Below are 42,950 nucleotides of genomic sequence, written 5' to 3'. Positions count from 1 at the left end.
GGGCGACACCGCGAGCGGACAGCACCACCAGACCGGGTCGCAGCACCTCGACACCGGGCGCCACCGCGTCGACGGCCGAGGCGACYGGCTCGAACAGCCGCGCGTCGCGGTCGGGATCGGCGGTCACCACGTGCAACCGGGGGCACCGGGCCTGGGACTCGCGGCGGCGCAGGCCTCTGCGCACCCCGTCCGCGCGGGCCGGTGCCGAGCAGGCGATCACCCGATTACCCGACGTCACCGCCACCGGATGAGTCGGCGGGAGGTCCGCGGCAGCGGCCGCCGCGACCGCGGGCCAGTCGGGGCACCACAACGCCAGCACCCGGCTCACAGACCCACCACCTCCACCGGCCCGGGGAAGGGGGCGACCTCGAGGGGCGCCACCGGTTCCGGTGCACTCACCCATTCCACCCGGCCCTGCGCCGACCGCACGTCCAATCGGGTGGTGCGCGGCTGGAACGACCGCCCCCGGGCGCACACCGCCAGACTGAGGGAACGCAACCGCCCGCATCCCCGGTCCTGAGATCCGTTGCCCAGTCCGGCGTAACCGTGCACCCGGGCTTCCAGCCGCATCTCCGCGCCGTCCCAGTGTCCGTCCGTGACGACCAGGGTCGCCCCCTTGCTCCGGGCCCGGGCCACCACCGCGCGCGCCCGGGACGGCGCCACCGACGCCCCACCCAGTCCGAGCACCACCAGATCCATTCCGTCCAGGAGCACCGCGGCGATCTCCACCGGATCGGCGCCCGGATCGGGGATCAGGGCCAGCCGTTCCAGCTGCGCCCCCATCTCGACCGCTGCCAGCACCCCGAGCCGGGGATGTCCGATCACCGCGACGTGTCCGCCGCCCGCGGTCACGGACGCGACCAAACCCAGCAGGAGCGAGGTGGCACCCGACACCGACACCACCGAACCGCGCACCAGCCCGCCTCGGGGAAGGAGTTCGGCCAGTGCAGCCGGAACCGGAAGCACCCCGGCAGCATGGGAATCGGGCGCTGCGGACGTGCCCGTCGTGGGGAACGCACTCTCCACCGGGGCGCGGCTCGCCACCGATTCACCGCGCGCGGGGACAGCGGCCATCCGTCGTCGGAGGTAGTCCAGACGCTCCTGCCGGGACAGCCCGGACAACTCGGGAGACCCCGGCACCGGAAACCCCGGCTCGCCGGCCACTTCAGCCAACTCGACACCCCTGACACTCGGCACCAACAGCGGTCGGCAACCACGGGGAAGACGCGGCTCGAACAGACGCTTTGTTCGAACGTATTTTCGAACTCATTTCAAGTAAAGCCGGTCGGTGGAGGCCCGTCAAGTGGACCCCGAACGGCCAGGTCAGGACCGTCGCGCATCCCGTGTCCGCGCAATCCTCTAACCTGAACGCGTGATGGAGCAGGAGCAGAGCGAAAGGGGCATCGGACCCGAATACCTGGTGGCCGGAAGGTACCGCCTGCGGTCCAAACTGGGCGGCGGTGGAATGGGCGCGGTCTGGCTCGCACGGGACACCCTGCTGCACCGCGACGTCGCCATCAAACAGGTCACCACAACGGCCGGACTCGACCCCGACGAGGCCCGCCGTGTCCGCGAACGCACCATGCGGGAAGGGCGCAACGCCGCCAAACTCGCCCACAGCCATTCCATCGCGATGTACGACGTCGCGCTCGAGGCAGGCGAGCCCTGGCTGGTCATGGAGTACCTGCCGTCCCGCAGCCTCGCCCAGGCGATGAACATCGCCGACACACTGCCCCCGCTCGAGGTCGCCCAGATCGGCGCGCAAGTGGCCGACGCGCTCACCGCCGCCCACGCCGCCGGGATCGTGCACCGGGACATCAAGCCGGGCAACATCCTCGTCGCCGACCGCGGCCGCGAACTCGGCACCGTCAAGATCAGCGACTTCGGCATCGCCCGCGCCAAGGGCGACTCCGCCGACACCACGAACGGGGTCATCACCGGCACACCCGCGTACTTCTCCCCCGAGGTCGCCCGCGGCCAGGACCCCACCGAGGCCAGCGACGTCTTCTCGCTCGGTTCCACCCTGTACACCGTCGTCGAGGGCCAGCCGCCATTCGGGATCGACTCCGATTCCATCGCACTCCTGCACCGGGTCGCGAAGGCCGAGATCTACCGTCCCAGTAAGGCCGGACCGCTCACCGACACGCTGCTGCACCTGCTCGAGCCCGACCCGGCGCGTCGCCCGACGATGGCCGAGGCCCGCGACGCCCTGGCCCGGGTGGCCATGGCCGGCGACGGGAACGTCGCGCACCTCGTCGGTTCGCCCGTCTATTCCGCAGACGGCACCATCCCGGCGTGGGCACACCGTTCGACGCCGTTGCCCGACTCACGCCGGCGCAGCAAGCTGGTGAGTTCCACCCAGGCCGGTCTGCCCGCCGTGCCTCAGAGCACACCGCTCAAGAACGTGCCGCGGCCGCTCGGCCGATTGCAGTGGCCGCCGCGCCCGACGAAACCCGCTCCCGGTTCGCCGGCCCCGACCGTCCGCGATCAGGTGGTGGCGTGGGCGCCGATCGCCATGGGTGTCATGGTCGCGATCCTGATCCTGGCCGTGCTCGTGGCCGTGATCGTCCTCCTCGCCCAGCCCTGATACCCCGGGAGGTCAGTCGATCCGCCGGCGGTGCGCCCACCTCGTGAGCGCATTCCGGTTGGACTGCTGCGTCTTCCGCAGCACGTTCGACGCATGCGTTTCGACCGTCTTCACCGAGATCACCAGTTCCTCGGCGATCTCGCGGTACGTGTACCCCCGCGCGAGCAGCCGCAGCACTTCCAGCTCCCGCGGCGTCAGCGAATCCAGCTCCGGATCCAGCTGCGGCTCAGGAGCATTGGAACGCCCGGTGAAAGAGTCCAGCACGAATCCCGCGAGCCTCGGGCTGAACACGGCGTCACCGCCTGCGACCCGGCGCACGCCGTCGGCCAGTTCCGCGCCCGAGATCGTCTTGGTGACGTACCCGCGTGCCCCGGCGCGGATCACGGCGATCACATCCTCGGCGGCGTCGGACACGCTCAGCGCCAGGCACACCGGACCCGACTCGATGCCCCGCAGCACAGCGACACCGCCCCCGTCGGGCATGTGGACGTCGAGCAGCACGACGTGCGGTGAGGTGGCGTTGATCCCGGCCACCGCCTCCGCGACACCGCCCGCCTCGCCCACCACCTCCATGTCCGCTTCCCTGCCGAGCTCGGCGCGGACACCGGAACGGAAAACGGCATGATCATCGACGAGAAAGACACGGTACGGGGGTGTTTCAGGCAAAGTCACTGCAGCTGTTCCTCGCGTGGGCGGTAGTGTCACCCCACTCTAGGTGACGTGCAGGCGCCGGACGTCCCGGAGCCGAACGACCGGAGGAAACCAGTCGTCCTCCTTGTCACTGTCGCCGCCCGCGCCGGAGACGGCGACGAGAACGGTCGAGAATGTACCGATCACCCACCATTTCGTGAGGAAGCCGAACCCTGGCCACGATCCGTCGGGCTTCAGGATGCACAGTCCACACAATGCTTTCCCCGCCGTTGCATGGAACACCGATTGAAGAACGGTTCGGTGCACGAACGACACTGCAATCCAGGAGGACACTGCGGCAGCAAAAGACCACGGCGCGAGTTCCGGCAATGCCTCGCACACCGCCGACAACCCGATCGCCACGCCGATATGGAGGAGCCAGTCGATCGCGAAGGCGGTCGCCCGCCGCAGCCTGCGTGGCGAGGGGTAGCGGGGGTCACCGTGCATGCCGTGCCTGTTCGGTACGCCCGGGCGTGAGTCCACCGTCAGGTCGGTCTTCCGGCAGAAGCTGTGGCTGTCGGGGCCGTTCACGGCAGACGCCCGTCGATCTCGTCGCGGGCCCGCCGGACGTCGTCATCGAGTCCGGTCCGGTCCAGCCCCTCGCCGACGACGGCGCCGGTGAACCTCGGTGTGCCGACCGTCTCCTCCTGCACGTACGAGCCGAGCATGCCCCCGAACTGAGAACGAGGGTCGGTGAACTTCAGCCCGAACGCACCGTTGACCGCACCCTTCACACCTCCCTGAACCGCACCCTTGCCACCCGCCTCGGCGACGTTGCCCCAGTCCATGCTGTCGCGCCGCCCATGTTCCTTCTCGTACCACTGCAGGCCGGCTTCCAACGTCGCCTGCATGGCCGCCGTCCCTGCCGCGCCCTTCAGAGCGCCCATGGCGGCGCGGGTGAGGATCGAGGTGATCAGCTGCCGGATGATCATCCGGACGGTGACCTGTGTGGCCGCTTCCGCCGCGAACGCGGCCGGGCTCGCCGCACCGAACGTCATCGCGCTGGCCACCGCTACCGCGACGAGTTCGGCCGCCAGCGCCACCAGGGCCGCGATGATCGAGAGTTTCGCGACCCGGATGTCGTCGGCCGACCAGTCGAGGGTGTCGCCGAGTTCGTGGAGCAACCCCGACAACTCGCGTAGCGCCCCGTCCCCACCGATCCGCGCCCAGCGCTGCGCCATCGCGGTGTCGACGTCACCACTGACCCCGGACATGGCCGAGCGCATCGCGGCGTCGGCCTCCTCGATGATGTCGTCGAGCGAGGCACCGGCGACCTTCCACCCCTGCCCGAGCCGCTCCATCGCCGTTTCGTCCGCGTCGGGCCAGTCCGCCCCGACGACCTTCTCCGCCAGCCACCGGACACTGCCCGGAACCTCGATGCCCATCAGAACAGCCCGGCGAGGCTGGATGTGGTGCCGCGGTCGGTGTCGTCGAACGAGTCGGCGGTGCTCCTGAGCCTGGATCCGAGCGCGGCCAGCGCCCCGACGGCGAACCCCAACGACTGTCCGGCCGCGTCCGCGGACGGCAGATACCCGCTCGCGAACGTCGTCCCGGTCCCGTCGCCGCCCCAGCATTCCCCCTCGGCCTCGAGGGTCGAGTGCAGTGTGGCGGCGACCTCTGCCATCCGCTGCGACAGTGCGTCGAATCGGGGTGCGACGCTACGCAAATGCATCGGGTCCACCCACAGCTGCGCGCTCACTGCCACCCGCCCCGCAGGACCGGCCGATTCCACCGCGCGTCGTCGGGACCATCGAGGTCCGGTTCCCGCTCGGCCGGGACGCCACCGACGTCGGGCTCGAGGCGCGGGAGGAAGTCCCGAAGACTCGGAGCACCGGGAACGAGGTCCGGCAGATCCGGCAGGGTCTCGGTCGCGGCCACGATCGATCCCATGAGGCGCATCGACTCGGTGTGCGCGGCCTCGCCGCACGCCGGGCGGCTTCGGTCATCGCACGTCCCAGCGACTCGGGGGTGGACCGCCGGAACGCGTCCGGTGCGAGGCGCACGTCCACCACGCCGCCCACCGAGTTCACCACCACCTGCACCAGTCCGTCGGTGGACGCCCCACTCACCCGCAGCTGCGCCACCTGCTGCTGAGCGGCATGCAGTTCCTGCGTCTGCCGGTCGAGCGTGTCCAGCATCGAGTCGATCTGATCCTGCAACTCGTGCTCGCGCACGCGCAGACCCTCACGGTCGAACATGAAATCCCCCCTTGACATCTCGCGTCCCACCCCGCCGCAGCACGGTGCGACCACACGACCCCCACAGTCGTGTCGCCGGCGAACATTACCCCCTCACCGGGACAGCATGCGAGCAGACACGGCGAAAGTGGTGCTCACGCACCCTGACTGAACGGCACGTCCTCGACGCCGGCAGTGTCCGTGTCCTCGGCGGCGCCCGCTGTCGCCCACGTCCGGCCGTTCCGCGGCATGTGGATTCGCACCTCGGTGCCCTTGCCGGGTGCGGACCGCACGTCGACGTGCCCGCCGCGCCGCTCGATCCGTCCACGGATCGACTTCGCCAGGCCCTGACGGTCCGGGGACACCTCGTCGACGTCGAATCCGACGCCGCGGTCCCGGACGAACACACTGACCTGTTCGCGCTCGGCTTCGGCGAACAGGTTGATGTCCGTCTCCCCGGAATGCTTGGCCGCGTTGACCAGAGCCTCCCGCGTCGCACCGAGCACCGCCGTGAAACTCTCCTTCGACAGACCCTCGCCCGTGCCCTCGACGTCGAGCGCCACATCGCCGACCGTCACCGGCCGCACCGTGACGCCGTGATGGTCCTCCACCTCGCCTGCGATGATGCGCAACGCCTCCGCGAGGCTCGAATGGTCGGTGTCTCCCCCACCGAACAACCACTTCCGCAGTTCTCGTTCCTGCCCCCGGGCCAGCCGCGCGACCTCCTGCGGATCGTCGGCCTGCTTCTGGATCAGCGCCAGGGTCTGCAGGACGGAGTCGTGCAGGTGTGACGCGATCTCCTCACGCTCGTCGTTGCGGATCCTGGCGGCACGCTCCGCGCCCAGCGCGCGCCACAGTCGCAACCACAGGGGCACGGTCAGCAGCCCGGCGCCGACGAGGGTGACCACCACGGCCAGCAACGACGAACGCAGCGCAGCCAAGTCGACCTGCGCGAGGATCACCACACCGAGACCCGACACGATCAACGTCACGCCACCGAGGACCCGCGCCCAGGTGAGGACGGTGGGACGCTGCGGCAGCCCGATGACGGTGCGCGGACCTTCCGAATCGAATTCGCGCCACACCAGAGCCGCGCCGACCGCCACCACGATGATCGGCGCGATCACCGAACCGACCCGGCCACTGAACAACCACGACAACGCGGACGCACCGGCCAGGCCGATCGCGATCAGTCCGTACGCTCGCCGCCGCTCGGAGGCACTGGGCTTCTCGGTGTCGGAACCTGCGGCCGTGAAGATCCACAACAGTCCGTAGCCGACGATGCCGGCGCCGGCGAGCGCGGCGAGACACGCGAACGCGACCCGCACCTTCATCACGTCGACGCCCAGCTGATCGGCGATACCACCCGCGACGCCGCCAACGATGCGACCACCGGTCCGGCGTTCGAGCCGCGGCATGGGAATGCCGTCGGGCGGGGCAGGCGCGGTCACGGCGCCCGCGTACTGGGCACCGCCCGCGGACGTGTTCGACACAGGTTGCACATGTTCGATACTGGCACGATCCCCTGGCCACGGCATCAGGGTCCAACCCTGACTTCGGCCCGCGTTCCGGCCCACCCCGACCGGAAAGATCAGGGTAGTTCCCGATGTACGCGCGCCGCGCCGACCGGAACGATGGTCGTATGAGCAATGGGAGCTTCCAAGAGCAGATACAGGATCTGTGGCGGACCCGGCCGGTGCGGTTGCCGGGCCGTGGTCACGTCGCCGGTGTCTGTGCGGGAATCGGCTACCGCTACGGCGTCGATCCCGTACTGATACGAGTCGCCTTCGTCGTGTCCACCATCTTCGGTGGCGCCGGCGTGCTCCTCTACCTGGCGTGCTGGCTCGCCCTCACGAAATCGGGCGACCCGGCCTCCCCCGCGGAGTCGCTGGTGGGACGCGGTCACAGCTCCGACTCGGGCACCAAGACCATCGTCCTTCTCGTCGCACTGGCCATCGCGCTGAGCACCGTCGGCCCCTTCGGTGTCGGCCTCGGCGGCTCCGGCCTGGTCAGCATGGCGTTGATGCTCGGCGGCCTGTGGCTGCTGTATCAGCGGCAGCCGATACCCCCACCGTTGCCCGCCGGCGCCGTTGCCCCGGGTGTCGGGACCGGGTATCCCGGGACGAGTTTCTCGCCCGGTCAGTTCGGCGCCAACCCGTTCGGCCCCGGCACGTACGGTCCGAGTGCCTACGGTCCGGGTGCGTACGGTCCGTACACGAAACTTCCCGACTCCTACACGCCGAGCACGCCGCCGGCCTCCGGCGAGAAGCCGGCCGACGCACCCACGGAGGCACTGAAGCCCGAAGCTGCTGCCGCCCAATCCGATCCGGTGTCGTTCGAGAAGTCCCCACCCCCGGGTCCGCAGGTCGACGCACCCTCGGCCCCGTTCGCGCCGCTCGAACCGCGACCGCCGGCGTGGGACCCGCTCGGGGTCGCCCCGTTCGCATGGGATCTGCCCGAACCGGCCAGGACCACCGCTCCCGCAGTACAACCGGACCGCACCCACTCCCGCCTGACGACGATGGTGATCGGGTTGGCGATCCTCGCGGCCGCGGCGGCGACCGCGTTGTCGGTCGCCACCGGATCCGACTGGTTGAACCCCGGTCGCATCGGCGCCGTTGCGCTCGCCGTCATCGGAGTGGGGTTGCTGATCGGCGGATTTCTGCGCAAGGGCTACGGACTTCTCGTCGTCGCCGGCCCGCTGATCGGTTTCGTGATCCTCGCCTCGATCGTCGGTTCACTCGACCTGAACAGCGAGAACATGGGCGATCGGACCTGGAACCCGGCGACGGCGGCCGCCATCGAGCCCGCCTACTCCGGCGGATTCGGCAGCTTCACGCTCGACCTCCGGAACGTCACTCTCACCGAGGACAAGACGGTCGACGTCAGTGGGCAGTTCGGTGAGGTCGTGGTGCTCCTGCCGCCCGGTATGAACGTCGAGAACCACTGCACCGCGCAGTTCGGCGACGCGCAGTGTCTCCCGGAGGGCCTCGACGGTGGCGTCGACGGCACGGACGGTCACGTCCTGACCCTCAATGCCGATGTCCGATTCGGAAGTGTGGAGGTGCGCCGTGGATGACATCGACGACACTCAGGGCAGCGAACAGACCCGGACGCGGAAGCGCCCGTCGCCACTACTGATCCTCGCAGGATTGGCAGCACTCCTGGTGAGCGGCTGGGCGCTCGCGGGGCCGTTCTCGCTGGAACCGCTCGCGAACGTCGGGTTCCACTGGCTGTTCGTGGTGATCGCGGTGCTGGTCGGCGTGGTGCTCGTGTTCGCACCCAACCGGCGGAAGTAGAGACGCAACCGCACGTGCGCGGTGAGCGAGTCCTCGGACTCACTCACCGCGCACAGTGCGTCACTCCCACTCGATGGTGCCCGGCGGCTTGCTCGTGATGTCCAGCACGACACGGTTGACGTCGTGCACCTCGTTGGTGATCCGGGTGGAGATCCGCTCGAGAACGTCGTAGGGCAGTCGCGTCCAGTCCGCGGTCATCGCGTCCTCACTGGACACGGGGCGGAGCACGATCGGGTGACCGTAGGTGCGTCCGTCACCCTGCACGCCGACGCTGCGGACGTCGGCGAGCAGCACCACGGGGCACTGCCAGATCTGACCGTCGAGCCCGGCGGCCGTCAGCTCTTCGCGCGCAATGGAATCCGCGTGACGCAGGATGTCGAGCCGCTCCTGCGTGACCTCGCCGATGATGCGGATGCCCAGCCCGGGGCCGGGGAACGGCTGGCGTCCCACGATTTCCTCGGGCAGACCCAACTCGCGTCCCACCGCCCGGACCTCGTCCTTGAACAGCAGGCGGAGCGGCTCCACGAGCGTGAACTGCAGGTCTTCCGGCAGKCCGCCGACGTTGTGGTGGCTCTTGATGTTGGCCGTGCCGGTGCCGCCGCCGGATTCCACGACGTCCGGGTACAGCGTGCCCTGCACGAGGAATTCGACCGTGTCGCCGTGCGCGGCGTTCTCGCCCAGCACGTCGCTGACTGCGCCCTCGAAGCTGCGAATGAACTCGCGGCCGATGATCTTACGTTTGGTCTCCGGGTCGGACACCCCCGCCAGCTCACCGATGAAGGTGTCGGCGGCGTCGACCGTGATCAGCTTGGCGCCGGTCGCGGCAACGAAATCCTGTTCGACCTGGGCACGCTCGCCCGCCCGCATCAGACCGTGATCGACGAACACACACGTCAGGTTGTCGCCGATGGCGCGCTGCACGAGCGCCGCCGCGACAGCGGAGTCGACACCGCCGGAGAGCCCGCAGATCGCCTTGCCGTCGMCGACCTGCTCGCGGACCTGCTCGACGAGGGCGTCGGCGATGTTCGCGGCCGTCCATGCGGGAGGAATGCCGGCGATCTCGTGGAGGAACCGGCTGAGCACCTGCTGGCCGTGCGGCGAGTGCAGCACCTCCGGGTGGTACTGCACACCCGCGAGCTTGCGGGCCCGGTCCTCGAACGCGGCGACGGGTGCGCCCTCGCTCGTGGCCGTCACCTCGAAGCCGGCCGGGGCCTCGGTGACCGCGTCGCCGTGGCTCATCCACACGGGCTGACTGGACGGCAGCCCCTCGTGCAGCAGACCGCCCTGCACCTTCAGGTCGGTGCGGCCATACTCACGGGTGCCGGTGTGTGCCACCGTCCCAYCGAGTGCGCCCGCCATGGCCTGGAATCCGTAGCAGATGCCGAACACCGGAATGTCCAGATCGAACAGTGCCGGATCGAGTTGCGGCGCACCGTCCGCGTAGACGCTCGACGGCCCGCCCGACAGCACCACGGCAAGGGGATTCTTGGCCGCGATCTCCTCGACGGTCGCGGTGTGCGGAACCACCTCGGAATAGACCTTGGCCTCACGCACCCGCCGGGCGATCAGCTGCGCGTACTGCGCGCCGAAGTCGACGACGAGGACCGGTCTCTGTTGCTCGATATCTGCCACCGGGTCAGTCTAATCGGCGCAGCTCCGTGGTCTGCGCGACCCCACGACCCGGCCCTCTCGCGCCCTATGCAACGCCGTGCTTCTGCGCGTCGGGCACCACGGAGCTGTTGCGGATCTCGACGATCGGCAGCACCAGCGCGGCGGGCGCCCCCGCCGTGACGACCGGTGCGACCGGGGCGACCGGGTTCAGGCGCCGGTATCCCTCGCCCTGCGCCGGACGCAGGTCCTCCTCGCCCTTGTTCGGCCACAACGAGGCCGCACGCTCGGCCTGCGCCGAGATCGTCAGCGACGGGTTGACGCCCAGGTTCGCGGACACGGCCGACCCGTCGACCACGCTCAGCGTCGGGTAACCCCACACGCGGTGGTACGGGTCGATGACGCCCTTCGACGGTTCCGACGCGATCGTGCAGCCACCGAGGAAGTGCGCGGTGAGCGGGATGTTGAACACGTCGCCCCAGGTGCCGCCCGCGCGACCGTCGATCTTCTCCGCGATCCGGCGGGTCGCCTCGTTGCCTGCCGGGATCCAGCTGGGGTTCGGCTGGCCGTGGCCCTGCTTGCTGGTGACCTTGCGCCGACCGAACAGGCCCTTCTTCGTGTACGTGGTGATGGAGTTGTCGAGGTTCTGCATCACCAGCGCGATGATGGTGCGCTCGCTCCACTTGTACGGGGTGAGGACCTTCAGAGCTTTCGGATCCTTCGCGAGTTCCTTGAGGAACGTCATCCACCGCCGGCCGCCGCCGTCGGTCAGCAGCGTCTGCAGCAGCGCCATCGAGTTCGACCCCTTGCCGTAGCGCACCGGCTCGACGTGGGTGTCGGACGTCGGGTGGAACGACGACGTGATGGCGACGCCCTTCGTGAGCTCGAGCGCGGGGTCCACCTTGTTCTTGGCGGCGCCGAGGATCGACTCCGAATTGGTGCGGGTGAGCACGCCCAGCCGGTCGGAGATCTTGGGCAGCGCGCCCGTCTCCTTCTGGTCGAACAGCAGATGCTGAGTGCCCCACGTGCCCGCGGCCAGGACGACGTTCGCGGCGGTGTACGTCTTGCGGTTCCGGTTCTTCCGCGGCCCGCTGCGCCGGGTGAAGACGTCCCAGGTGCCGTCGGACGCCTCGCGCAGACCGGTGACCGTGGTCATCGGGATGATCTCGGCGCCCGCCCTCTCCGCGAGACCCAGGTAGTTCTTGAGCAGGGTGTTCTTGGCGCCGTGCCGGCATCCGGTCATGCATTCGCCGCACTCGATGCATCCGGTGCGGTCGGGGCCGACGCCGCCGAAGTACGGGTCGGGCACGGTCTTGCCCGCTTCACCGAAGAAGACACCGACCGGGGTCTGGATGAACGTATCGCCCACCCCCATGTCCTCCGCGACCGACTTGATGATCTCGTCGGCGGGGGTCATGTGCGGGTTCTGGACCACGCCCAGCATCTTCCGGGCCTGCTCGTAGTACGGCGTGAGCTCGTCGTGCCAGTCGGTGATGTGCGACCACTGCTTGTCCTGGAAGAAGGAGGCGGGCGGCTTGTAGAGCGTGTTCGCGTAGTTGAGCGAACCGCCACCGACGCCGGCGCCGGCGAGGATGAGGCAGTCGCGCAGCAGGTGGACGCGCTGGATGCCGAAGAAACCGAGGGCGGGCGCCCAGAGGAACTTCTTGAGATCCCAGCTGGTCTTCGCGAAGTCCGCGTCGGCGTAGCGACGGCCCGCCTCGAGGATGCCGACCTTGTAGCCCTTCTCGACCAATCGGAGTGCGGTGACACTGCCACCGAATCCGGATCCGACGATGAGGACGTCGTACTCCGTTGCGCGCTGCTTGCTCATCACTCGACCTCCAACGACACCTGAGTTATTACTCGCCAGTATGCACCCCTCGGCTGTGACAGCTGCCACAAGGGTCACCTAACTGTAACGAGAGGTATCAGGAACGGTCGTGATACCCGCAAACGCACGTCGCCCAATGCCTCATCAGTGCAGTTGAACTGCACCGATGTGACATTGGGCGACGAGAGAAGCGGCGGCGAACGGACGCCTCAGGCGCGGACGGTCAGGCCGACCTTCTGAAATTCCTTCAGATCCGAGTACCCCGACTTCGCCATCGAGCGGCGCAGCCCGCCGACGAAGTTCAGCGAACCGAACGGGTCGTCGGACGGACCCGTGAGGACGCGGTCGAGCGACGGACGGTCACCGAACGAGACCGGCAGCATCGTGCCGCGCGGAACCGAGGGATGCGCCGCGGCCGACGGCCAATACCAGCCGCCACCGGGAGCCTCCGCCGCGACGGCCAGCGGTGCGCCCAGGACTGCGGCGTCCGCGCCACAGGCGATCGCCTTGGCGAGGTCGCCCGAGGAGGTGATGTCGCCGTCCGCGATAACGTGGACGTAGCGTCCACCCGTCTCGTCGAGGTAGTCACGGCGAGCAGCAGCGGCGTCCGCGATGGCCGTGGCCATCGGGAGACCGATGCCCAGCACCTCACCGGTGGTCGTGGCGCCCTCGGTGGAGCCGTATCCGACGATCACACCGGCCGCGCCCGTACGCATCAGGTGCAGCGCGGTGCGGTGATCGCTCACCCCACCGGCCACGACGGGGACGTCGAGCTCGGATATGAACGTCTTGAGGTTCAGCGGCTCGCTGTCGCCGTGCGCGACGTGCTCGGCGGAGATGATCGTGCCGTGCACGACCAGCAGGTCGATGCCCGCCTCGAGCAGCTGCGGGGTGAGCGCCCGGGCGTTCTGCGGGCTGACCCGAACCGCGGTCGTGACACCTGCGTCGCGGACCTGGGCCACGGCAGCGGCCAGAAGCCCCGGCTGCAACGGCGCGGCGTGCAGTTCCTGCAGCTTCTTGATCGGCGCCTCGACGTCGACGTCCGACTCGGCCAGCGCAACGAGTTCGGCGAGCTTCGCCTCGACGTCCGCATGCCGGCCCCACAGACCCTCACCGTTGATGACCCCGAGGCCACCACGCTTGCCGAGTTCGATCGCGAACGACGGCGACACGAGCGCGTCGGTCGGATGCGCCAGCACAGGAATGTCGAACCGGTATGCGTCGAGCTGCCAGGACGTCGACACCTCCTTGGAGGAGCGGGTCCGGCGGGAGGGGACGATGTCGATGTCGTCCAGCTCATAGGTTCGTCGGGCTGTTCGGCCCATGCCGATCTCAACGAGGTCGCGCACGCGCGCCCCTTTCTCGTGAATCGTGACTGGTTGCTAGCGAGCGGTGTAGTTGGGAGCTTCGACCGTCATCGTGATGTCGTGCGGGTGGCTCTCCTTCAGACCCGCAGCGGTGATCTGCACGAACTGCGCGTTCTGCAGTTCCTCGATCGACGACGCTCCCGTGTAGCCCATGGCGGCCCGCAGACCGCCCGTGAGCTGATGGGTGACCTGGGACAGCGGACCGCGGAACGCGACCCGGCCCTCGATGCCCTCCGGAACCAGCTTGTCCTCGGACAGCACGTCGTCCTGGAAGTAGCGGTCCTTGGAATACGACTTCGCGGCGCCACGGCTCTGCATCGCGCCGAGGGAACCCATGCCGCGGTAGCTCTTGTACTGCTTGCCGTTCACGAGGATCAGCTCGCCCGGCGACTCCGCGGTGCCCGCGAGCAGCGAACCGAGCATGGCCGTCGACGCGCCTGCCGCCAGGGCCTTCGCGATGTCGCCGGAGAACTGCAGTCCACCGTCGGCGATCACCGGCACACCGTGCGGCTTGGCTGCGGCGACCGCTTCGAGGATCGCAGTGATCTGCGGGGCGCCGACACCGGCGATGACGCGGGTGGTGCAGATGGAGCCGGGGCCGACACCGACCTTGACCGCGTCCACACCTGCCTCGATGAGAGCGGCCGCACCGCCGCGGGTGGCGACGTTGCCGCCGATGATCTGCACGCGCTCGTCAACCTCGGCCTTGAGCTTCGAGATCATGTCCAGCACGCCGGCCGAATGACCGTGGGCGCTGTCGACGACGAGCACGTCCACTCCGGCGTCGGTGAGAGCCATTGCGCGGCTCCACGCCTCGTCACCCACACCCACGGCGGCACCGACGAGGAGCCGGCCGTCGCGGTCCTTGGTGGCGTCCGGGTGCTGCTCGGTCTTCACGAAGTCCTTGACCGTGATGAGGCCGGTGAGCTTGCCCTGACCGTCCACGATCGGCAGCTTCTCGATCTTGTGGCGGCGGAGCAGACCCAGCGCCACCTCCGCGGTGACACCCTCCTGCGCGGTGATCAGCGGGGCCTTCGTCATGACCTCGGACACGGCGCGGTTCTGGTCGACCTCGAAGCGCATGTCGCGGTTGGTGATGATGCCGACGAGCTGCCCCGCCTCGTCGGTGACCGGAAGTCCGGAGATCCGGAAGCGGGCGCACTTGGCGTCGACCTCGGCGAGAGTGTCGGACGGCTTGCAGGTGACCGGGTCGGTGACCATTCCCGCCTCGGACCGCTTGACCGTCTCCACCTGCCCGGCCTGGGCCTCCACCGACAGGTTGCGGTGCAGGACGCCCATGCCACCGGCGCGGGCCATGGCGATGGCCATCCGCGCCTCGGTGACGGTGTCCATCGCGGAGCTGACGAGCGGCACTCGCAGCCGGATGTCCCTGGTCAGCTGGCTGGACGTGTCGACCTGGCCGGGGATGACATTCGACGCCGCCGGCAAGAGCAGGACGTCGTCGTACGTGAGACCCAGCATCGCGACCTTGTTCGGGTCGTCACCGCCGGTGTGTACATGCCCTGCTGAACTTGTCATGCGGTTCGGGCCCTCCATGGAACATAGGTGCGGCGCCGGTGGCGCCGTCTGCGGACATTCAGATCTTCGATCTGGTGGAAACTTTCGGGAACACGGATACAAGAAAAAGGCCGGAGCGACGATCGATATTCCCAGCTCCACAAACCATGATATCGGCTCGACGCGATCACCACGGAGCCCACCCACGCTGGGCGTACGCCGAACGGCTGGCGCAGACCGGGCTGACCTGCGTACCGTGGTGCTGTGCGCGATCAACTGCCTCCAGGTCTGCCCCCGGACCCCTTCGCCGGCGACCCCGCCGACCCGTCCGCAGCTCTCGACGCGATCGAACCGGGCCAACCACTCGACCCCCACGAGCGTCTCGCCGTGGAGGAAGATCTGGCCGACCTCGCCGTGTACGAGGCGCTGCTGGCACATCGCGGGATCCGCGGTCTCGTCGTCTGCTGCGAAGACTGCCAGCAAGATCACTACCACGATTGGGACATGCTTCGTGCCAACCTCCTCCAGCTTCTGGTCGACGGCACCGTGCGCCCGCACGAGCCCGCCTACGACCCGACACCCGAGGCATACGTCACCTGGGACTACTGCCGCGGCTACGCGGACGCCTCGATGAACGACGCTCTGCACGGAGACGGTTTCGACGCCTGATCCGGCACAACCCGATACAGACCACTGTGGCCCGACACGCGAAGTGTCGGGCCACAGTGGTCTGTGCGGGAGGGCCGCCGAACCGCTAGCTGGTGGGCGGTAGCACCGGGACCGGGGTCGTGGTGGTGGGCAGCGGCACCGTCGAGGGCTCCTGCGGCGGCTGCTGGGTGGACGGCTCCGTCGCCGGAGTGTCCGAGGGCAGCGTCGGAACCAACATGATCGTGGGATCCGGGCTCATGGGCGGCACCGTTTCGGGCGGAGGCGGCGGCAGCGTGGGCAGCTGTGGCAGCGGGATGGGCGGCAGTCCCGGAATCTGCAGATCCGTCGGCAGGGTTCCCGGCAACTGCTCGATTCCCGGCAGTGTCGTCGAACCGGGTGTGCCCGGCACGGTGGCCGGCAACTCGGTGGCCTGCGTCGGCGCATCCGTCGTGGTGGTACCGGGCGTCGTCGTCGCAGGCGGCGTGGTGGGAGCGATCTTCTCGACCTCCGCGGCGAGCTTCGCCCGCCACACGTCGAGTTCGTTGCGCATGTCGGCGTCGCGTACCCCGCCGGAACGGTCGGCGGCGCCCTCGAGCAGGTTCTTCGCCGCCTCCGCGTCGCCCGCGGCGATCAGCCGCTCGGCCTCCTGCAGCTGCGACGCGGTGTCGATCTGCGCGACGGTCGAATCGGCCTGCTGGCTGAACACGACCGACTTGACGCTCCACAGCGGATCGCCGGGTGCGGCGTTGTACGAGAAGATGGTGGCGCCACCCATGACGACCGCGATCGCGGCGGCAGCGCCTGCGATGGGTCGCAACAAGCGGAGCTTGCTGCGGGCAGCGCTGCGTGCGGAACGGGCGTCCGAGGCGTCGATCGCCGCGATCACGTCGTCCAGCAGCGGCCCGGTCGGCATCGGCGTCGCCACGATGTCGGCGCGCCAATTGGTCAGCAGAAGCGCGAGCTCGTACTGTTCCGGCGAATCCGTTGCGACGGGACCGCCGCCGGCGATCGCGTCGATCAAAGCGTCGTCGCGGCGCACTGCCGCGACGTTCACCGGTGCGTCGTCTCCTGGGAGATCGGCATTGGGATTGCCGTTGCGCTTGATGCCCCTAGCCAAACCTCTCACCTGCCCTCGTCACTTCTTTTTTCAGTTTCGCGATGGCTCGGTGTTGAGCCACGCGGACAGCTCCCGCGGTACTACCCACGGCCGCGGCCGTCTCCTCGGCTGACATACCGACCACGAGGCGGAGGATCAAGATCTCCCGGTGCTTCTCCGGCAGCGTGCTCAGCAGTTCGTTCATCTGCCTGCTTGCTTCCGAGTCCAGCGCCCTCTGTTCGGGTCCGTCATCGTTGGCTACGACATCCGGTACTTCGGCGACGGGCTCCGACTTGTTACGGGCGGAGTTCCGATGCGCGTCGGCGACCTTGTGCGCGGCGATCCCGTAGACGAATGCCATGAACGGCCGGCCTTGATCCTCGTAACGAGGCAAGGCCGTCATCACGGCGAGGCACACTTCTTGTGCCACGTCGTCCGCGGAGAGTTGTCCCCTCTCCGCAGCACCGACCCTGGCTCTGCAGTAACGCACAACCAAGGGCCGAATGTTTTCCAGGACCAGAGCTAAAGCGGCCCGGTCACCCTGCGTTGCAGCGGCGACTGCGGAGTCCAACTCCTCGCTCGTATTAGTCATCGTTGCTGAATATCCTGGCGTTACAGTGGCACCTCCCCCGATGGGTGTGCTCCCGCTCTCAGCGGAACACTCCAAGAGTAACGGTGCGGACCGAACGGTATTCGCCCGGATTCGCAGCGATTCGCGCGCAACCCGGCCGCACGGGGCTCGACCAGCGGAGTCAGATTCGGAAGCGCCCACCTCGCGCCCTGATGACGGCTTCGCACTCCGTACGCACGGCCTCCGCAGGTGAGTCGGATGTCACACCACTCAGCACCATCGCAGCTGCCCACTTCAGAGGTATCAAGCCGTACCGATCGCACCGCTCGAGCACATCCGCGGCAAGCCGCGCCGCCGGACCCGAATCGGGCTCCCCCGTCATGGACGCGCTCCGCAGCAGATCCGATTTGACGCGGTGTCGCGCAGATCCGGCGGCCTCCGAAATTTCCGCAGCGGTCTCGGCGTGGCGGCGCGCCGAGGCGAAGTCTCCGCCCGCGAGAAACAACTCCGCACTCACCCAGTGCCTGCGGACGCGCTGGCGCCACAGCTCGTCGGGAGCACGCTCGTCCAGATGCTCGGAGCACCTGCCGAGAAGCCGCCGGCCCAGTGCCAGCCGGCCGCACCCCAGCGCGTCGGCGGCCAGCCCCGTCAGCGCGTCGCACCGCGCTTCGCGAACCAGGACGCCGTCCTCGTCGCCCGGACGCGTCCCGACGGCGGCGAGAGCCCGGCCGTCGAACCCGGACGCCACACCGTGCCAGCCGAGCTGCCTCAGCAACGACGCCTGCGTGCTCCAGGCGAGCGAGACGACCGCAGGCTCGGCCACCCCGCCCCGCGTCAGTGCGTCCAGCTCTGCGCGGGATCGGGCGTAGTGCCCCCGGGCACCCCACGCCACCGCTCGCATCCAGCGCTCGACGGGAACGTCGGACGCCGGCAGCGGGCACGCGCCCGGGTCGGCGCCGAAAGCCGCGCGGATCAACGAATTCGTGGCGTCGGAACGGAGACTGGAGTCGGGCACGCCGAGATCATCGCATCGTCCGGCCGCCCCGCGGTCAGGTGACCGCGGTGACGGCGTCCACGGCCTCGTCCAGCGTGCCCAGCACCGCGATCGATCGGGGCAGCGACTGCGTCCGGCATCCAGGGCCGCCCGCGAGCATCGTCAACCCGGTGCGCCTGCGGCGGATCGCCCGCAGGAGAGACGGGAGGTCGCATCCGGCGGCGGGAAACCACAGGACGATCGCGTCCGGCTCGGTGTTGGTCACGGCAGCGAGAAGCGCCGACCGGCACAGGGGCAGCGCGATCCGCGTGTCCACCGCGGCCGTGGCCAGGGCGGCGCCCAGGGCCCGGAATTCGAGGCTGTACGGGTCGGCGGGAACTGAGTCCGATAGATCCGCCGGCACGTGCACGAGCAGGACACGGCCACCACCGCCGATCGGCGCGTCCAGCGTCATCGTGGACAGGATTCCTGCAACGCATTCGGCGAATACGCGGACACTCGCAGCCGCAGCCTCCGAATTCCTGCCCTCGTCCGCCCATTCGAGCACCGGAACGACCAGGGTCGTCCACATGGAGCTGAATCCCCGCTCCGCGACGGCCCGCACGACGATCCGCCGGATTGTCACGACGTCTCGCGCCAGCAACGCACCCGATAAATTCCGGACGGACGCCTCGGCGCCGCCGAGGCCGGAAAAGGATGACAAAAGGTTCGACGGGTCTGTTTCCGTCCCGTTCACCGAGTTGTCACCCAGATTTTTCACACCCGGTCGGTGGTCGCTTTCTGACGAATATGTAGCCATTGCGTTAATCGCATATCTCGCGGCCTCCGCGGAGTTTGCACCACCGTCCAGAGCGTGTTGCATGCATTCGAGCCGGGCAACGTCGCGCGGCGTGTATCGCCGGTGACTTCCCTGCGCGTGCACGGAGGGTCCGATGCCGTATCTGCGGTCCCAGGTGCGGAGCGTCGACGGAGCGACCCCGAGCTTTCTGGCCAGGGCGGATACCGAGATCGTCGGTCCCTCGTCCGGGGGTCCGGAAGGGGGCTGGGTGTGAGGCTCCGCGGGCTGGGGCACCCGCACATCGTCGCCCGTGACCGGGGGTCTTTCAACCCGAAACGGAATCACGGAACCGCGGGAAAGTAAATATTTTCCAGGTTAACTTTCAGCTCGTGGGATATGTAAATCGCCACTGTGAACAACTATTGACGCGATTTCACAACCGACTCTACGGTTAGCGACGTGAATGATTAGTGGCTTGAACGTACCTACGAGCCCACGGTCCGCTCGTCGCCCGAGGCGAGCTTGCAGCTAAGGAGTCCACATGCCTGCACCCAACCACCTGCCCGGCCCGAACGCCGATATCTGGGATTGGCAGATGCACGGACTGTGCCGCGGGGTCGACTCCTCGATGTTCTTCCATCCCGACGGAGAGCGTGGCCGGGCGCGCGCGCAGCGGGAGACCCGCGCCAAGGAGATGTGCAGACGCTGCCCGGTCCTCGCCCAGTGCCGCAATCACGCGCTGAGCGTGTCCGAGCCGTACGGGATCTGGGGCGGAATGTCCGAAACGGAACGCGAGATGCACGCCCGGCACAGACGCGGCCGGATAGCCGTCTGACCGCTTCACCACACTCACCGGGGAACCCTCGTCGCCGCGCGGGGGTTCCCCGCGTCACATCGACACCCTCGACACCCATCCACCGCGACGCGGTCTCCGAATGCCTACCGGCTGGAGGAGATGAGTGGATGTGCACGCTACCGTGGTTCTCGATGAAGCGAGACGACCTCCGGTGACGAACCCCGAGGGCAACACTCCAGCGGCCGACGTGTGCTCGGCGGACGCAGCCGGGGCACACCGGGCCCGAACCACCGAATCCACCGAGCTCCACGACACCATGGCCCGCGTCGCGAACGGGGACGCCGACGCGTTCGCCGAACTCTACGACCGGACGAGCGCCCGGGTACACGGCATGGTTCTGCGGGTCCTGCGCGACCCCGGGTACGCGGAGGAGACGACACAGGAGGTCTTCCTCCAGGCGTGGCGCACCGCATCGAACTTCGATCCGGCCCGCGGCTCCGTACTGTCCTGGCTGATGACGCTCGCGCACCGCCGGGCGGTCGACCGCGTGCGGTCGGAGCAGGCGGGCACCGACCGCGAGACGCTCTACGAGACCACCAACATCGCCGGGCCGTTCGACCACGTCACCGAGGAGGTGACCCGCCGGCTCGAGCATCAATCGGTGCTCGCCTGCCTGGACTCGCTCACGGACACGCAGCGTGAGTCCGTCGCGATGGCGTACTACGACGGCCGCACCTACCGGGAGGTCGCCTCCCAGCTGGGGGTCGCCCTGTCCACGGTGAAGACGCGCATCCGTGACGGACTGACGCGTCTTCGCGGGTGCCTGGGGGGTCTGTGACATGAACGACGAACTCGTGGGCATGGCCTACCCGTACGCACTCGATGCACTGGACGACAGTGAGCGCCGCGAACTCGACACCGATCTCGCAACCACCGACGAGGACACCCGCTCCACGTTCACCGACGAGGTCCGGCGGATCCGCGAAGCGTTCGCGGTGGTGAGTGCAGTGGGAGCCGTCGACCCCCCGCCCCGGGTGCGGACGCGAGTCCTCGACGAGGTCAGGCAATCCGCGTCCGGGCCGACATCGCTCACCGAACGCCGCACCCGCCGGCGCCGCTGGCAGGTCGCCGTCGCCGCCGCCGCGGCCGTCGGGGTGCTCGCCGGCGGAACGGTGATCGTCCGGCAGCTCACGGAAGGTCCGGCGCCGACCGTGGCGGAGCAGGTTCTCGACGCCTCCGACGTGCACTCGTCGACGAGTGCGATCGCGGCCGGCGGGTCCGCGACCGCCAACTACTCGAAGTCGCAGGACGCGGTGGTGTTCGTGCTGGACGGTGTCGCCCCGCCCAGCGCCGACACCGTGTACCAGCTGTGGCTGATGCCGGCGTCCGGGGACGCGCCCGTGCCCGCGGGAACCCTCTCTCCCGGAGAGGTGCAGCCGACCACGACGATCGTCCTCGACGACGTGGGGTCGATGTCGAAGCTGGCCGTCACCGTCGAACCGCCCGGAGGATCACCCCAGCCGACGTCGGAACCGTTCGCGGTGCTGCAACTGAGCTGAGCCGGCGCCTGCCGGCAGAAGAAACCCCCGCGCGGTGATCCGCACGGGGGTTTCTTCGCTCGAACGATCGGAGCCGATCGGTCGCGACGGGCAGAGCCTAGTGGCTGTGCCCGTGACCGGTCTGCTGCTCGTCCTCTTCCGCCGGCTTCTCGACCACGGCGCTCTCCGTGGTGAGGATCATCCGCGCGACCGAGGCCGCGTTGACGACCGCGGAGCGGGTGACCTTCACGGGGTCGACGACACCGTCGGCGAGCAGGTCGCCGTAGGTCAGGGTCGCGGCGTTGAAACCGTCGCCCTTGGGCTGCTCGGCAACCTTGCTGGTGACGACGGAACCGTCGAGACCGGCATTGCTGGCGATCCAGTACAGCGGCGCCTGCAGTGCTTCGCGCACGACCTTGACGCCCGTGGCCTCGTCACCGGTCAGACCGAGGTTGTCGGCCAGCTCGGTGCTCGCCTGGACGAGGGCGGAACCGCCACCGGGGACGATGCCCTCGGCGACAGCAGCCTTCGCGGCGTTGACGGCGTCCTCGACGCGGAACTTGCGCTCCTTGAGGTCCGTCTCCGTGGCCGCGCCGACCTTGATGACGGCGACGCCACCGGCCAGCTTCGCCAGACGCTCTTCGAGCTTCTCGCGATCCCAGTCGGAGTCGGTGTTCTCGATCTCGCGGCGCAGCTGCGCGACGCGACCCTTGATGTCGTCGTCGGTTCCGGCGCCGTCGACGATCGTGGTCTCGTCCTTGCTGACCACGACGCGGCGTGCGCTGCCGAGCAGGTCCAGCCCGGCGTCCTTCAGCGTGAGGCCGACGTCGGAGTTGATGACCGTGCCACCGGTGACGACGGCGAGGTCGTCGAGGAACGCCTTCCGGCGGTCACCGAAGAACGGCGCCTTGACGGCGACGGCCTTGATGGTCTTCCGGATGGAGTTGACCACGAGCGTCGAGAGCACCTCGCCCTCGACGTCCTCCGCGATGATGAGGAGGGGCTTGCCGCTCTCGGCAACCTTCTCCAGCAGCGGCAGGAAATCGGGCAGGGACGTGATCTTCTCGCGGTACAGCAGCACGAGAGCGTCCTCGTACACGGCCTTCTGTGCATCGAGGTCCGTGACGAAGTACGGCGACAGGTATCCCTTGTCGAACTGGACGCCCTCGGTGATCACGAGCTCGGTCGCCAGGGTCGAGGATTCCTCGACCGTCACGACGCCGTCGGTGCCGACGCGGGTGAGCGCCTCGCCGACCATTTCGCCGATCTCCTCGTCACGCGAGGACACGGTCGCGACCTGGGCGATGGACGTCTTGCCCTCGACCGGCTTCGCGGCGGCGAGGAGTGCCTCGACGACCTTGTCGGCCGCGGCGTTGATGCCGATGCCGAGCGCCATCGGGTTCGCACCCGCGGCGATGTTCTTCAGACCGCCCCGCACGATGGCCTGAGCCAGCACGGTCGCGGTGGTGGTTCCGTCGCCTGCGACGTCGTTGGTCTTGGTGGCGACGCTCTTGACGAGCTGCGCGCCGAGGTTCTCGAACGGGTCCTCGAGCTCGATTTCCCGGGCGATGCTGACGCCGTCGTTGGTGACGGTCGGGCCGCCGAAGGCCTTCGCCAGCACTACGTGGCGGCCACGCGGACCCAAGGTCACCTTGACCGCGTCGGCAAGCTTGTCGACTCCACGCTCGAGAGACCGGCGTGCGACCTCGTTGAACTCAATCTGCTTGGACATGTGTTCTGTCTTCTCCTGGATCTCAGGGTTACGCGCGTGAACGCACTCCGCCCCGGGATCCTGTGGGGACTCCGGGGCGGATCACGTATGGCTTACTTGGAGACGACAGCCAGCACGTCGCGTGCCGACAGGATCAGGTACTCCTGGCCGGCGTACTTGATCTCGGTTCCGCCGTAYTTGGAGTAGATGACCGTGTCACCCTCCTTGACGTCGACCGGGATGCGGTTGCCCTGCTCGTTGACGCGGCCTTCGCCGACTGCGACGACGGTGCCCTCCTGGGGCTTCTCCTTGGCCGTGTCGGGAATGACCAGGCCGGAGGCAGTCGTCGTCTCAGCCTCGTTGGCCTGGACGAGGATCTTGTCCTCGAGCGGCTTGATGTTGACGCTCGCCACGATGAGCCCTCCACTTTGGGGTATGCGGGTCCGGAGACTTCTCCGGACTCCTGTTTGAGTGTTCCGTTTACGGCACTTCACACAGCCCCGTCGTCGCGGGTGCCGGAGCTCGATCGGCGCCACTTGGCACTCTATACGTGAGAGTGCCAACGCTCAAGGAGAAGGGGGTGGTAAACCGCGCCGACCGAATGTCGGCCTGTCTCACGGGTCGTCACCTAAGGTTCGTCTGGTGTCTGACATCAATCGGCGTAGATTCCTGACATTTGCCGGACTCGGGGCGATCGGAACAGTGGGATTCGGAGCACGCCCGTGGGGGTTGCAGTACGCGGGCGCGGCGCCTCTTCCCACGTCCGGGGCCGGCACCACCCTCGAAGCGGTGGCCGTCCCCCTCGGCAGCTCCGGCTACCGCAGGCTCGGCGCGGGACCGGGGTGGCCGACGATCGTCCGCACCGAACTCGCCGAGGCGCGCAGCGGGCGCGAGGACCGGCGCACCGCCCTCGCCTCCCTCGTCCAGCTCACGGACGTCCACCTGGTCGACGCCCAGTCCCCGATGCGTTTCGAATACGTGCACCCCTTCACGGGGTCCGCGTTCCGCCCGCACGAGACACTCACCGCACAGGGCCTCGTCGCCCTGGTCGCACGCGTCAACGCGCTCGCGTCCGGCCCGCACACCCAGCGCCCGTTCGACGCGGTCGTGAGTACCGGCGACAACACCGACAACAAGGAGTTCGCCGAACTCGGCTGGTTCCTCACCGCACTCAACGGCGGCACCATCGTCCCCAACACGGGCGCACCCGACCGCTACGAAGGCGTGCAGAACTCGGGTGCGGAACTGTACTGGAACCCGGAGTCCTCCCTCCAGGACATGTACAAGAAGGCCGGGTTCCCCGAGATACCCGGCCTGCTCGGCGCGGCGATCTCTCCCGTCACGAGCCCCGGCCTCCGCACCCCCTGGTATTGCGTCTTCGGCAATCACGACGACTCGGTGCAGGGCACCGTCCCGAGCGGCATCCCACCGCTCGAAGCGATGTACACCGGTTCTCTGAAGTTCGAGGTCCCGGGATCGCCGGAAGAGGCGAAGGCGGTCGACATCGCGACCAGGTTCGATCCCGGCGCCATTCCCGCCGCCCTGTCCGCGATCACGACCCCAGCGCGGGTCGTCACACCCGACCCCGCACGCGCCCCGTTCACTCCCCGCCAGTTCATCGCCGCCCACCTGGACCCGGCCAACACCGGCCCCGGACCGGTCGGCCACGGTTTCGCACCGGACGCCGGCGAGACCGGGATCGGCTACTACTCGTTCGAGATCGCACCCGGCGTGGTCGGCATCAGCATGGATTCCACCAACCGGGCGGGGTTCGTCGACGGCTCGCTCGGTGCGGCGCAGTTCCGGTGGATCGAGGACACTCTGGTGGCCGGCAGCAGCCGGTACTTCGACACGGCCGGCAATCCGGTGACGCAGGCACGCAGCGACACCTGGTTCGTCCTGTTCAGCCACCACACCAGCGGCAGCATGGACAACGTCGTCCCCGACCCCTCCGCCCCGGCGGAACCCCGGATCCGGGGTTCGCGACTGGTGGATCTGCTGCACCGATTCCCGAACGTCCTCGCCTGGGTCAACGGACACACCCACGAGAACCGGATCACACCGTGGCCCGGATCGACTCCGGAACAATCGTTCTGGGAGATCAACACGGCCTCGCACATCGACTTCCCCCAGCACGGGCGAATCATCGAGGTGGTCGACAACGTCGACGGAACCGTGTCGCTGCTCACGACACTGTTCGAGGCCGACAGCCCCTACTCCGTCGACCACACCGATCTCTCACCGCTCGGGTTGGCGTCGCTGTACCGGGAGTTGTCGTTCAACGACATTCACGCCGACCCCGACCTGCTCGGCGGGACACCCGACCGGAACGTCGAACTGGTGCTGGCGTCGGGTCGCTAGGTCCGGCGCCTGCGGGCCCAGTCGACGGCCGCGACGACCGCGCGGATGCCGACGCCGAGAAGGATCAGGTTTCCGATGATCTGCACACTCACGACGGCTCGCGATGGATCGGTCGTCGCGGCGATGTCGCCGAACCCGACGGTCGAGAAGACGGTGAGCGAGAAGTACAACGCACCCATGCGTGTGAGGGGTTCGGAGAAGTAACCCGGATCGCTTTCGGACATCAGGCAATATCCTGCCGAGAACCCGAGCAGGTACAGCGGCAGGATCAGGGCCAGTGCCTCGATCGCCTGGAGCGCCGGTACGTCGGACCGGACGATCCGGCGGATCTGCCAGACCGCGACCGCCGCGACCGCGAGCAAACCGCCGGCCAGGAAGAACACACCCGACATGTCCCCGAACGAGGTCCACGGCAGGGCGAAGTAGACCACGAGGCACAGGACGACAGTGACCAATGGGCGCAGAAGTGCACGCAGCAGAAGCCGTCGGCGCTCGCGTCTCGTGAGGTTGCGAAAATCGCTGGCGCGTCGCATGAGATTCCTTTGGACAACTGTGCAGGTGAGACCGGATATCGAGCGCCATCCTCGTCTTCTGCGGCCGAAAGTCGGGAGCGAAATCCGTTTGTTTTCTGTAACGTTCAGATAACAGTCGCCGATTCAACGGGCAGGGATTCCCCGCTGAACAGGGCGTTCCGACAGAGATGGCAGGTCACGCGTCGAAAACGTGAGGGGGTGTGTGATGGGGATGTCCTTGGGGATGTCCACCGGTGCGTCCGGTGTGGGTTCCGCCCTCGTCACCACGGCCTCGAACGGTACGCAGAACGTCGAGTTCCGTTACCTGTCCGCCGATCAGGCGCACACCGACCTCGGTGACCTGGTCCGCTCGTCGATCGCGCTGATGACCACCCAGGTCCCTGCCGACCCCACCACTCCCGACGCGTTCGCCGTCGCGTACCGCACGGCGGAACAGGCGCATTCGATCCGCAGCGCCGTCAGCAGGCAGCGGCACCGCGTGCATCTCGTGCCCGAGACCGCCGCCACGCTCACCTACCTGCGGCACACCGGCGAGGTCGCCCAGCATGCCACGGTCGCGATCGTCGACTTCGGCGAGTCCGGACTGTCCGTCGCCGTCGTCGATCAGGTCGACGGCACCGTCCTGCACACCGACCGCACGAGCCGTGTGAGCGGCACCGGAATCGACGACCTCGTCTTCCACCACGTCGTCGGCAGCCTCTCGACCCCGCATCCCCTTCGGCACCTGGACCGCGATCTGCTCTCGGCGCGGTGCCGCGTCGCCAAGGAGCAGTTGTCCTCGGAGCCGAACGCGCACGTCGACATCGACCTGCAGGGCATCCGCCCGATCGAGATCAGCCGCACCAGGTTCGACGAGATCGCCGCACCCACTGTCCGGGTCGCGGTGGAGTTCATCCGCGCCACCGTCGCCGACTCCCCACGTCAACCGGACGCCTTTGCCCTCGTCGGTGGTGGCGCGAACATTCCCGCGATCACTTCCGCCGTCGCCGACGCATTCGCCGCACGGGTTGTCGTGCTGCCCGAACCCGACACGGCGACCGCGAAAGGTGCGGCGTTGCTCGCCGTCTCCTCGGCCATCCGCGACTACCCGGCCACCGAGTCGAACCGCCCCGGTTCGGCTGCCAAGGTGTCGGGGGCACTCGTCGGCGCCCTCGTGGTCGGAGGTCTCGTTCTCGGGTACGGCGTCAAGGAACTCGCGCCCGCGCCGGATCCCAATGTCTCCCCCGCGGGGACCGACATGTTCCAGACCACCGAGCAGGTCACGACAACGACAACGGACGAACCTCCCGCCACGCGGATTCCGTCGTACGATCCGACGCCGACGTCGGAGTTCTACCCGAATCAGGTTGCGCCGCCCACGTCCGAACCGCAGACGGACCGGACCTCCGAGCGGACGCCCGATTCGACGAGCGAGACCACGACACCGCGCACCACCACCCCGGTGCCGACACCCACGGCGCCGCCGCGTCCGACGCTGCCGGGAACGAACCCGCCGCAGCCCTCGTGGCCGCACATCGAATGGCCCGCGATTCCGCCGCTGTGGCCGCAGGTTCCGGGGGAATCCACGCCGAACGAACCGAGCCCCGTCGCGCCCGCACCCGACGTTCCCGAGGTGGCACCGCCGCCTGCGGAGACGCCCGCCGCTCCCGCGGAACCCAGTACACCCGCGGCACCCGAGGGACTCTTCCCGATGGTCCCGGCGCCGGGCACGGTCGCTCCGAGTCCCGATGCGTCGCAACCGAGTGGTGCTCAGCCCGGTGAGGCGCTCACTCCCCCGGCCACGCAGACCGTCACGATTCCGGTCAGCTGAACACCTGACTGGTCGCCACCGACAGTCCGGGGTCGCTGGCCACGGTCAGCAGGGACGGCGCGGCGCCGCCGGCGATCAGATGCGCGCCGAGCGAGGCGATCATCACTCCGTTGTCGGTGCACAGGCGCGGTTTCGGTACCCGCAGGGTCAGTCCGGCGTCGGCGCAACGTTCCTCGGCGAGTGCGCGGATGCGGGAGTTGGCCGTGGCGCCGCCACCGAGAACCAGCGTGTCCACGCCGACGTCGCGGGCTGYCCGCACCGCTTTCATCGTCAGCACGTCCGCCACGGCCTCCTGGAAGCTCGCGGCGATATCCGGCACCGAGCACACCTCCCCTGCCCGCTCCTTGGACTCCACGTACCGTGCGACAGCCGTTTTCAGCCCGGAGAACGAGAAGTCGTGCCGGGCGTCCCGGGGCCCGGTCATACCGCGCGGGAAGGGGATGGCGTTGCGGTCGCCGTCCTGCGCCGCGGCGTCGAGAGCGGGGCCACCGGGGAATCCGAGGCCGAGGAGGCGGGCCACCTTGTCGAAGGCTTCGCCGGCGGCGTCGTCCACGGTGGTGCCGAGTTCGACGATGGGCTTCGCAAGATCCTCGACGTGCAGGAGGTGGGTGTGCCCACCGGACACGAGCAGTGCCACGCACGGCGGCATCGGTCCGTGTTCGAGGGTGTCGACCGAGACGTGACCGCCGAGGTGGTTCACCGCGTAGAACGGGACGTCCCACGCCGCCGCATAGGCTTTCGCGGCCGCGACACCGACGAGCAGGGCGCCGGCCAGACCGGGTCCGATGGTGACGGCGAGAGCGTCCGGCTTGGCGATCCCGGCGGCGGCGAGGGCGCGCCGCATCGTCGGGACGATCGCCTCGAGGTGCGCACGGGACGCGACCTCCGGCACCACCCCGCCGTACCGTGCGTGCTCTTCGACGCTGGATGCGACCTCGTCCGCGAGGAGTTCGCACGTTCCGTCACCGTTCCACCGGACGATGCCGACTCCGGTCTCGTCACAAGAGCTTTCGATCCCCATGACGATCATTGCACCGGCTCCTCACCCGATCCGGGGCGACGCATCGTGAAGGCGTCCGCACCGCTCGGTTGGTAGTACTTCTTACGGGTTCCCACGATCTCGAATCCTTCACGTCGGTAGAGGGCGATCGCCGCGTCGTTGTCGGTGCGCACTTCGAGAAACACCGGGCCACCCCGGGTGTCGGCCACTCGGAGGAGCTCGTCGAGGAGGGCGCCGCCGATCCCCCGGCGCTGACACGCCGGATCCGTTCCGATCGTGTGTATCTCGGATTCGGGATGTGAACCGTCACCCAGCAGGGCGATTCCGGCGTACCCGACGACGTGGCCGGTGTCGTCCCGCGCCACGGTGTAGTGCACGTGCGGGGCGGCCAGTTCCGCCCTGAATGCGCGTGCGCTCCAGGGTCCGTCACCGGCGAAGAGGAGTGTCTCGAGCTCCGCGCACCGTTCGGCGTCGGCGGCCGCCATCGGTTCGATGCGGAAAGTCATTTCTTCCGGTCCGCCAGTTCGACCGCGTCCGGGCGCCGCAGGTAGAGCGGTACGAGCGCCGCCGGGGCGGCATCACTGAACAGGGCCTCCGCGGCCACCGCGACCAGTCCTGCGGGCGATGGTGTTTCCACGGGCTCGACCGGGAGATCGAAGAAGTCGACGTGTGACGGCGATCCCGCCACCACCTCGGACGGCATCGGCTCGAGTTCGCGCGGCTTCACCACCGCGGGACCTTCTACCCGCACCCCTGCCGAATAGCGCGCCCAGTACACCTCACGCCGCCGTGCATCCGTGACGACGAGCAGATTCCGGTCGCCGTCCACCTGCGCGGCGATGGCGTCGAGGCTGCACACGCCGTGGGCCGGAATGCCGAGGGCGTCGGCGAACGCGGCGGCGGTGGCCATCCCCACGCGCAGTCCGGTGAACGGCCCGGGTCCGGCGCCGACCACCACTGCGTCGAGGTCCGCGGCGACGTGCCCCGACTCGGTGAGGCATTCGAGGATGTGCGGGGTGAGCACTTCCGCGTGGGCGCGCGGGTTGACCGTCACGCGCACCGCGAGGGTGTGCACCGCCTCCACCGATGCGGAATCGGYCGAAACCCGGACGACTCCGGCGGTCACGGCAGGCGTGGACGTGTCGATGGCGAGAACAAGCACGGTAACTGAGGGTACTCGCACGTCAGAACCGCTCCCGACACCCGACCCCGTCAGGAAATCCACTCCCAGTGGGCAGTGCGGACGTCCGTCTCCGGTTCGCGGCGCAGGCGTACCCGCAGATGACGATCGGCCAGCTGCTCCGCGATGCCCTCGCCCCATTCGACGACGACAACCGCTGCAGTCAGGTCGGTGTCGAGGTCGAGCGCGTCGAGTTCGTCCAGCGCGTGGGGGCCGCTTCCACCCAGTCGGTACGCGTCCACGTGCACCATCCCGACCGGGGTGCCCCCGCCGGGCCGCGTGCCCGCCCGGTGCTCCCGCGCGATCACGAATGTGGGCGAAGTCACCCGCCCCTGCACGCCGAGCCCGGCTCCGATCCCCTTCGTCAGTGCGGTCTTCCCCGCACCGAGGGGTCCGTCGAGCACCACGAGATCCCCGGCGACGAGGCCCCGGGCGAGATCTCGGCCGAACTGCTCGGTGTCCTCCGCCGTCGGCAACACCACGGTCCCGCTCACGGGCAACACTCCCTCTTCAGCCGACATCGGACTGCTCACGCGACTCGTACGTCGCCAGGCCACGATGCAGGACCCGGTCGACGGCGTCCGACACCACGGACGGGAATTCGAGCTGCACCAGATGGCCGGCACCGCGCACCCGTACCAGTTCGGACTCCGGAAGGTCCGCTGCCAGTTTCCGTGAGCTGCCGAACGGGATGATCATGTCGCTGTCGCCGCACACCACGACGGACGGGGTGCGCTCGATCGCCTCGAGTGACGCGGACTCGTCGTGCAATTCGAGTGTGCGCAGAAAGTTCACGATGGTCACCACCGACGTCCGGTCCAGCATGGAGTCGGAGAACTTGTGCAGCCGCGGACTCACGTCCGTGCCGTACGACGCCGCCCGCAGAATCGGGGTGATCAGCACGCGGGCCGCGCCGCGCGCGTGCTGGACGAGTTCGGGTGAGGTCCGGACTGCCATCCGGAAGCCGTCGATGACCGGGTTCTGCAGGTTCCGCGTCAACCCGGTCTCGCTGAGACCGGCGGCGGCCGTGGCCACCAGGCCCACACCGACCACCCGCGACGCCACCAGTTCAGGCCGCTGCCCGGCGAAGGCCAGGACCGTCATTCCGCCCATCGAATGCCCCACGAGCACAACCGGTCCGGTGGGGGCCTTCGCCTCGATCACGGTCGCGAGATCGGAGCCCAGTTGAGCGATGGTGCAGGTCGCCGTGGACGGCACACCCGAATCGCCGTGCCCGCGTTGGTCGTAGAACACCATCCGCACGTCGTCGCCCCACCGCTCGGCGAGCTGGCGGCGCTGGAAATGCCACGACGTCATGTCCAGGCAGTAGCCGTGCACGAACACCGCCGTCACCGGCGCGTCCTCGGGGCCGACCTCGCGGACCGCGAGCGCGACGCCGTCCTCGGTGACCACGACGCTGCGCCGGTCCCGCGACATCAGCGTGAAGTCCTCGTCACCGTAGATCTCGCGGCCCGGCCGGGTCGCGCTGCGTAGCGCGTTGACACCGGCGACCGAACCGAGCGCCAGCGCGCTCAGCAGGCCGCCGACGAGCCCCAGACGCTTCGACAACCCCATGATCTAGGTGCCCGTCCCGCCGACGTAACTGCGCACCGTGCGGCCGCGTACCCCTGTCACCACCTCGTAGTGAATGGTGTCGAGTTCATCGGCCCACGCTTGCGCGTTGGGCTCGCCGAGGTCTCCGTTGCCGAAGAACACGGCGGTGTCCCCCTCCCGGACTCCGCCGCCGTCCGGTCCGAGATCGACGACCACCTGGTCCATGCAGACGCGTCCGATGCCCGGCCGTCGCTGCGCGCCCAGCTGGACCTCGAAACGGCCGCTGAGCGAGCGCGGCAGCCCGTCGGCGTAGCCGAACGGCAGCAGCGCCACCGTCGTATCCCGTGGGGCCACCCACTGGTGCCCGTAGGACACGCCTTCACCTGCCGCTACCTTCTTCACCAGAGCCACCCTCGATCGCAGTGTCATCGCCGGGCGCAACCCGAACTGACCGAGTTCGGGTACGGGCGACAACCCATATATCGCGATTCCCGGGCGAACCATGTCAAACCGCAGGTCGGGACGGGTTAGGGTGGCCGCGGAATTGGACAGGTGCACCACTTCGGGGACCAGGCCCTGCCGCTTGGCATCCGCGATCGCGCTAACCAGTCGATCTCGCTGGGAATCGATCCAGGCGTGATGCGGCTCGTCGGCGTGGGCGAGATGCGAGAAGATGCCGCGCAGCCGCACCGAGCCCTCGGCCTGTGCGCGCGCCAGATCGACGAGGACCTGCGCCAGCTCGTCGGGTGCCACCCCGTTGCGGTTCAGTCCGGTGTCGACCTTGATCGTGACGATCGCCGTGGTGCCGACGCTCCGGGCGGCAGCGACCACCGCGGCGAGGTGACGGGGCGAGGAGACGCCGAGTTCGACACCGGCCGCGATCGCGGGGGCGAAGTCGGCGTCGACGGTGTGCAGCCAGGCGAGGACGGGGGCGTCGATGCCCGCGCGGCGCAGAGTCAGCGCCTCCGACACCGTCGTCACGCCCAGTTCCGACGCTCCGGCGGCCAGCGCCGCGCGTGCCACGGGTACGGCGCCGTGGTTGTAGCCGTCCGCCTTCACGACGGCCATCATCGCCGCGTCCCGGGCGCTGTCGCGCAGGATGCGGACGTTGTGCGCAATCGCGTCCAGATCGACGACGGCCTCGGCCTGCGGTGCCGGCGCCTCCGTGGGCGCTGCGGGTTCGCTGTGTCCGTGGTCGTCGGCCGGTACTGCTTCAGCAAGCGTCATATGCTCGATCCTGCCATTCACGATGAGGCCGGCATTTCTTCGGGTGACACCCCCGCACGGAGAACTCTGATCGACTCCCGGAGGTGCGCGAGCAGCGTCCCGGCGGAGATCGGTGCTGTTCCGCGGCCTGCGGAGAGGTCCGCGCCACCGCCTCGGGCAGCCAGGTTCGCGGCCAGCGAGTGCGCTCGCGCACCCACCGCCGCGGCCCGGGCCGGGCCGATACCCGCGGCCATGAGTGAGCCGATGATCCCGGCGAGCACGTCCCCGGCCCCCGCGGTGGCGGACCAMGACCCGCCCGCCTCGTTGACGTAGATCCGGCCACCGGGTTCCGCGATCACCGTGGCCCGCCCCTTGAGCAGCAGGTGAACGTTCCAGTCGGCAGCGAGAGCGCGTGCCGACGCCACCCGGTCCGGACCCGGATCCGTCCCCGTCAGCCGGGCGAACTCCCCGGCGTGGGGGGTCAGTAGTGTCGCTGCGGTCCTCGACCGCACCAGGTCCGGGTCCTCGGCGAGCAGGGTCAGACCGTCCGCGTCGACCAGCACGGGCACGTCGGAGTCGAGCACCGTCCGCAGCGTGCGACGGGCGGCGTCGTCGGTTCCCATGCCCGGCCCGACCACCCACGACTGGACGCGTCCCGCCTTGGCGAGATCGGTGGTCGCGATCACCTCCGGCGAGTGCGCGAGCACTTCGTTCGTGCACGGCCCGGCGTAGCGGACGAGCCCCGACGTGGCCGTGACCGCGGCGCCCGTGCACAGCACACCGGCACCCGGGTAACCGTCGCTGCCCGCGACCACTCCCACCACGCCCTGCGAATACTTGTCGTCGTCCGCCCCCGGCACCGGCCACGCAGCACCGACGTCGGCGGCGTCGAGGGCGGTGATCCCCGCGTCGCCGAGCGACAGTCCGATGTCCACGAGCTCGACCCGGCCGCAGTGCACCGCGCCGAGCGCGTGAACCGGTTTGAGGGCACCGAATGCGACGGTGACGGCGGCGCGCACGGCGGGGCCGTCGACCGCACCCGTGTCCGGGTCCACACCGCTCGGCAGGTCCGCCGACACGATCGGAGCCTCGATCCGGTCGACCAGCGCCGCAGCATCGGGCCGCAGCGACCCCCTGCCGGAGATTCCGACGATCCCGTCGATCACCAGATCGGGCATGCCCAGCTCGTCGGACGGGGCGGCCACCCGGCCGCCGGCCGCAGTGAACGCCGCCAGCCCCGCCTCATGCGCCTTCTCCGGTTTCAGCAGGACCGCGGTGGCCGCAACACCACGCCCCCGCAGCATCGACGCCGCCCACAACGCGTCCCCGCCGTTGTCGCCGGACCCCACCAGCACCGTGATCGTTCGACCCGCGACGCCCCCGGTCCGCGCCCGCAGCTCCGCCGCCACCACCGTGGCGAGCCCATGCGCTGCGCGTCGCATCAGCGCGCCGTCGGGAAGAGACGCCAGCAACGGCGCCTCCGCGGCTCGAACCTCGTCAGCGGTGTAGTAGCCCCGCATGGGAACTCCTCGTCGAGAAGGGTCGGTACCGGGCCAGACTACGCTCGACGTCATGCGTGGACGTGGAAGCTCGTGGATCGCCGGAGTGGCTCTCGCCGCAAGCATTTCGATGGCGGGCGTCGTGTCCGGATGCGGTTCGCCCGACAGCACGGCGCCCGAGGCGCCGACCGGACCCGTCGTGCAGGTCGCGAACATGGCGTATGCGCCCGCGACACTCACCGTCAAGGCGGGCGACACCGTCACCTGGAATTTCGACGACCGGGGTGTCACCCACGACGTGGTGGGTGTCGGCGCCGCGAAAAGTGTGCTGCGAAGCCGTCTGATGCAGACCGGCACGTTCACCTACACGTTCACCGAACCGGGGACCTACGAATACACGTGTTCGCTGCACCCCGAGATGACGGGCACCGTCGTGGTCACCCCGTAGGGCGCAGCCGGCCCGGCCACGCCCCTACGGTGGTTGTTATTCGACGGTGACGGACTTCGCGAGGTTACGCGGCTTGTCGACGTCGTAGCCGCGCGTCTGCGCGACCTCCGCCGCGAACACCTGCAACGGCACCGTCGACAGCAGCGGCTGCAGGAGCGTCGGCGCCGCCGGGATCTCGATCAGGTGATCGGCGAACGGGCGCACGGCCTCGTCGCCCTCCTCCGCGATCACCACGGTCCGCGCACCGCGGGCCTGGATCTCCCGGATGTTGCTCAGCAGCTTCGAGTGCAGCACCGCGCGCCCCTTCGGCGACGGCATCACGATGATCACCGGCAACCCGTCCTCGATCAACGCGATCGGCCCGTGCTTGAGCTCGCCGGCCGCGAAGCCCTCGGCGTGCATGTACGCCAGCTCCTTGAGCTTGAGCGCACCCTCGAGCGCCACGGGGTAGCCCACGTGGCGGCCCAGGAACAGCACCGTCGACGACGACGCCAGCTCCCGCGCCAGCGCCCGCACCGGCTCGACCGTCTCGAGTACCCGGCTCACCAGGTCGGGCATCGCCTCGAGATCGGCGTACTCGCGTGCGACCTCGTCCGGGTACTTGGTGCCGCGGGCCTGGGCGAGGGCCAGACCGACCAGGTAGTTCGCCGTGACCTGCGCGAGGAACGCCTTGGTCGACGCGACACCGATCTCCGGACCTGCCCGGGTGTAAAGGACGGCGTCCGCCTCTCGCGGAATCTGGGCGCCGTTCGTGTTGCACACCGCCAGCACCCGCGCCTTCTGGTCCTTGGCGTGGCGCACGGCCTCGAGGGTGTCGGCCGTCTCACCGGACTGCGAGATGGCCACGACCAGCGTCGACCGGTCCAGGACCGGGTCGCGGTAGCGGAACTCGCTGGCGAGCTCGACCTCGACGGGCAGCCGGGTCCAGTGCTCGATGGCGTACTTCGCGAGCAGCCCCGAGTGGTAGGCGCTGCCGCAGGCGACGACGAAGACCTTGTCGACGTCGCGCAGTTCCTGATCCGACAGTCGCTGCTCGTCGAGAACGATCTTCCCGTCCTGGAAATGCCCCAGGAGAGTGTCCGCGACCGCGGCCGGCTGCTCCTCGATCTCCTTGAGCATGAAGTAGTCGTGGCCGCCCTTCTCGGCGGCGGCGAGGTCCCAGTCGATGCGGAACGGGCGGCCCTGCGCCTCGGATCCGTCGAAGTTCAGAATCGAGTACCCGTCCGCGGTGATCACCACCACCTGGTCCTGCCCCAGCTCGACCGCATCACGGGTGTGCTCGATGAACGCCGCGACATCGGATCCGAGGAACGTCTCTCCCTCGCCGACACCGATGACGAGGGGCGTCGAGCGACGCGCCGCGACGATGGTGTCCGGGTGGTCCGAATGCGTGAAGACGAGCGTGAACGCGCCCTCGAGCCTGCGCAGCACGCTCAGCGCACTCGCGACGAAGTCACCGGCCGTCTCGCCCGAGGCGTAGGCCCGCGCGACGAGGTGCACCGCGACCTCGGTGTCGGTGTCGCTGGCGAAGTCGACTCCGTCGTGCTCGAGTTCGGCCCGCAGCGGGGCGAAGTTCTCGATGATGCCGTTGTGCACGACGGCAACCGTGTTACCCGCATCACGGTGCGGGTGCGCGTTGCGGTCGGTCGGCCTGCCGTGCGTGGCCCACCGCGTGTGACCGATCCCGGTGCTCCCGGTGAAGTGCTCGGCCCCGACCTCGTCGAGTTCGGCCTCGAGATTCGCGAGACGACCCGCCTTCCGCTCGACCGCCATGCCGCCGTGGCCGTCGAGCACGGCGATACCGGCGGAGTCGTATCCGCGGTATTCCATTCGCCGCAAGGCCTCCACCACAACAGTCAGAGCCTGCCGGTGGCCGACGTATCCCACGATTCCGCACATGGTTCATCAGGGTACTTGGACCGGGCGACGCGGCGAAGTCGGAGTGTGGGCCGCATCGGCTCTCTCGCCGGCCCGCGAATCGGATAACGTTCTCCCCGTGGCGCCGAAACCGAAGACCCTGGCCCGTGAACTGTCCAAGCGAGGACCGCACCGCGTGCTGCGGGGTGACCTCGCACTCGCCGGACAGCCGGGCGTCGTATACACGCCCGAATCAGGCTTCAACCTGCCCGCCGTCGCGTTCGCGCACAGTTGGATGGCAGGTGCCGACCACTACCGGAAGACGCTCGAGCATCTGGCGTCGTGGGGAATCGTCGTGGCCGCTCCCAACAGTGAACGCGGACCCGTGCCTTCCCACCTGGGCCTCGCCACCGACCTGCGGGCCACCCTCGACATCTGTGTGGGTGTGCGTCTCGGTCCCGGCCAGATCAGCGTGCAGCCCGACCGCGTCGCGTTCGCAGGACACGGGATGGGWGCGGGTGTGGCGGTGCTCGCCGCCGCGCAACGGGACGTATCGGCGGTCGCCGCCTTGTTCCCGGCACCGACCGCGCCGAAGGCCGAGAAGTATGCGTCCAAGATCACAGCGCCGGGGCTCGTCGTCGCCGGTGCCGACATCGACACCATGAACAGCAACGCCAAGGCGCTGGCCGAGGCGTGGGGCGGGGAACACGTCCTGCGCGCCGTCAACGGCGCCAAGGAGTCCGGGCTCACCGAGGGACGCCGCCTCCTGGGTGCACTCGGCATCGGCGGTTCCGAGCGGAAGACCCAGCAGATCACACGCGCGCTGCTCACCGGCTTCCTGCTCTATCACCTCACCGAGGACAAGAAGTACGAGGTGTTCGCGAAGGCGGACGCCGAACTTCCCCACACCACGCTCGTCGATCCGCACGAGGAGCACACCGACGCCGGCTTCGAGGGTGTGCTCCCGCACATCTGAGTTCTCCGGTCACACCAGCCAGCTGCGCGGACGATAGAACTCGTCGTCGAGGGTTTCCGGTGGCGCAGCCGCGGGTGATGCCGCTGCAAGCTCGGTCCCGCTGCGGCCGGACCCGTTCGCCGCGGCTTCCTCGTCTCGGGCACTGCGCTCGTCGATCCGTTCCCGGAACATTTCGAGGTCGGCCCGCATCTGTGCCCGTTGCGCACGCAACTGTGCGGCTCGGTGGCTCACAGCGGCCCGGCCTCGGCCAACTCGGCGCCGCTGTCGAATCCGCCCACGGGACTGTCGCCAGTTCGGGCGCGGATCGCGGTTCGCCCAGCGGCGGGGCCTCGGCGGGCGTCTCGGGAGCCGGCTGCTGCTGCACTGACACCACCTGTGGTTGCGGGTCGGCTGCGGCGTCTCCGGCCGGCGCAAGGGCCGGTATGGTCTCGTTGTCCGGCACGGCGTCCACGGCCGGTCGGCCGGGCGCCGGCTGTTCTTCGGATGTCGCATCCGGGGCGGCCTCGGCATCATCGCTGACCTGTGATTCCAGGGTCCGCGAGGCGGGTGCGCAGTCGGCATCTGCAGAGTCTCCTTCGCCCGCACCGGTTTCCGCTGTGATCTGCGGCAGACCATTCGGCCCGATCTCGACTCCGAACCTGGCCGTCCCGCCCTGTCCGTCGTTCAGCTCGAGATGAATTCCCTGACCGTCCGCATCGACGGCGAGGGTCCACAACTGTCCGTCGAGGTTCAGTTCGAGGCTCTTGTCGTGTGGGACGCCGTCGGCCGGCTCGCCGCCGTCCTCCCGCGGATCGGCGTGTCCGTCGCCGAGGTCCTCGGTGTTCCGTTCTTCGTCGTCCCTGTGGGTGAGGGCCGAGACGGTGTCCTCGATCAACGGGCGAAGGATCGAACCGAGATCCGCCAGACCTCCCGCGAGACCTTGACGTACCAGATCACCCGGACCGGGAATACTCCCGAGGCCCGGGGCAGTAGCCATCGGAGGCACGGCGGCCATCGGCGGCACGGCGGCCATCGGCGGCACGGCGGCCATCGGCGGCGCCGCAGCCATCGGCGGTGGCGCGGTTGTCAGTGGCGCAGCGACCATCGGCGGTGGCGCGGTTGTCAGTGGCGCAGCGACCATCGGCGCGGTTGTCGGTGGTGCGGTTGGCGGTGGTGCGGCGGCCATCGGAATGGTTGCCGCGTCTCCACCACCGGATCGAGGCGGGACATACGCCGGCCCGTTCGTCGCGGGTGAGGTGGCGGGCGCCGTCGGCACAGCGGGCGCAGCGGCGGGGACAGTGTCGGCGTCGTGCACCTCGGGCGCCCTCGGCGCGGGTGCCGGATCGGGAGTGTCCTCGGGACGAAAACCGGGCTGCACCTCGATCGACCGCGCCTCGGCGACGACGGCGTCATAGGCGGCGTGCACCGCCTCGGCGCAGTCCACACACGCGGCGGTGAACTCCTGCTGCTTCTCCTCGTACACGTACCGGAAGTTCGCGTCGAACCAGTCCTTGGTGATTCCGGCGGCCCGCCGCACCACGTCCTCCCGGTCGAGTCGGCGGAGCGCACCGCCGCCCCCGTCCTTGTACAGGCCGTTGACATGCCGGTAGTCGTCGTCGGCGAGTTCGGGGAACCAGTACGACGCATCTTCCATGCAGTCCTTCGCGGCGGAGTTGTCGCCGTCCTTGCCCTCGGCGTAGATCCGCGCGAGAACGTCGATCTGGGCCGCGCTGTACCCGCCCACCGTCGGCTGATGCAGAGACACCACCTTGTACGCCTTGTTCGTCACCGCGGCGCTCAGCGTGAGGTTCGCCTCGAACAGCACCTCGGCGAGATCGTGGAGCCGACCGATGGTGGCGTCCGCCTGGACGTTCTGTCGGTCGGCGGCGTCGATCGCTGCCGCGGCGGCGACTCCGCTCCACCCGGTTCGCACTGCGGCGACGCATCTCTCGTTCTCGTCGAGTTCGGTGCGGGCCGTGTCGAGGCTGCGCCCGAGGGTGTCGACGTCGTGGGCGAGTGTGTGCAGGCGCATCCCCCGTTCCGCGTCGAACCTCGCGTAGTAGTCGGCGAGTTCGCGGGATTCGTACCCCAGTCGTGTCGCGGCGGGGAGGAACAACTCGAAGAATTCGAGGCTCGCGCGCCGAGATCGAGCATGTCGTCGGGAACGTTGAGGGCATTCGGGCGCAGGTGCTCCCCCAGCGCGTTCCGGGATGCGTTCGCGGCCTGGCAGTCGCTGCCCTGCTCCAGCAATGCGGCGTACCGCTGATCGGCGGAGGGAGTCCGGTCACGCTTGTCGAGCCCGTACTCGTCGAAGTACGGCTGCCAGGACGACTCGTCCTCCTCGCGGGAGCCCGCCCAGGACTGGAGGAGTTGCTCCTTGTATTCGCGGCTCAGGTTCGGGTCGTCGATCAGCGCTCTCGGATCCGCGGTCACCACTGCACCCCGTTCACGTCGGCGGTGACCGGAACGCGTGCCCGAACGATTCCGCGTCCGCGGCCCACTGCCCGAGCGCGAGCTCGACGACGCCGAGGGCGTCACGCACCGCGTCACCCTTCGCGGCGTAGTCGCGGCCCGCGTGTGCCCCACCGAATTCCAGCCGGGCGGTCTCGGCGGCCTGCTGTCTCAGGACCTCCGCCGACCGCAGCAGTCTCGTACCCGCGTCCGTCACCACCACGACGTCCACCTCGAGCCCATCGCTCATTGCCCCACCCTCTCTTCGCGACCTACTGCATTAGACGCGACAGCGCACCGATCGGTTCCCCCGGCCGATCGGTGCGTTGTGTCCGCTCACACGGAGGCGACGGTGCCCGCCAGTTCGTCGGCGAGTTTCCGGGCTACTTCGATGTCCGACGCCTCGACCATCACGCGGACGAGTTGTTCGGTTCCCGACGGCCGCAGCAGCACCCGGCCGTTGTCGCCCAGGCTGCGCTCGGCGGCCACGACCGCGTCCAGCACGACCGGGGACGCCGCGACGGCGCGCTTGTCGGCGACCCTCACGTTGACCAGAACCTGCGGAAGCGTCGTCATCGCCGCCGCCAGATCTGCGATCGCTTGTCCGGTCTCCGCCATCCGGCCCATCAGCCGCAGTCCTGTCAGCACTCCGTCGCCGGTGGTGCCGAAGGCGGGGAACACGACGTKTCCGGACTGTTCGCCGCCCAGGCTGAAGCCACCGGACCGGAGTCCTTCGAGGACGTAGCGATCACCGACGGCAGTGGTGACCAGTGTGATCCCGGCCTCCCGCATCGCGATGTGCAAACCGAGATTGCTCATGACCGTCGCGACGAGGGTGTTGTCCACCAGTTCGCCCGCGTCGCGCATGCCGAGGGCGAGCACGGTCATGATGGCGTCGCCGTCGATGAGGGAACCGGCGGCATCGACGGCGAGGCACCGATCCGCATCCCCGTCGTGCGCCAGCCCGAGATCGGCGCTGTGCTCGACGACCGCCTTCTGCAGGCTTTCGAGGTGCGTCGACCCGCAGTTCTCGTTGATGTTGAGGCCGTCGGGTTCGGCGTTGATCGCGACGACGGTGGCGCCTGCGGCCCGGTAGGCGGCGGGAGCGACGCCCGATGCCGCGCCGTGCGCACAGTCCACCACCACGGTCAGCCCGTCGAGGCTGTTCGGGAGTGCGGTCGCCAGGTGCTGCAGATACCGTTCCGCGGCGTCCGGCACCGTGCGAACACGTCCGATCCCCGCACCGGTCGGCGCCCGCCGTGTCGTGGTTCCGGCGGCGACGGCCTCGATCCGGTCTTCCACCTCGTCGTCGAGTTTGTGTCCGCCGGCCGCGAAGATCTTGATGCCGTTGTCGGGCATGGGATTGTGCGAGGCGGAGATCATGACACCGAGAGCTGCGTCCAGCTCCGCGGTCAGGTAGGCCACCGCGGGTGTCGGCAGCACCCCGACGTTCAGAACGTCGACACCCGCCGACGTCAGGCCCGCGACGACCGCCGCCTCGAGCATTTCACCGCTGGCTCTCGGGTCACGACCGACCACAGCCGTCTTGCGTCCCCCCGACCCCGGCGACGCCAGCACCGTCGCGGCGGCGGAGGCCACCTGCAACGCCAACTCGGCGGTCAGCTCGGTATTCGCGAGACCACGAACCCCATCCGTCCCGAACAATCGACCCATAGACCAGACCCCTCGCACCTAGGAAAACCCACTACATCTCGGATAAAGCACGAGAGCAGGCGTCCGGTAACGATGGACGCCTGCTCTCGGGAAGAACAGGTGCCGAAGCCGACCCCGGAGGGCGGCTTCGGCGACACATCAGCGCTTCGAGTACTGAGATGCCTTGCGGGCCTTCTTCAGGCCGTACTTCTTGCGCTCGACGGCGCGGGCGTCACGCGTGAKGAAGCCGGCGCTCTTGAGAGCCGGACGGTCCTCGGGGGTGACCTCGATGAGCGCGCGGGCGATGGCGAGACGCAGTGCGCCGGCCTGTCCGGACGGTCCGCCACCGTGCAACAGCGCCACGATGTCGAAGGACTCGGCACGCTCGACCGTGACCAGCGGAGCCTTGATCAGCTGCTGGTGCACCTTGTTCGGGAAGTAGTCCTCGATGGTGCGGCCGTTGAGCTTGAAGTCGCCCGAACCGGGGGTCAGACGGACGCGGACAACCGCTTCCTTACGACGACCGACGGTCTGGATGGGGCGATCGATCACGATCGGGGCCTGCGGCGCAGCAGCGGCCTCGATGTCCTCGGCGACCTCGGGCTCCTCGACGGACACGTACTCGTCCGCCGCGACCTCGACAGCCTCGGTGATCTCTTCGGGGTTGGACACGTTCTGCTCCTCCGGCGCCGTCACTGGGCCACCTGCTTGATCTCGAATGGCACCGGCTGCTGCGCGGCGTGGGGGTGGTTCGGGCCCGCGTAGACCTTCAGCTTGCTGCTGATGGCGCGACCCAGCTTGTTCTTGGGAAGCATGCCGACGATGGCCTTCTCCACGAGGCGGTCGGGGTTCTTGTCGAGAACCTCACCGACGGAGCGGGACTTCAGACCACCGGGGTGTCCGGAGTGGTGGTAGAGGAACTTGCCCTCACGCTTGTTGCCGCTGATGGCAACCTTCTCGGCGTTGATGATGACGACGAAGTCGCCGCCGTCAACGTGCGGTGCAAAGGTGGGCTTGTGCTTGCCGCGCAGCAAGTTGGCTGCCTGGACGGCAAGGCGGCCGAGCACCACGTCAGTGGCGTCGATGACGTGCCACGTGCGGGTCACATCTCCGGCCTTCGGGGTGTACGTAGACACAGATCTTCCTCGTCTTGTTCAATCCGCTGCTGGCCATTGCGTATCGTCGAGCGATTCCCGGCGGCCAGTTGAGACCCGAGAACCGCCAGCCACTGCGA

The 42,950-nt window shown here is 68.9% G+C and carries 42 protein-coding genes and 1 pseudogene; 11 read left to right on the top strand and 32 right to left on the bottom strand.

What is annotated here, in order from left to right:
* Both AC1D1G_RS16295 and AC1D1G_RS16290 read right to left on the bottom strand, forming a co-directional pair.
* A partial coding sequence (locus tag AC1D1G_RS16295; RefSeq protein ID WP_477952892.1) for a Y-family DNA polymerase occupies positions 1-328 on the bottom strand: 328 nt, incomplete at its 3' end.
* Entirely contained in the window at positions 325-1,164 is an 840-nt protein-coding gene (locus AC1D1G_RS16290) for a hypothetical protein (RefSeq protein WP_477952896.1), read from the bottom strand. The genes AC1D1G_RS16295 and AC1D1G_RS16290, both read right to left, overlap by 4 nt.
* Positions 1,165-1,375: 211 nt before the next feature.
* On the opposite strand from AC1D1G_RS16290, the gene AC1D1G_RS16285 reads away from it, so the two are divergent.
* Positions 1,376-2,587, top strand: coding sequence for a serine/threonine-protein kinase (locus AC1D1G_RS16285; RefSeq protein WP_105420571.1), 1,212 nt, complete (start codon positions 1,376-1,378; stop codon positions 2,585-2,587).
* A gap of 12 nt (positions 2,588-2,599) precedes the next feature.
* On the opposite strand, the gene AC1D1G_RS16280 is transcribed toward AC1D1G_RS16285, so the two are convergent.
* The 6 genes from AC1D1G_RS16280 to AC1D1G_RS16255 form a co-directional block, all read right to left on the bottom strand.
* Positions 2,600-3,259: a response regulator gene (locus AC1D1G_RS16280; protein ID WP_009479420.1), complete on the bottom strand. Its 660-nt coding sequence runs from the start codon at positions 3,257-3,259 to the stop codon at positions 2,600-2,602.
* Between the two features lie 39 nt (positions 3,260-3,298).
* Positions 3,299-3,808 (bottom strand): RDD family protein, encoded by a 510-nt coding sequence (locus AC1D1G_RS16275; protein WP_317569238.1) that lies wholly within the window; start codon positions 3,806-3,808, stop codon positions 3,299-3,301.
* Positions 3,805-4,662: a WXG100-like domain-containing protein gene (locus AC1D1G_RS16270; RefSeq protein WP_477952891.1), complete on the bottom strand. Its 858-nt coding sequence runs from the start codon at positions 4,660-4,662 to the stop codon at positions 3,805-3,807. Before AC1D1G_RS16270 ends, AC1D1G_RS16275 begins: the two co-directional genes overlap by 4 nt.
* Complete coding sequence (locus AC1D1G_RS16265; protein WP_283353396.1) at positions 4,662-4,976, bottom strand: WXG100 family type VII secretion target; 315 nt, start codon at positions 4,974-4,976, stop codon at positions 4,662-4,664. Before AC1D1G_RS16265 ends, AC1D1G_RS16270 begins: the two co-directional genes overlap by 1 nt.
* Positions 4,936-5,475 carry a YbaB/EbfC family nucleoid-associated protein gene (locus tag AC1D1G_RS16260; protein WP_477952890.1) on the bottom strand — a complete coding sequence of 180 codons (540 nt, stop codon included), beginning with the start codon at positions 5,473-5,475 and terminating at the stop codon, positions 4,936-4,938. Before AC1D1G_RS16260 ends, AC1D1G_RS16265 begins: the two co-directional genes overlap by 41 nt.
* A 134-nt stretch (positions 5,476-5,609) precedes the next feature.
* Entirely contained in the window at positions 5,610-6,992 is a 1,383-nt protein-coding gene (locus AC1D1G_RS16255) for a PspC domain-containing protein (protein WP_477952889.1), read from the bottom strand.
* Positions 6,993-7,060: 68 nt separating this feature from the next.
* Here AC1D1G_RS16255 and AC1D1G_RS16250 point away from each other — a divergent pair, with 68 nt between their 5' ends.
* Together AC1D1G_RS16250 and AC1D1G_RS16245 are read left to right on the top strand one after the other, a co-directional pair.
* Complete coding sequence (locus AC1D1G_RS16250) at positions 7,061-8,533, top strand: PspC domain-containing protein (protein ID WP_280782671.1); 1,473 nt, start codon at positions 7,061-7,063, stop codon at positions 8,531-8,533.
* Positions 8,526-8,753, top strand: coding sequence for a hypothetical protein (locus tag AC1D1G_RS16245; protein WP_477952887.1), 228 nt, complete (start codon positions 8,526-8,528; stop codon positions 8,751-8,753). Before AC1D1G_RS16250 ends, AC1D1G_RS16245 begins: the two co-directional genes overlap by 8 nt.
* Before the next feature lie 60 nt (positions 8,754-8,813).
* Here the strand turns inward: AC1D1G_RS16245 and guaA are convergent, their stop codons facing one another.
* From guaA to guaB, 4 genes are all read right to left on the bottom strand, one after another.
* Entirely contained in the window at positions 8,814-10,385 is a 1,572-nt protein-coding gene (guaA, locus tag AC1D1G_RS16240) for a glutamine-hydrolyzing GMP synthase (RefSeq protein ID WP_477952886.1), read from the bottom strand.
* Between the two features lie 64 nt (positions 10,386-10,449).
* A complete protein-coding gene (locus AC1D1G_RS16235; RefSeq protein ID WP_477952885.1) occupies positions 10,450-12,192 on the bottom strand; it encodes a GMC family oxidoreductase N-terminal domain-containing protein in 1,743 nt (580 codons plus the stop codon).
* Between the two features lie 209 nt (positions 12,193-12,401).
* Positions 12,402-13,541, bottom strand: a complete 1,140-nt coding sequence (locus AC1D1G_RS16230) for a GuaB3 family IMP dehydrogenase-related protein (RefSeq protein WP_005257142.1) — start codon at positions 13,539-13,541, stop codon at positions 12,402-12,404.
* Positions 13,542-13,574: 33 nt separating this feature from the next.
* On the bottom strand, positions 13,575-15,098 hold the full coding sequence (gene guaB / locus AC1D1G_RS16225) for an IMP dehydrogenase (RefSeq protein WP_037244801.1): 1,524 nt from the start codon (positions 15,096-15,098) through the stop codon (positions 13,575-13,577).
* A gap of 243 nt (positions 15,099-15,341) precedes the next feature.
* Between guaB and AC1D1G_RS16220 the strand changes: the two genes are divergently transcribed.
* Entirely contained in the window at positions 15,342-15,746 is a 405-nt protein-coding gene (locus AC1D1G_RS16220) for a DUF5319 domain-containing protein (RefSeq protein WP_005239778.1), read from the top strand.
* Between the two features lie 85 nt (positions 15,747-15,831).
* Here the strand turns inward: AC1D1G_RS16220 and AC1D1G_RS16215 are convergent, their stop codons facing one another.
* From AC1D1G_RS16215 to AC1D1G_RS16195, 5 genes and pseudogenes are all read right to left on the bottom strand, one after another.
* Positions 15,832-16,851, bottom strand: coding sequence for an anti-sigma-D factor RsdA (locus tag AC1D1G_RS16215; RefSeq protein ID WP_477952883.1), 1,020 nt, complete (start codon positions 16,849-16,851; stop codon positions 15,832-15,834).
* Positions 16,835-17,413 carry a sigma-70 family RNA polymerase sigma factor gene (locus AC1D1G_RS16210; RefSeq protein WP_005239770.1) on the bottom strand — a complete coding sequence of 193 codons (579 nt, stop codon included), beginning with the start codon at positions 17,411-17,413 and terminating at the stop codon, positions 16,835-16,837. Before AC1D1G_RS16210 ends, AC1D1G_RS16215 begins: the two co-directional genes overlap by 17 nt.
* A 160-nt stretch (positions 17,414-17,573) precedes the next feature.
* Positions 17,574-18,407: a hypothetical protein gene (locus tag AC1D1G_RS16205; RefSeq protein WP_477952882.1), complete on the bottom strand. Its 834-nt coding sequence runs from the start codon at positions 18,405-18,407 to the stop codon at positions 17,574-17,576.
* Positions 18,408-18,441: 34 nt separating this feature from the next.
* Positions 18,442-19,011, bottom strand: coding sequence for a transcriptional regulator (locus AC1D1G_RS16200; protein ID WP_317569269.1), 570 nt, complete (start codon positions 19,009-19,011; stop codon positions 18,442-18,444).
* Between the two features lie 198 nt (positions 19,012-19,209).
* Positions 19,210-19,458: pseudogene (locus tag AC1D1G_RS16195) on the bottom strand (MerR family transcriptional regulator); the annotation flags it as partial.
* A 247-nt stretch (positions 19,459-19,705) separates the two neighbouring features.
* On the opposite strand from AC1D1G_RS16195, the gene AC1D1G_RS16190 reads away from it, so the two are divergent.
* The 3 genes from AC1D1G_RS16190 to AC1D1G_RS16180 all read left to right on the top strand — a co-directional run bounded on the left by AC1D1G_RS16190 (position 19,706) and on the right by AC1D1G_RS16180 (position 21,519).
* Positions 19,706-19,999: a WhiB family transcriptional regulator gene (locus AC1D1G_RS16190; protein ID WP_005239766.1), complete on the top strand. Its 294-nt coding sequence runs from the start codon at positions 19,706-19,708 to the stop codon at positions 19,997-19,999.
* A 172-nt stretch (positions 20,000-20,171) separates the two neighbouring features.
* Positions 20,172-20,798, top strand: coding sequence for a sigma-70 family RNA polymerase sigma factor (locus AC1D1G_RS16185; RefSeq protein ID WP_283333004.1), 627 nt, complete (start codon positions 20,172-20,174; stop codon positions 20,796-20,798).
* A 1-nt stretch (position 20,799) separates the two neighbouring features.
* Positions 20,800-21,519, top strand: coding sequence for an anti-sigma factor (locus AC1D1G_RS16180; protein ID WP_283333003.1), 720 nt, complete (start codon positions 20,800-20,802; stop codon positions 21,517-21,519).
* A gap of 97 nt (positions 21,520-21,616) precedes the next feature.
* Here the strand turns inward: AC1D1G_RS16180 and groL are convergent, their stop codons facing one another.
* On the bottom strand, positions 21,617-23,230 hold the full coding sequence (gene groL / locus AC1D1G_RS16175) for a chaperonin GroEL (protein WP_477952877.1): 1,614 nt from the start codon (positions 23,228-23,230) through the stop codon (positions 21,617-21,619).
* A gap of 92 nt (positions 23,231-23,322) precedes the next feature.
* Entirely contained in the window at positions 23,323-23,622 is a 300-nt protein-coding gene (gene groES / locus AC1D1G_RS16170) for a co-chaperone GroES (protein ID WP_003940763.1), read from the bottom strand.
* Positions 23,623-23,851: 229 nt separating this feature from the next.
* Between groES and AC1D1G_RS16165 the strand changes: the two genes are divergently transcribed.
* Complete coding sequence (locus AC1D1G_RS16165; RefSeq protein ID WP_477952876.1) at positions 23,852-25,570, top strand: TIGR03767 family metallophosphoesterase; 1,719 nt, start codon at positions 23,852-23,854, stop codon at positions 25,568-25,570.
* Here the strand turns inward: AC1D1G_RS16165 and AC1D1G_RS16160 are convergent.
* The gene (locus AC1D1G_RS16160; protein WP_283353391.1) at positions 25,567-26,103 is read right to left on the bottom strand and encodes a potassium channel family protein; all 537 of its coding nucleotides are present in this window, start codon (positions 26,101-26,103) and stop codon (positions 25,567-25,569) included. The two genes, AC1D1G_RS16165 and AC1D1G_RS16160, sit on opposite strands and share 4 nt — an antisense overlap.
* 205 nt (positions 26,104-26,308) lie before the next feature.
* On the opposite strand from AC1D1G_RS16160, the gene AC1D1G_RS16155 reads away from it, so the two are divergent.
* On the top strand, positions 26,309-27,913 hold the full coding sequence (locus tag AC1D1G_RS16155) for a DUF7159 family protein (protein ID WP_477952875.1): 1,605 nt from the start codon (positions 26,309-26,311) through the stop codon (positions 27,911-27,913).
* Here AC1D1G_RS16155 and tsaD read toward each other — a convergent pair.
* From tsaD to AC1D1G_RS16120, 7 genes are read right to left on the bottom strand one after another with little or no spacing between them, the layout of a single operon-like run.
* Entirely contained in the window at positions 27,906-28,943 is a 1,038-nt protein-coding gene (gene tsaD / locus AC1D1G_RS16150; RefSeq protein ID WP_477952873.1) for a tRNA (adenosine(37)-N6)-threonylcarbamoyltransferase complex transferase subunit TsaD, read from the bottom strand. The genes AC1D1G_RS16155 and tsaD overlap by 8 nt on opposite strands.
* The gene (gene rimI, locus AC1D1G_RS16145) at positions 28,940-29,419 is read right to left on the bottom strand and encodes a ribosomal protein S18-alanine N-acetyltransferase (RefSeq protein WP_283353389.1); all 480 of its coding nucleotides are present in this window, start codon (positions 29,417-29,419) and stop codon (positions 28,940-28,942) included. Before rimI ends, tsaD begins: the two co-directional genes overlap by 4 nt.
* Positions 29,416-30,075: a tRNA (adenosine(37)-N6)-threonylcarbamoyltransferase complex dimerization subunit type 1 TsaB gene (gene tsaB, locus AC1D1G_RS16140; protein ID WP_477952894.1), complete on the bottom strand. Its 660-nt coding sequence runs from the start codon at positions 30,073-30,075 to the stop codon at positions 29,416-29,418. Before tsaB ends, rimI begins: the two co-directional genes overlap by 4 nt.
* Positions 30,076-30,125: 50 nt before the next feature.
* Positions 30,126-30,614 (bottom strand): tRNA (adenosine(37)-N6)-threonylcarbamoyltransferase complex ATPase subunit type 1 TsaE, encoded by a 489-nt coding sequence (gene tsaE, locus AC1D1G_RS16135; protein WP_283332997.1) that lies wholly within the window; start codon positions 30,612-30,614, stop codon positions 30,126-30,128.
* Positions 30,604-31,668: an alpha/beta fold hydrolase gene (locus AC1D1G_RS16130; RefSeq protein ID WP_280782657.1), complete on the bottom strand. Its 1,065-nt coding sequence runs from the start codon at positions 31,666-31,668 to the stop codon at positions 30,604-30,606. Before AC1D1G_RS16130 ends, tsaE begins: the two co-directional genes overlap by 11 nt.
* A gap of 3 nt (positions 31,669-31,671) precedes the next feature.
* The gene (gene alr, locus AC1D1G_RS16125) at positions 31,672-32,874 is read right to left on the bottom strand and encodes an alanine racemase (protein WP_477952871.1); all 1,203 of its coding nucleotides are present in this window, start codon (positions 32,872-32,874) and stop codon (positions 31,672-31,674) included.
* 17 nt (positions 32,875-32,891) lie between these two features.
* Positions 32,892-34,373 carry an NAD(P)H-hydrate dehydratase gene (locus tag AC1D1G_RS16120; protein WP_477952870.1) on the bottom strand — a complete coding sequence of 494 codons (1,482 nt, stop codon included), beginning with the start codon at positions 34,371-34,373 and terminating at the stop codon, positions 32,892-32,894.
* Between the two features lie 85 nt (positions 34,374-34,458).
* Here AC1D1G_RS16120 and AC1D1G_RS16115 point away from each other — a divergent pair, with 85 nt between their 5' ends.
* Positions 34,459-34,800, top strand: a complete 342-nt coding sequence (locus tag AC1D1G_RS16115; protein ID WP_477952868.1) for a cupredoxin domain-containing protein — start codon at positions 34,459-34,461, stop codon at positions 34,798-34,800.
* A 36-nt stretch (positions 34,801-34,836) separates the two neighbouring features.
* Here AC1D1G_RS16115 and glmS read toward each other — a convergent pair whose 3' ends face one another.
* Positions 34,837-36,699: a glutamine--fructose-6-phosphate transaminase (isomerizing) gene (glmS, locus tag AC1D1G_RS16110; protein WP_105412631.1), complete on the bottom strand. Its 1,863-nt coding sequence runs from the start codon at positions 36,697-36,699 to the stop codon at positions 34,837-34,839.
* Between the two features lie 97 nt (positions 36,700-36,796).
* On the opposite strand from glmS, the gene AC1D1G_RS16105 reads away from it, so the two are divergent.
* A complete protein-coding gene (locus AC1D1G_RS16105) occupies positions 36,797-37,633 on the top strand; it encodes a dienelactone hydrolase family protein (RefSeq protein WP_037245016.1) in 837 nt (278 codons plus the stop codon).
* A 2,425-nt stretch (positions 37,634-40,058) separates the two neighbouring features.
* On the opposite strand, the gene AC1D1G_RS16100 is transcribed toward AC1D1G_RS16105, so the two are convergent.
* The 4 genes from AC1D1G_RS16100 to rplM all read right to left on the bottom strand — a co-directional run bounded on the left by AC1D1G_RS16100 (position 40,059) and on the right by rplM (position 42,852).
* Entirely contained in the window at positions 40,059-40,313 is a 255-nt protein-coding gene (locus tag AC1D1G_RS16100; protein WP_477952866.1) for a hypothetical protein, read from the bottom strand.
* Positions 40,314-40,399: 86 nt separating this feature from the next.
* On the bottom strand, positions 40,400-41,737 hold the full coding sequence (glmM, locus tag AC1D1G_RS16095) for a phosphoglucosamine mutase (protein ID WP_477952865.1): 1,338 nt from the start codon (positions 41,735-41,737) through the stop codon (positions 40,400-40,402).
* A gap of 138 nt (positions 41,738-41,875) precedes the next feature.
* Positions 41,876-42,412 carry a 30S ribosomal protein S9 gene (gene rpsI / locus AC1D1G_RS16090; protein WP_477952864.1) on the bottom strand — a complete coding sequence of 179 codons (537 nt, stop codon included), beginning with the start codon at positions 42,410-42,412 and terminating at the stop codon, positions 41,876-41,878.
* Positions 42,409-42,852, bottom strand: coding sequence for a 50S ribosomal protein L13 (gene rplM, locus AC1D1G_RS16085; RefSeq protein WP_005239728.1), 444 nt, complete (start codon positions 42,850-42,852; stop codon positions 42,409-42,411). The genes rpsI and rplM overlap by 4 nt, the downstream gene beginning before the upstream one ends.
* Between the last annotated feature and the right edge of the window lie 98 nt (positions 42,853-42,950).

Source organism: Rhodococcus sp. P3_B8, from assembly GCF_056402775.1.
This window is presented reverse-complemented; position numbering and strand designations above follow the sequence as displayed.

Bases quoted from the DNA above. Each gene is read 5' to 3' on its own strand.
- AC1D1G_RS16250 (WP_280782671.1), top strand. From the start codon at position 7,061: ATGTACGCGCGCCGCGCCGACCGGAACGATGGTCGTATGAGCAATGGG.
- rimI (WP_283353389.1), bottom strand. From the start codon at position 29,419: ATGACTTTCCGCATCGAACCGATGGCGGCCGCCGACGCCGAACGGTGC.
- AC1D1G_RS16260 (WP_477952890.1), bottom strand. From the start codon at position 5,475: ATGTTCGACCGTGAGGGTCTGCGCGTGCGCGAGCACGAGTTGCAGGAT.
- AC1D1G_RS16190 (WP_005239766.1), top strand. From the start codon at position 19,706: ATGCCTGCACCCAACCACCTGCCCGGCCCGAACGCCGATATCTGGGAT.
- AC1D1G_RS16130 (WP_280782657.1), bottom strand. From the start codon at position 31,668: ATGGGGTTGTCGAAGCGTCTGGGGCTCGTCGGCGGCCTGCTGAGCGCG.
- AC1D1G_RS16100 (WP_477952866.1), bottom strand. From the start codon at position 40,313: ATGAGCGATGGGCTCGAGGTGGACGTCGTGGTGGTGACGGACGCGGGT.
- AC1D1G_RS16180 (WP_283333003.1), top strand. From the start codon at position 20,800: ATGAACGACGAACTCGTGGGCATGGCCTACCCGTACGCACTCGATGCA.
- AC1D1G_RS16285 (WP_105420571.1), top strand. From the start codon at position 1,376: ATGGAGCAGGAGCAGAGCGAAAGGGGCATCGGACCCGAATACCTGGTG.
- AC1D1G_RS16160 (WP_283353391.1), bottom strand. From the start codon at position 26,103: ATGCGACGCGCCAGCGATTTTCGCAACCTCACGAGACGCGAGCGCCGA.
- tsaE (WP_283332997.1), bottom strand. From the start codon at position 30,614: ATGTCGGCTGAAGAGGGAGTGTTGCCCGTGAGCGGGACCGTGGTGTTG.
- groL (WP_477952877.1), bottom strand. From the start codon at position 23,230: ATGTCCAAGCAGATTGAGTTCAACGAGGTCGCACGCCGGTCTCTCGAG.
- alr (WP_477952871.1), bottom strand. From the start codon at position 32,874: ATGACGCTTGCTGAAGCAGTACCGGCCGACGACCACGGACACAGCGAA.
- guaB (WP_037244801.1), bottom strand. From the start codon at position 15,098: ATGACAAGTTCAGCAGGGCATGTACACACCGGCGGTGACGACCCGAAC.
- AC1D1G_RS16155 (WP_477952875.1), top strand. From the start codon at position 26,309: ATGGGGATGTCCTTGGGGATGTCCACCGGTGCGTCCGGTGTGGGTTCC.
- AC1D1G_RS16210 (WP_005239770.1), bottom strand. From the start codon at position 17,413: ATGACTAATACGAGCGAGGAGTTGGACTCCGCAGTCGCCGCTGCAACG.
- AC1D1G_RS16255 (WP_477952889.1), bottom strand. From the start codon at position 6,992: ATGCCGTGGCCAGGGGATCGTGCCAGTATCGAACATGTGCAACCTGTG.
- AC1D1G_RS16235 (WP_477952885.1), bottom strand. From the start codon at position 12,192: ATGAGCAAGCAGCGCGCAACGGAGTACGACGTCCTCATCGTCGGATCC.
- glmS (WP_105412631.1), bottom strand. From the start codon at position 36,699: ATGTGCGGAATCGTGGGATACGTCGGCCACCGGCAGGCTCTGACTGTT.
- AC1D1G_RS16270 (WP_477952891.1), bottom strand. From the start codon at position 4,662: ATGGGCATCGAGGTTCCGGGCAGTGTCCGGTGGCTGGCGGAGAAGGTC.